Origin of the sequence: Daejeonella sp., assembly GCF_036405355.1 — a bacterium.
GTDB lineage: Bacteria > Bacteroidota > Bacteroidia > Sphingobacteriales > Sphingobacteriaceae > Daejeonella.
Genome location: NZ_DASWXT010000091.1, coordinates 1 through 46,029 on the forward strand (window position 1 = coordinate 1; position 46,029 = coordinate 46,029).

Annotated in this window: 27 protein-coding genes; 22 read left to right on the top strand and 5 right to left on the bottom strand. The window is 39.5% G+C overall.

The features are described from left to right. The 8 genes from VGE44_RS11215 to VGE44_RS11250 all read left to right on the top strand — a co-directional run. A partial coding sequence (locus VGE44_RS11215; protein ID WP_331079012.1) for an ABC transporter permease occupies positions 1–518 on the top strand: 518 nt, incomplete at its 5' end. A gap of 176 nt (positions 519–694) precedes the next feature. Then, complete coding sequence (locus VGE44_RS11220) at positions 695–3,082, top strand: ABC transporter permease (RefSeq protein ID WP_331079014.1); 2,388 nt, start codon at positions 695–697, stop codon at positions 3,080–3,082. A gap of 224 nt (positions 3,083–3,306) precedes the next feature. Further along, positions 3,307–5,682, top strand: coding sequence for an ABC transporter permease (locus VGE44_RS11225; protein WP_331079016.1), 2,376 nt, complete (start codon positions 3,307–3,309; stop codon positions 5,680–5,682). A 228-nt stretch (positions 5,683–5,910) separates the two neighbouring features. After that, positions 5,911–8,295: an ABC transporter permease gene (locus VGE44_RS11230; RefSeq protein ID WP_331079018.1), complete on the top strand. Its 2,385-nt coding sequence runs from the start codon at positions 5,911–5,913 to the stop codon at positions 8,293–8,295. A gap of 227 nt (positions 8,296–8,522) precedes the next feature. Further along, complete coding sequence (locus tag VGE44_RS11235; RefSeq protein ID WP_331079020.1) at positions 8,523–10,886, top strand: ABC transporter permease; 2,364 nt, start codon at positions 8,523–8,525, stop codon at positions 10,884–10,886. A 131-nt stretch (positions 10,887–11,017) separates the two neighbouring features. Then, positions 11,018–13,477 carry an ABC transporter permease gene (locus VGE44_RS11240; RefSeq protein WP_331079022.1) on the top strand — a complete coding sequence of 820 codons (2,460 nt, stop codon included), beginning with the start codon at positions 11,018–11,020 and terminating at the stop codon, positions 13,475–13,477. A 129-nt stretch (positions 13,478–13,606) separates the two neighbouring features. Further along, on the top strand, positions 13,607–16,042 hold the full coding sequence (locus tag VGE44_RS11245) for an ABC transporter permease (RefSeq protein WP_331079024.1): 2,436 nt from the start codon (positions 13,607–13,609) through the stop codon (positions 16,040–16,042). Between the two features lie 238 nt (positions 16,043–16,280). Continuing rightward, entirely contained in the window at positions 16,281–18,638 is a 2,358-nt protein-coding gene (locus VGE44_RS11250) for an ABC transporter permease (protein WP_331079026.1), read from the top strand. Positions 18,639–18,776: 138 nt separating this feature from the next. Here the strand turns inward: VGE44_RS11250 and VGE44_RS11255 are convergent, their stop codons facing one another. From VGE44_RS11255 to VGE44_RS11265, 3 genes are all read right to left on the bottom strand, one after another. After that, positions 18,777–19,250, bottom strand: a complete 474-nt coding sequence (locus VGE44_RS11255) for a RidA family protein (RefSeq protein WP_331079028.1) — start codon at positions 19,248–19,250, stop codon at positions 18,777–18,779. A 132-nt stretch (positions 19,251–19,382) separates the two neighbouring features. Further along, the gene (locus VGE44_RS11260; RefSeq protein ID WP_331079030.1) at positions 19,383–19,853 is read right to left on the bottom strand and encodes a RidA family protein; all 471 of its coding nucleotides are present in this window, start codon (positions 19,851–19,853) and stop codon (positions 19,383–19,385) included. A 51-nt stretch (positions 19,854–19,904) separates the two neighbouring features. Continuing rightward, positions 19,905–20,309, bottom strand: a complete 405-nt coding sequence (locus tag VGE44_RS11265) for a RidA family protein (RefSeq protein ID WP_331079032.1) — start codon at positions 20,307–20,309, stop codon at positions 19,905–19,907. Between the two features lie 320 nt (positions 20,310–20,629). Here VGE44_RS11265 and VGE44_RS11270 point away from each other — a divergent pair, with 320 nt between their 5' ends. The 4 genes from VGE44_RS11270 (at position 20,630) to VGE44_RS11285 (ending at position 26,157) form a co-directional block, all read left to right on the top strand. Next, entirely contained in the window at positions 20,630–21,340 is a 711-nt protein-coding gene (locus VGE44_RS11270) for a hypothetical protein (protein WP_331079035.1), read from the top strand. Between the two features lie 246 nt (positions 21,341–21,586). After that, the gene (locus tag VGE44_RS11275; protein WP_331079037.1) at positions 21,587–23,956 is read left to right on the top strand and encodes an ABC transporter permease; all 2,370 of its coding nucleotides are present in this window, start codon (positions 21,587–21,589) and stop codon (positions 23,954–23,956) included. 176 nt (positions 23,957–24,132) lie between these two features. Continuing rightward, positions 24,133–24,810 carry an ABC transporter ATP-binding protein gene (locus tag VGE44_RS11280; protein WP_331079039.1) on the top strand — a complete coding sequence of 226 codons (678 nt, stop codon included), beginning with the start codon at positions 24,133–24,135 and terminating at the stop codon, positions 24,808–24,810. A 9-nt stretch (positions 24,811–24,819) separates the two neighbouring features. Continuing rightward, positions 24,820–26,157 carry a TolC family protein gene (locus VGE44_RS11285; RefSeq protein WP_331079041.1) on the top strand — a complete coding sequence of 446 codons (1,338 nt, stop codon included), beginning with the start codon at positions 24,820–24,822 and terminating at the stop codon, positions 26,155–26,157. Between the two features lie 79 nt (positions 26,158–26,236). Here VGE44_RS11285 and VGE44_RS11290 read toward each other — a convergent pair whose 3' ends face one another. Both VGE44_RS11290 and VGE44_RS11295 read right to left on the bottom strand, forming a co-directional pair. Then, the gene (locus VGE44_RS11290) at positions 26,237–27,016 is read right to left on the bottom strand and encodes an HAD-IIA family hydrolase (protein WP_331079043.1); all 780 of its coding nucleotides are present in this window, start codon (positions 27,014–27,016) and stop codon (positions 26,237–26,239) included. Between the two features lie 591 nt (positions 27,017–27,607). Beyond that, the gene (locus VGE44_RS11295) at positions 27,608–28,303 is read right to left on the bottom strand and encodes a FadR/GntR family transcriptional regulator (RefSeq protein ID WP_331079045.1); all 696 of its coding nucleotides are present in this window, start codon (positions 28,301–28,303) and stop codon (positions 27,608–27,610) included. 250 nt (positions 28,304–28,553) lie between these two features. Between VGE44_RS11295 and VGE44_RS11300 the strand changes: the two genes are divergently transcribed. The 10 genes from VGE44_RS11300 (at position 28,554) to VGE44_RS11345 (ending at position 45,586) form a co-directional block, all read left to right on the top strand. Then, positions 28,554–29,720 carry a hypothetical protein gene (locus VGE44_RS11300; RefSeq protein WP_331079047.1) on the top strand — a complete coding sequence of 389 codons (1,167 nt, stop codon included), beginning with the start codon at positions 28,554–28,556 and terminating at the stop codon, positions 29,718–29,720. 35 nt (positions 29,721–29,755) lie between these two features. After that, on the top strand, positions 29,756–31,684 hold the full coding sequence (locus VGE44_RS11305; protein WP_331079049.1) for an FAD-dependent oxidoreductase: 1,929 nt from the start codon (positions 29,756–29,758) through the stop codon (positions 31,682–31,684). A gap of 148 nt (positions 31,685–31,832) precedes the next feature. Continuing rightward, positions 31,833–33,083, top strand: coding sequence for an MFS transporter (locus VGE44_RS11310; RefSeq protein WP_331079051.1), 1,251 nt, complete (start codon positions 31,833–31,835; stop codon positions 33,081–33,083). Next, entirely contained in the window at positions 33,080–33,628 is a 549-nt protein-coding gene (locus VGE44_RS11315; protein WP_331079053.1) for a TlpA disulfide reductase family protein, read from the top strand. The genes VGE44_RS11310 and VGE44_RS11315 overlap by 4 nt, the downstream gene beginning before the upstream one ends. Positions 33,629–33,895: 267 nt before the next feature. Continuing rightward, on the top strand, positions 33,896–34,480 hold the full coding sequence (locus VGE44_RS11320) for a gluconate 2-dehydrogenase subunit 3 family protein (protein ID WP_331079055.1): 585 nt from the start codon (positions 33,896–33,898) through the stop codon (positions 34,478–34,480). 36 nt (positions 34,481–34,516) lie between these two features. Beyond that, a complete protein-coding gene (locus VGE44_RS11325) occupies positions 34,517–36,217 on the top strand; it encodes a GMC family oxidoreductase (RefSeq protein ID WP_331079057.1) in 1,701 nt (566 codons plus the stop codon). Positions 36,218–36,337: 120 nt separating this feature from the next. Continuing rightward, positions 36,338–37,132 carry a sialate O-acetylesterase gene (locus tag VGE44_RS11330; protein ID WP_331079059.1) on the top strand — a complete coding sequence of 265 codons (795 nt, stop codon included), beginning with the start codon at positions 36,338–36,340 and terminating at the stop codon, positions 37,130–37,132. 211 nt (positions 37,133–37,343) lie between these two features. Further along, positions 37,344–40,406 (top strand): DUF7133 domain-containing protein, encoded by a 3,063-nt coding sequence (locus VGE44_RS11335; RefSeq protein WP_331079061.1) that lies wholly within the window; start codon positions 37,344–37,346, stop codon positions 40,404–40,406. Positions 40,407–40,497: 91 nt separating this feature from the next. Beyond that, positions 40,498–42,024 carry a hypothetical protein gene (locus tag VGE44_RS11340; protein WP_331079063.1) on the top strand — a complete coding sequence of 509 codons (1,527 nt, stop codon included), beginning with the start codon at positions 40,498–40,500 and terminating at the stop codon, positions 42,022–42,024. 496 nt (positions 42,025–42,520) lie between these two features. After that, complete coding sequence (locus VGE44_RS11345) at positions 42,521–45,586, top strand: VCBS repeat-containing protein (RefSeq protein ID WP_331079065.1); 3,066 nt, start codon at positions 42,521–42,523, stop codon at positions 45,584–45,586. The last annotated feature ends 443 nt before the right edge of the window (positions 45,587–46,029 follow it).

The window sequence follows — 46,029 nt, forward strand, 5'->3', positions numbered from 1 at the left end:
GAACTCAGTTAAACAATACGGAGTCAGCAATTAAAGAAATGGAAGCTATAAACATGAGGCTCAATCCGGCTTATCCATTCGTCTTTAGTTTTATAGACCTGGATCTGGCCAGTCTGTATAGAGGAGAACAGCAAATGGGAAGAATTTTTAACCTGTTTGCGATACTAGCAATTTTTATATCCTGTCTCGGTTTATATGGCCTTTCAGCATTCACTGCAGAACAGCGAACCCGCGAGATCGGAGTGAGAAAGGTTCTGGGGGCTTCTGTAGGTAGTATCGTTTACCTTCTTTCTGGTAAGTTCACCAGGTTGATTCTGGTAGCGATGGTAATTGCAATTCCACTTGCCTGGTACTCGATAGAGAGCTGGTTGCAGAGTTTTGCTTACAGGGTAGAAATAAACTGGCTGGTTTTTGTGGGAGCATCACTCGGAGCGCTATTTATTGCATGGCTAACGGTGAGCTATGAATCGGTTAAGGCAGCGGTGATGAATCCGGTGAAGAGCCTTAGATCGGAATAGTTGAGAGTTGAGAGTTGAGAGTTGAGAGTTGAGAGTTGAGAGTTGAGAGTTGAGAGTTGAGAGTTGAGAGTTGAGAGTTGAGAGTTGAGAGAAAATAAACATTAAGATACGAATAAAGTTAAACCTGGGTTCAAACCTAAAACCTAATGCCTAAAACCTAACACCCAATATCCGCCATGCTTAAAATCTACTTCAAAATCGCCCTGAGAAATTTCCGCAACAACAAGCTCCATTTTTTAATAAATGTAGGTGGACTAACCATTGGTATGTCGGTAGCAATCCTAATCGGTCTTTGGATTTACGATGAGGTTTACTTTGATCGATCTTTTAAGAATTATGACAGAATTGCGAGGGTAATGCAAAGTAAAATCACGGGGGTGGAGATTCAAACAACTAACGTAACTCCCTATCCTCTTGCTGATGTGCTTCGTAAAGATTACAAGAACCATTTCGATCAGGTCTTGTTGTCATCGCAAATATGGAACTATACATTAAGCATCGGTTCAAAAAAACTTTCTCAATTGGGTGTTTTCTTTGAGCCTAATGGCCCCGAAATGCTAAGTCTGAATATGATAAGCGGGGTACTAAATGGGCTGAACGACCCGAACTCAATCATGCTTTCTGAGTCTTTGTCAAAAGCATTGTTTGGGAATGTAAATCCCATCGGTAAACTGGTAAGCCTCCATAACGAGAATAATTTGCCGGTCAAAGTTACTGGCGTTTACGAAGACCTTCCCGAGAATTCAACATTTGGGAATGTAAAGTTTATTGCTACCTGGAAGCTATTTTTCGATTCCAACGGGCTCAAGAATATGGAAGATCCATGGAGGCCAAATGCCTTTACTACATACGTTTTATTGCCAGAGAGTGCTGATGTGGATAAAATATCTGCAGCGATCCGCGACGTAAGATTGAATCATGTTAATAGCAAATTAGCGAAGCAAAAACCTGCTCTCTTTTTACAGCCTATGAACAGATGGCACCTTTATGCGGAATTTAAAAACGGGGTGAATGTAGGTGGACGGATACAGAATGTTTGGCTATTCGCCATTACCGGTATTTTTGTTCTTCTTCTTGCCTGCATAAATTTCATGAACCTCAGTACTGCCAGTAGTGAGAGGCGCGCAAAGGAGGTAGGTATCAGAAAGGTAATTGGCTCGCAAAGGAGTCAATTAGTAGAACAATTCTTTACTGAATCATTCTTAGTCGTACTTCTTGCTTTTTTAGTGAGTATGTTACTAGTGACACTGTCTTTGCCATTTTTCAATGAAGTAGCGGGTAAAAAAGCAACGATACTCTGGACAAATCCTGTATTCTGGATGATCTGCATGGCCTTCTGTGCCTTCACCGGACTGATAGCCGGTATTTACCCGGCCTTATATTTATCGTCTTTCAAACCAATCAAGGTGCTGAAGGGTGCTTTCAGTGCAGGTAAATCAAGTCTCATATCCAGAAAGGTTCTCGTTGTAGTTCAGTTTACTGTTTCCGTAGTCCTGATTATTGGAACACTAATGGTCTTTAAACAAATTCAGTTCGTTAAAGATCGTCCCTTGGGGTATAACAGCGCAGGTTTGCTGATGGTCCGTTTACCATCGGCTGAAATCCATACTCATTTTGATATTGTTGAAAGAGAACTAAAAAGTACAGGATCAATTATTGATGTCACAGAGGCCGATGCCCCGGCCACAGAAGTCTACTCTACCACCACGGGCTATGATTGGAAAGGAAAAGACCCGGCAATGCCCGCAGAGTTCAATAGTTCCCAGATCTCATATAATTATGGGAAAACGATGGGATGGGAATTTATTGCAGGGAGGGAGTTCTCCAAAGAGTTTTCAAGTGATTCGTCAGGGGTTATCATCAATGAAACAGCAGCTAAGTTTATGGGTCTTGAGAATCCGGTCGGTGAGACAATCAACCGTGATGGCAAAGAACTCCAAGTAATCGGAGTTGTTAAGGATATAGTAGTTGAATCTCCGTATCTGGCAGTTAAGCCTGCTGTTTTTAGATTTTTAGACTATCCGGGCCAAATTCTCATGGTGAGATTAAATCCTGAATTTAACCCGGCTGAAGCGCTACAGCACATCGAAAAGATATATAAGAAATATAACACCAGTGAGCCGTTCAACTACAGTTTTGTAGATGAAGACTATGCCCGAAAATTCGGTAATGAGGAACGTGTCGGGAAACTCTCCGGTTTTTTTGCAGGCCTGGCCGTATTCATAAGCTGCCTCGGTTTGTTTGGGATGGCGTCTTTTATTGCTGAACAAAGGAAGAAGGAAATAGGTGTTAGGAAAGTTCTCGGAGCAACTGTTTTTGGTATCTGGCAGATGTTGTCAAAGGACTTTGTTACACTGGTTCTCATTTCTATCCTTATATCAACGCCGGTTTCGTGGTATATAATAAATAGCTGGCTGCAAAATTATAGCTACAGATCAGAGATACCTGCAACAAACTTTATAATAGCAGGCCTCACTGCGATTGTGATCACTTTGCTGACAATTAGTTTTCAGGCAATTAAAGCAGCGATGATGAATCCGGTGAAGAGTCTTAGGTCGGAGTAAGGCTATGAGCTGCGAGCTGTGAGCAATGAGCAAACAAGATAAGAAATAGTGTTATGATAAATAAAATTCAATAATTAAACCAGAATGAAGCCCATTTCTCACAGCCCACAGCCCACAGCAAAGAGCCTTGAACTATTGAGTAATAAATTTAAAATAGATGGTAAGTAACTAAAATATTAAACATACACAAAGCTGATTTCCCACAGCTCATAACCCACAGCAAAATGCTAAAAACCTACTTCAAAATCGCCTGGCGTAACCTGATCAAAGATCGTCAGTTTACAGCGCTAAATCTAATTGGCTTGTCGACGGGATTAGCCTGCAGCCTGCTGATCTATATGTGGATTGCAGATGAGATGAAAGTTGACAAATTCAACGAGAACGATAGCAGGATTTACAAAGTACTGAGCAACGTCAAAGGTTCAGAAGGTACTCACACAATGACCAGCACAGCAGGCTTACTTGGAAAAGTTCTGGAAGAGCAAATCCCGGAGATAGAGCATTCGGTATCAATCCTTCCTGCCTCATGGTTTTCTTCCATGGGCATAGTCAAAGTTGGGGACACTCAGATCAAAGCTGGAGGCCAGTATGTGAGCGGGAGCTATTTTGATGTTTTCACATGCAGGTACCTTGACGGAGATAAGACACAGTTATTTAATGGGAATAATTCGATCGCGATTTCAGAGAGCCTTGCCAGAAAACTTTTTGGTTCAGCGGAAGGAGTGCTTGGTAAAAATCTGGAATGGAACCAGGGGGAGTTCAGTGGTATGTTTACAATCTCCGGTGTTTATGAGGATGTGCCTTCCAATTCAACTGAGAGGTTTGATGTCTTATTGAACTACGCCCTGGTCCTCGAAAAACGGCCTTATTTATTGGAATGGGGTAATAGTGATCCAAGTACTTATGTACTCCTTAGAGAAAATGCCGACCTCAGTAATGTGAATAACAAGATTACAGCCCTTATGCAATCTCATCATAAAGAAGAAGGCAAAACTGCATTGCTGGCAAAATTCTCTGATGGCTATTTATATGGTAAGTATGAAAATGGAGCTCAATCCGGCGGGAGAATAACTTATGTGCGTTTATTCTCAATTATTGCGATAGTGATCCTGATAATTGCCTGCATTAACTTCATGAATTTATCTACCGCTAAAGCCTCCCGAAGGATGAAGGAAGTTGGCATCAAAAAGGTATCCGGCGCCAGCCGTATGGAACTGGTGATCCAATACCTCAGTGAATCTGTATTAATGGCATTCTGCTCATTAATTGTCGCAATAGTATTGATATTCCTGATGCTGCCAATATTTAATGACATAAGCGGGAAAGATCTGAGCCTTGAATTTGAAACCCGTCTGGTTCTTTCGGTTATTGGAATAACCTTATTTACCGGCTTCGTTTCAGGTAGCTATCCTGCTTTATATTTATCTGGTTTTAACCCTGTTTCGGTTCTGAAAGGAAGGCTCAAAACTACCGCCGGCGAGGTTTTTATTCGTAAAGGCCTTGTTGTATTCCAGTTTACACTTTCTGTGTTATTTATCGCTGCGGTTCTTGTTGTTTATAAACAGGTGGATTTTATTCAGTCAAAGAATCTGGGATATAACCGTGATAATACCATTCATTTTGAGATTCCGCTTGAAATGGATCTTTCGAAAATGGATGGAGCGGTTTCTTTTGTAAATGAACTTAACAACATTCCCGGAGTGATCAGCGCGGGTAGCTATTCACACAACCTGAATGGAGAGCATGGGTCAATAGGCGACTTCCAGTGGCCGGGTAAAGATCCTCAGAAGAACATAGATTTTGCCAATCTTGAAGTTGGTGCAAATTTCCTGGAAACGGCAGGAATACAGATAAAAGAAGGCCGGAATTTCTCGGCTGCAAATGCAATGCAGGAGATCGTGTTTAATGAATCAGCAATCAAAGCAATGGGACTGAAAGATCCTATAGGCAAGAAAGTTAAATTCTGGGATCAGGAACGTACAATTGTTGGTGTTGCGCGCGACTTTAATTTTGAATCACTCTATTCATCTGTAAAGCCCTGCTTTTTCCAGGTTTATCCTGTGATGCCCAATATTCTTGTCAGGATGCAAGCAGGCACAGAAGAGCAGACTATTGAACGGGTGAAGCAGGTCTATGCTGAATTCAGTAAAAATCTTCCTTTTGAGTATCGTTTTATGGATGATGATTATCAGGCTTTATATGCCTCAGAGATGAAGATCGGTGTGCTGTCGCGATATTTCGCCCTGATGGCCATCATTGTTTCCTGCCTTGGTTTATTTGGTTTAGCAGCCTTCACAGCCCAGAAGAGGCAAAAGGAGATAGGGATACGCAAAGTGGTGGGAGCTACTGTAAGAAATGTTGTAATCATGCTTTCGGCAGATTTCATAAAACTGATAGCCTTGAGTATTCTTATTGCTCTGCCTTTAGCCTGGTTTTTTACAAATAATTGGCTCAATGGATTTGCATACCGCACAGATATTTCTTTATGGCTTTTTGTTGCGATAGCCGTGCTTGTGCTGATTATGGCATTTGGAACAATAAGCTTTCAGGCAATTAAAGCAGCGGTGATGAATCCGGTGAAGAGTTTGAGGTCGGAATAGGCTATGGGCTTTGAGCAATGAGTTATGAGCTCTTTGCAAACGAATAAAAAAACAATCTTTTGAAAAATAAAATTCAATACTTAAAACAGAATAAAGCTCATTGCCCACAGCCCATAGCCCAAAGCAAAAAGCCTCGGGTTTCGGTTAATCGATTAAAATAAATAGTAGATAATTAAATTATTAAACATACACGGAGCTGATTTCTCACAGCTCGTAGCTCACAGTAAAATGCTAAAAAACTACATCAAAATCGCCTGGCGCAATCTTACAAATAATAAAGTGTATAGCGCATTGAATATAACTGGCTTGTCAATTGGGATGGCTGTTGCTTTACTCATTGGACTCTGGGTACAATATCAGTACTCATATGATCGGTTCCTTCCAAACTATGAATATGCCTATTCGGTGAGGATACGCTATGTGGATAATGGTGAAATGGGAGTAGGTCCGGCTACACCATTGCCTCTTGCAGACGCTTTGAAAAGGGATATTCCGGGTGTTAGATATGTTGCACAGTCTGATTGGATGGGCGCGCACGGACTTGTTGTGGGAGATCGTCGACTATACCCTGCCGGTGCAATGGCGAGTGCTGATTTCCTGAAAATATTTCAATACCCACTTCTTAGTGGCGATGTTTCAAGTGCTATGAAGGACCCTTATTCGATAATTCTCACTGAATCAACCGCCAAATCTCTGTTTGGAGATGAAGACCCGATGAATAAAATGGTCAGAATCGATAACAGGCAGGATTTAAAAGTGACTGGAATTCTCAGGGACCTGCCCAAACAATCTACTTTCCGGTTTAACTATTTGGTCCCTTTTAGTTTTTATATGCAGAATCCCTGGGTGAAAAGGAATATAGGTAATTGGAACGATAATTCCTTCCAGACCTTTGTGGCATTGGAACCTGATGCTGACCTTCCTAAAGTGGAATCTCAAATAGGACTGATTTTTAAAAAACACATTCCCGAAGATTTTGCTAAATATCAAAGTACGGCAATACTTTACCCTTTGAAGAAGTGGCATTTGTATAATGAATTTGAAAATGGAGTCGCTTCAGATGGATTTATCGGTTACGTCAGAATGTTCAGCATTATCGGTATCCTGGTCTTGCTGATCGCTTGTATTAATTTTATGAATCTGGCAACCGCCCGCTCCGAGAAGAGGGCAAGGGAAGTCGGTGTCAGGAAGACCCTGGGTTCCCACAGAAACGCATTAATACTGCAGTTTTTAACGGAATCGTTTATGATTACTTTGATCTCTGCTTTTGCAGCTCTCGGTTTAGTCCAGCTTGTATTACCATCATTTAATACCCTTACTCAAACATCGCTTACCATTCCGTATAACGAGGGTCTTTTTTGGCTGGTAATGACCGTGTATGTGATTTTAACAGGTTTGCTTGCTGGAAGCCGCCCTGCATTTTATCTCTCATCCTTTAATCCGGTAGCAGTTCTGAAAGGCACCCTCAAAATTGGAAGCTCGGCAGTATTTTCCAGAAAAGCACTTGTCGTAGCTCAGTTTACCTGTTCTATTGCCCTTATTATCAGTACAATTATAGTTTATCAGCAAATTCAACATGCTAAGAACCGACCTGTTGGCTTTGATGCTAACCGGCTTATGATGACTGATGGTAGCGATGATCTGAGCAATAATTACACAGCTCTTAAAGATGATTTGCGCAAGAGCGGGATGGTAAGCAGTGTGACGAAATCTTCAAGTCCCATAACAGGCATCTGGTCAAATACAGGTGTGGAAAGCTGGTCGGAAAAGCAGCCGGGAGAGACCCTGGATCTGGCTATCATCGGTGTAGGGGATACCGACTATTTTAAAACAATGGGAATGAACCTTTTGGATGGCAGGAATTTTACCGGTGCATATAGTGTAGATTCTGCCACTGCAATTATCAATGAGGCAGCAGCAAAACGTATGCGTTTTAAGGATCCTGTTAACCAGGTTCTTACCTGGAAAAACACTCCGAATCAGATCAGAATTATCGGAGTGGTAAACGATGCACTGATGGTCTCGCCATATGATCCAGCAGAGCCTACAATCTTTACTTATATGCCAGGAAATACAAATATTATTTCTTATCGTCTTTCGCAGAAGATTCCTGTTCAGGAGGCTGTTGCAAAGTTGCAGCCTATATTTAATAAATATAACCCATCTTTTCCTTATCTGTATCAGTTTGCTGATGAAAGCTATGCCGCTAAGTTCAGAGTTGAAATGTTGGTGGGAAAGCTGGCAGGTTTATTTGCCGGACTGGCAATATTTATTTCCTCACTGGGGCTTTTCGGACTCTCGGCATATATGGTAGAGAAAAGAACGAAAGAAATTGGAATAAGGAAAGTTCTCGGGGCATCTGTATCGCAGGTCTGGGCACTACTTTCAAAAGACTTTGTAGGTCTTATCCTCACCAGTTGCATTATCTCTGCACCCCTGGCCTTGTATTTTTTACAGAATTGGCTTGATAAGTTTAGCTATCGCATATCGATAGGTCCTGAGGTGTTTGTTATTTCGGCATTGATGGCACTGATCATTAGCATTTTTACCATAAGTTTTCAGGCGATTAAAGCGGCGTTGATGAACCCGGTGAAGAGTTTGAGGTCGGAATAGGCTATGGGCTTTGAGCAATGAGTTATGAGCTCTTTGCAAACGAATAAAAAACAATCTTTTGAAAAATAAAATTCAATACTTAAAACAGAATAAAGCTCATTGCCCACAGCCCATAGCCCATAGCCCAAAGCAAAAAGCCTCGAGTTTCGGTTAATCGATTAAAATAAATAGTAGATAACTAAATTATTAAACATACACGGAGCTGATTTCTCACAGCTAAAAGCAAAATGATAACAACCTACATCAAACTCTCCTGGCGAAATCTATACAGAAACAAAGTTACAACGATGATCAATCTTATCGGCTTGTCTGTTGGAATGACCTGTGCTGTGTTGATTTTTCTGTGGGTAACAAATGAAATGACCGTCGATGGTTATCATTCTGAAGCGGGAAATATTTATCGTATCACAAATTCCATTCAAGTAAACTCAGCAGAGACCTGGAGATGGGAGAGCTCTCCGATGCCCATGGCCGAAGCAGCAAAAAGGGAAATTCCTGAAGTTAGAAGTTCGGCAAGATTGCTTTCCATGGGGACAACAGCTGTTAAGGTTAACAACAAATTGTTCTCGGAAGAGAAGGTAGCTTTTGTTGACAATAGCTGGTTTGACCTGTTTGACTACAAATTTTTATCAGGGGATCATTTTAGGAGCGACCCTTCCGGCATTATTCTGACCGAATCGCTTGCAAGAAAATATTTTGGGAATATAGATGCTGTCGGCAATTCCATCAATATTAATGAAAGGAAATATGTTGTTCGCGGAATTATAGAAGATTATCAGGCTAATTCAAGTTTTCAGTATAATATCCTGCTACCAATGGACGCTCATTTGTCTGCTGCGGGAGCCGGGGCAAATGAAACGAGCTGGGGTAATTTTGGATACATAAGTTTTTTGCAATTGGCCGCTAATGCAGATCCTGGTTTTATTACTAAAAAACTTAACGAGATCCTTGTACGGAATAAGGGAGACAATTCTGTAGTCGCCAGCCTGCAGCCTCTACGGGATATGTATTTCGAAGAAGGACTTCAGTCATCGGAAATGGTCCATGGAAACAAGAGGATAACCTATATTTTCACCGCGCTTGCCTTCCTTCTGATATTGACAGCCTGCATTAACTATGTTAACCTGACCACGGCGAAGGCCAGTTTGCGCTCTAAGGAAGTTGGTGTAAGAAAAATTAGCGGAGCTAACAGGATCAGCTTATTTGGGCAGTTTATGATGGAATCACTGCTGATAAGTATACTCGCATTGATCGTCTCACTAGCCTTTATTAACCTTAGCCTTCCTGTTTTTAATTTCCTCGTCGGACAGGATTTTAGCCAGCCATTCCAATCTGCTAATACCTGGGGTGTATTGCTTGGTACGCTGTTGTTTACAACCATATTAAACGGAATTTATCCTGCAGTTTTACTTTCATCCTTTAAGCCAATACATGCGTTTAAGGGTATGGCTATGTCGCATTTAAAGGATATCTATCTGCGGAAGGGACTGGTGGTTTTCCAGTTTAGCCTCTCTGTAATTCTAATTATCGCTACAGTGATAATCTTTAAACAGCTTGATTTTTTACAGCACTCAAATCCCGGTTATAACAGTTCCCAGGTTATCGCTTTAGAAGTCCCCTTTGATGATAAGAATGAGAACCTTTATAAAAGCTTCAAAAACGAATTAAAAGCTCAAAGCAGTATTGGCGGCGTAAGTATTACCGGCTCTCCGGTGGTGGATTTAAATAGTTCAAGTTCCGGAAATGTCGACTGGGATGGTCGCGATACGGCCTTTAATCCCTCACTTGTCCCGTTCAATGCGGATGCAGATTTTAAAAACGTCTTGGATTTGCAGATGAAAAAAGGTGTGTGGTTTTCTGCAGGCACTGACTTACCCGAATATATCCTCAATGAAACGGCAGTAAGTGAATTTCGTATTCAGGAACCTTTGATCGGACAGCGCTTTTCGATGGATGGAATCCCGGGGCAAATAATTGGCGTAGTCAGGGATTTTCACTACAAAAGTCTGCACGAAAAAATTCGGCCTATGGTGATTCGAAATGCTGCTGAGAAAGGCAGCTTTCTTCACATTAAATTAAATACCCATAACACCGCACGGGCCTTAGCGGATGTTGAGACAAGCTGGAAGAAGTTTTTCCCTTCCCAGGCTTTTAATTATTCATTTCTGGATGATACATTTAATAAAACCTATAAGGATGATATAAAAACGTCCAGGGTCATATTTATATTTTCAATAATAGTCATTCTCATTTCGGTACTTGGCTTGTTCGGCCTCGCGACTTTTACAGCACAGCGAAGAACAAAGGAAATTGGGGTAAGAAAAGTTCTGGGGGCATCCGTAACCAACATTATTATAATGCTATCAAGGGAATTTATCAAGCTCATTTTGCTGTCTGTCATCATCGCATGTCCCATTGTATGGTATTTTGCAAATGAGTGGCTGCAGAACTTTGCTTACCGGATCGAAATTCATTGGTGGATATTCGTTTTATCTGCTATTACGGCGATTGGAATTGCGTTTATAACAGTAATCTACCATGCGATTAAGGCAGCAAGAAGTAATCCGGTGGAGAATTTGAGAACGGAATGAGAGAGCTGTGGGCAACGAGCAATGAGCTTTGAGCTTCCGGCAAACGAATTGGCTATGAGCAACGAGCAATAGGCTTTGAGCTTCCAGCAAACGAACGAAAATGAAATTTTGATAAACATTAATTATTGAATATGAACGGAGCTGATTTCTCACAGCTCGTAGCTCACAGCAAAATGATAACAACCTACATCAAACTCGCCTGGCGGAACCTTAAAAGACAAAAAGGTTTTTCCATTATCAACATCTCGGGACTTGCTATTGGCATCGCCACCTGCCTGATCATCATGTTATACATCTTTCACGAACTTAGTTACGACAGGTATAATGAAAAAGCCGACCAGATTGTGCGCGTAGTGTTCCGGGGATTTATGGGAGGTGGTGAAATGAAGGAAGCGAATGTTATGCCTCCTGTTGCCAAAACTCTTAAGAAAGATTTTCCCGAAGTGCTGGATGCAACACGGATCCAGACCAGCGGTTCAGCAATGGTCAGCTATGGTGATAAGACTTTCCAGGAAACCGAACTCTTGTTTGCGGATGCTAATTTCTTTGAGGTATTTACAGTTCCTTTGCTCAATGGTAACTCCCAAACGGCACTTCTTGAGCCGAATTCTATTGTTATCTCAAAAGAAGTTGCCGACAAATATTTTGGCAAAGATGACCCGATAGGAAAGGTACTCAACTTTAAAAGCTGGAAATCAACCTACAAAGTCACTGGCGTGTTTGATAAGATCCCCGCACGATCGCATTTTCAATCTGATATGATCGCTTCGCTGCTTACAAATCCGGAAGAGAAGTCAGATTCGTGGATGACTTCAGGTTATTTCACTTACCTCGTTTTACCGCAAGGTTATGACTATAAGAACCTGCAGGCAAAGCTTCCTCAGGTCATCGACAAATATGCCGCTCCTCAGCTAAATAAGGCCTTCGGTATGAGCATTCAAGAATTCAGGAAGAAGGGCAATGATATCGGGCTTTTTTTGCAGCCGCTCACTGATATTCACTTAAAATCTGACCTTAACGGTGACCTTGCTTCACACGGGGATATCAGTTATATCTACATTTTCGGCGCAATTGCTGTATTTATGCTGCTTATTGCCTGCATCAACTTTATGAACCTGTCGACTGCAGGGGCATCAAAAAGGGCAAAAGAAGTGGGTATACGCAAGGTAATGGGCTCCATGAGATCGGAACTGATCAGGCAATTTTTAGTGGAATCTGTTCTGGTTACGGTAATTGCATTCATCATCGCCATAGGGCTGGTTTACCTGGCCTTGCCTGTTTTCAATAATCTGGCTGAAGCAGAACTGTCTCTCGGTTTAGCGTCCAACGTTTGGTTGTTGCCAGTGCTATTGGTATTTGCTCTTTTAGTAGGGTCTTTGGCGGGAAGTTATCCTGCACTTTTCCTTTCATCATTTAAACCGGTGGAGGTACTCAAAGGTACTTTTAATCCATCTGTATCACGCGGCCCCTCTCTTCGAAGCAGCCTGGTGGTCTTCCAGTTTTTTATCTCAATCGTGTTGATTATTAGTACTGTAGTAGTCCACAAACAGCTTTCTTATATTCAAAACAAGAAGCTCGGATACGACAAGGAACAGGTAATGGTGATACACAACACCTGGCAGCTCGGTCAATCGAATGAAGTTTTCAAAAATAGTCTTCTTGAGGATTCAAGGATTGTCAGCGTAAGTAGCTCGTCATTCATGCCCGCCGGGAACAGCAATTTCAATAATTTCAGTGTATACCCCGAGGATAAAGTAGGTCAGCTTGTCAAAACACCAAGGCACACAATTGATCCTGATTATATCCCAACAATGGGAATAGAACTCAAATCCGGACGGAACTTCTCCCGGAACCTTGCCTCCGATTCTCTTGGCGTTATTATCAATGAAACAGCAGCCAGGGCATTTGGTTGGGAAAAGGATGCTTTGGGTCGCCGGATTACCGGTACTTCGGATAATATCGGTACCAAAATCACCTATCACATCATTGGAGTAGCGAAGGATTTCCATTTTACCTCTCTGCATGATCCGATTACTCCTGTGATGCTTGTTCTGGGAAATGATCGTGGAAATATGATCGTCAAGCTAAAAACCACTGATATCTCCGGTCTGATATCATCTGTTAAGAGTAAATGGACTGCCGAGGAGCCCTTTTCTTATTCTTTTATGGATGAACGCTTCAACAATACCTATCGCGCAGAGCAAAAGGTAGGCAATATCCTGAATATTTTTGCCGGCTTAACAATTTTCGTGGCCTGCCTCGGACTCTTCGGACTAGCTACATTTACAGCACAGCAGCGTACAAAAGAGATTGGTGTACGAAAGGTACTTGGTGCTTCTGTTGCCGGTATTGCAACTCTTCTTTCAAAAGACTTTGTAAAACTTGTATTAATAGCAATAGTGCTTGCAAGTCCGGTAGCCTGGTATTTAACCAGTAACTGGCTTCAGGACTTTGCATACCGGATTGATATTAGCTTGTGGATGTTTGTGCTTGCCGGATTTGCAGCAGTAATCATTGCGCTGGTAACGGTGAGTTTTCAGGCTGTTAAGGCGGCATTGATGAACCCGGTGGAGAGCCTTAGAAGTGAGTAGTTGACAGTTGACAGTTGACAGTTGACAGTTGACAGTTGACAGTTGACAGAAAAATAGACATTAAAGATATAGATATTGTATTAACCGGGGATTAGCTCACACCTGATACCTCAAACCTGATACCCAGCTATGCTCAAAAACTACATCAAAATCGCCTGGCGGAATTTACTCAGAAACAAAGTGTATTCCTCAATTAATATTATTGGGCTTACGGTAGGACTTACTGCCTGCTTGGTAGTTGCTACTGTTGTTATGGATGATATGTCATATGATAAAGATTGGAAAAATGCCGACGATATTTATCGCATTCTCAGTATCAATAATAATGATAAAAATGCTGAGGAAAAGTCACCATTGACATTCTCAGGTATGGGGCCTACCCTAACCAATACATTTCCTGAAGTTGAAAACTATTGCCGGGCATCTGTGGCGAAACGAAGGGTGAGAATCGGCAACAATGAAGATGGAATAGAACTGAATGCCATTATAACAGAGCCATCTGTATGGAAAGTATTTGATTTTAAAATTCAGCAAGGAAACCCACTCGAGTTTATCAAGGGATATACAAATCTGGTTATTACAGAAAGGTTTAAAAGGCAGTATTTTAAAGATAGTGATCCTGTCGGAAAGATTATAACCAACATGACAAGTGGTCAAAGCAATGAAAGCTATCTGATCACAGGTGTAATAAAGGAAATTCCGGATAATTCTCATTTACGTGCTGATGTATTAGTAATATCAGAGTATAATACAAGTACTGACAAACAGTTGCTTAAGATAGAAGCCGGCACTTTTTATCAGGAGTATTTGCTTTTAAAGCCAGGGACTTCTGCGGTTACATTTACTAAGAAGTTGAATGAGTGGTATGAAAATTACATTACCAGCGAGTTAAAAGCAACCTATTCTTTTCAGCTTCAGTCTGTAAAAGATGTCTATTTGGAGTCTGATTTTGATGGATCAACCTCGGTTAAAGGCAGTATTAGAAATATTTATATTTTTTCAGTTGTTGCAGTATTACTATTGCTTATCGCATGTATAAATTTTATCAATCTTACCACTGCAAGAGCGTTAAAACGAGTCAGGGAAGTTGGTATACGTAAAGTAATGGGAGCGGGTTTGAAAGTATTAATTGCACAATTTTTAATTGAGTCGGTTATTTTCTTTGCTATTTCCTTTGTGCTGGGAATGACCCTGTATCATCTGTTTATTCAGTCGGTCGAAATATATATAGGACACAAATTGACACTCACCCTTACAAGCAGTGTCCTGCTATTTGTTTGCTCATGTAGTTTTATCCTGCTTGTAAGTTTGTTTACCGGTCTTTATCCTGCCTGGGTGCTTTCAAGGGCCAGACCAACATCGGTTCTCAGCGGTAGTATTTCAGATAAAACTGATAATGCAATACTCCGTAAAAGTCTCATAATAGGACAATTTGTTGTCTCTATTATTATTCTGATATCTACATTGGTAATCCAGGCACAGCTTCGTTACTTTAACCAAAAGGATCTCGGTTATGACAAGGATAACCTGATGGTGATAGACTATAATTCCTGGGGTATGCAGGGGCAAGCCTTTAAACAGGAAATTCTTAAGCTTGCTGCGGTGCAAAATGTTAGTATCGCTAAATGGTCCCCGGGTATGAGTAGCGGAAGTATGTCAATGGAAATTGATGATCCTGAGCAAAAGGATAACAAATTAAAAGTCTGGTATATAGCCGGAGATATAGACCTTGTACAGACATTGAGGTTGCAATTATTAAACGGAAGAATGTTTAACAAAAACCTGTCAACTGATGCACTGAATTTTGACTCTCTGGTACGCAAGGATATATCTAAACTTATTGTAGCAGAGAAAACACAACCGGTAATAATGACGGCCCATACAGCGAAACTGCTTCAGATGGGTAAGCTTAATGTTTCTTACAAGGATATTAAAGGTATTCCTGTAGGTATCATTAAAGATTTTAATAATGAATCCCTGCGTACCGGACTCAAACCCTGTTTTATAACAGCACAAGGCAATATGATGTATGGCAATATGCTGATACGTATAAGTCCGGGAACTCAAAAGTGGGTTATAGATGGCATTAACAGGATATGGAAACAGTATTATCCTGAACGGGTTCTTCAATATAACTGGGTTGATGATCTGCTTAATAACCAGTATCGGGCGGAGTATAAATTACAGCAGTTATTTACCTTTTTTAGTCTTTTAATAGTTTTTCTGGCATGTATGGGTTTGTTTGGCCTGGTTTCTTTCTCAACCGAACAAAGGACAAAGGAAATAGGTATCCGAAAAGTATTAGGTGCTACTATTGCTGATATTGTTGCTTTGGTTTCTAAAGATTTTTTAACACTTGTTGTGATCGCATTTTTCATTGCCTCACCCATTACCCTCTATATCATGAATTTATGGTTGCAGGATTACTCATACCGTATAGAAATAGAATGGTGGATGTTCATTCTGGTAGGAATGTTTTCGGTGCTTATTGCCTTTGTAACAGTTAGTTTCCAGGCGATCAAGGCAGCATTGATGAACCCGGTGAAGAGCCTTCGGTCGGAATAGCATTGGGCTATGAGCAATGAGCTCTGGGCAATGAGCTCTGTTCAAACAAACTAAAAAATAGTGTTTAAATAAATAAATTTCAACAATTAGACCGGAACGAAGCCCATTTCTCACAACCCATAGCCCACAGCAAAAATAATATGAAAAATAAATGAAGTTCTCAATCCACTTGATTAACACAAAAACTAAATATTAAATCAAAATAGAGCTCATAGCTCATTTCTCATAGCCCAAAGCCATGATTAAAAACTACGTCAAAATCGCCTGGCGGAATATAATGTTCCACAAAATAAGCAGCCTGATCAATTTAGCTGGTCTTACAATTGGAATGACTGCAGCATTTTTAATATTTATGTGGGTTAAGAATGAGTATAATTATGATTCCTACCATCCGGATTCAGAAAATATTTACCGTCTTACCCGGCTTGAGATAAACGATATAACCAATGCGGATGAACGGACACCATATTTACTGGGCGAGGAAATAAAGACAAGAATACCGGAGGTAGGGATTCTTGCACGTCTTTATCCGCTGTTTGTATTTCCACCAACTGTTGAAGCAGGCCAATATCTTTTTAAGGAAAAAACTGCAGCTTATGTGGATGAAAACTGGTTTAGGATCTTTCAGTTCAATTTTATCCGGGGAAGTGCTGATGATTTTATCCGTTCTCCCAACAGTGTGGTGATTTCAGTATCGCACGCCAGGAAATACTTCGGAGATGAGAATCCCTTGGGTAAAACACTAAAGATAAATAGCACTGATTGTACGGTACAGGGAGTCATTGATCAGCATCCGTCTAATTCAAGCTTCCGTTACGATCTGTATATTTCTGATGCTGTACGTCCTGTTAATGTCCGTATGCGTAAGAACATGACTTATGCCGACAGTTATCAGACTTTTGTTAAAATATCAAATGCTTCATCCCCTTCATCCGCCCTGAACAAGATCAATGCCATTTCGCATGAACAGTGGAAGGTGGGTTTAATCCCGTTAAAAGATATTCATTTCGAGACGCTAAGAAATTCTTTCCTGAAGCACGGGGATAAGAAACTGACAAATATACTCTTCCTTTTAGGTGTTCTCCTACTTGCTATCGCCTGTATCAATTATGTGAATCTCACCACGTCTAAGGCATCTGTCCGCCTTAAAGAGGTAAGTATCAAAAAGATTGTAGGGGCAGGAAGAAAGCAGCTATTTCTGCAATTTGTGATCGAATCAAGCCTTATCAGTATGATAGCATTATTGGTCACACTGCTGTTTGTTTCGATTAGTCTGCCCGTATTTAATCAGTTTACAGATAATCATTTTACTTTGTCTCTTGGGGATGTTTCCCTTTGGCAATTACTGGCCGGAACATCACTTTGCACCCTGCTTCTGGTGAGTATCTATCCGGCAATTCTGCTTTCATCCTTCAAGCCTGCGGCAATACTGAGAGGTGCAGGTTCGCGGGATTCGGGAGATGGCCGCTTGAGAAAATTTCTTGTTGTAATGCAGTTTGCTGTTTCCATTGCTTTGGTTATCAGTACGTTTGTGATCTATAAACAGATGCAGTTTATTAGCAGCCAACATAGTAACTATACTTCCCAGTTATTTTCATTCATGTTCAGATCATCCCTTGACGGGGATGCCCGGATATCACAGATGGAAACAATAAAACAACAGCTTTTAGGAAACAGCGGTATTCAGAATGTCGCCATTACCAGCGGGAGCGAAATAATCAACTTATCGAATCTCTATGGTCCTTTTGATTGGGATGGACGCAAACCTGACATTAAAAATGAAATAGATTTTATTTTTACAGGCTCCAATTTCAACGAACTTGCAAACCTTCGGTTAAAACAAGGCAGGTGGTTTGAAGCGGGTAGGAAAGAAGATCAAAGAAACTTTATTCTAAATGAAACAGCTGTAAAAGAGCTTGGTATCCGTCAGCCGGTGATCGGGCAAAGATTCTCACTCGAACAAGATACCGGGGTGGTTATCGGTGTGGTAAAAGATTTCCATTATCTCGGCCTGCATGATAGAATTGGCTCGATGGTATTTGGGAATAATCCCTTTTTTGCTAATTCCTTTCTTGTTAAAAGCAGACCCGGAAAGCAAGCTGATGCTCTTGCGGCGACAGAAAAGGTATGGAAGCACTTTAATCCTGATCAGCCTTTTGATTATAAGTTCGCTACTGATGAATTTGAAATGATATACCGTGCCGATCTGAAAGCAGCATCTCTGATTCTGGTATTTTCCATTATAGCGATCTTTATTTCCTGCCTGGGGCTTTATGCCTTGGCTTCCTTCAGCGCAGAACGTAGGAAAAAAGAGATTGGTATCAGGAAAGTACTTGGAGCATCTGTGTCTGGCATTATCCATATCCTTACAACAGATTTTGCAAAGCTGGTACTCGTTGCTATGCTCATAGCTTTCCCAATTGGATGGTGGATTATGAATAAATGGCTTCAGAATTTTGCTTATCATATTGATATGCAATGGTGGATGTTTGTTTTATCCGGAATACTTGCATTGACAATAGCTTTGGCGACCATCAGTTTTCAGGCAATAAAGGCTGCAATGATGAACCCGGTGGAGAGCCTTAGGTCGGAGTAGCTTTGGGCTTTGAGCAATGTGCAATGAGCAATGAGTTTTGGGCAATGAGCTCTGTTAAAACAAACTAAAAAATAGTGTTTAGATAAATAAATTTCAACAATTAAACCAGAACGAAGCCCATTACTCACAGCCCATAGCTCATACATAAGCAATTGCATCAAATGCTACCATCGAGTTTCCGGGAATATTCCCAGGTGACACTGCCATGCAGCTACGGTTCCCACGTCGTCTGCCTCCGGGAAAGGCCGCAGCATAAGGTGCGTTCAGTGGAAAATAGTTTGCCGGATCATCAATCCAGGCTGTAACCCTGTGTAACTTGTCTAGTCCGGAGCCCGCTTCTTTAAGAGCTGCCTCCAGCTTGCCCATAGCTACTTTAGTATGGTTTTCAAGGGTACGCGGACCTTCGTGAGGAAGGCAAATGAAACCGGATGCAAACACCAGGTTTCCAAGCTTCGTAAATTTTACAGGCTCCTCAGGGTAGGCTGTTTTGGCCTCTGATTCTCCTGTTGAATGCAAAGCTTTTGCATTTATATCATTTGTAACTGCTATTCCGGTTATCCCTGCGATGCCGGCAATAAAAGCTTTTAACACATTTCTTCTATTGGTTTTCATCTCTTTATAGTTTTCTTTTAATGATGATGAGCTTCCATGAGCCTGTCTACCGCGGGTAGGCTTATGAGTAAAATTGTTGTACGGCTAGCTCATGCAGATTCATAATATCGTTGATCAATCAAAATTTGAGTTTTATATATAACAAATGGCATCTACCTCACAAAGTGAAGCACCCGGAATTCCTCCTTTTGCAACAGCAATGCATGTCCGCGCAGGCATTTTTCCTTTCGGCCAGGCAGCATCATAGACCTTATTCATGCCTTCCACATTCGCTATATCATCAACATAAGCATAACATCTCAATACCTTATCCATGGAAGATCCTGCGGCTTCTATAGCTTTTTTGAGTTCTCTCATAACCACTTCAGTATGGTGCTTAATGGTGTTTGGCCCTTCATGGCATCCCACCCCAGATATGAATACTAAATTACCATACCTTGTAGAGGCAGAGAACATCGGTATTTCCTGATGATTTACAACTCCGGCAGCCTCGTGAGTTCTTGCTACGGTTCTTGCACTTGCTTTTTCTGTCAAACCTAAACTCGCCATACCAGCCGCTGAAGCTAACATACCTTTTAATACTGTTCTTCTTTGTGTTTTCATTTATTTAGAAGTTATTATCAAATAAATCATGTTTTTACATTTCCCAGGTTTTTACACCGTTTTATACGCAATCACATCTATTTCTATCAAAGATCTGTCAGGCACACCACCTTTGGCAACTGCAACAGTGGTACGCACTGGTGGTTTATCTCCAAAACGGCCTCTATATATTTTGTTCATTGCCTCAAAATCTTTCATGTCGTCCAACCATACTTGTGCTTTTAATACCTGTGACATGGATGATCCTGCTTTCTTAAGGGATGCTTCAACACCCTTAAGAACAATTTCAGCGTGGTTTTCTATTGTAAAGGGTGCTTCGTGGGCACCAACTCCTGATATAAACACGAGATTTTCAAAGGTATCTGTGGCTTGTGCTAAGGCAGCATCATGTGCTGCATTTGCAAGCGAAGCTGTTCCTGTTACGCCCGCTGCCGTTGCCAGTAGTTTCTTTAGCATTGCTCTTCTTTTTGACTTCATATGATTTTAAAATTTTAATGTGGTGACCTGCATTCCAATCAATGATAAATTTATTTAAAAAAGATGAAATATCAGAAATCATTTCTGTAGGTGTAAATAACGTAGGTCTCACACAATTCGTATCAAACCCTGAGTCTAATAAGAGCGCCGTTTAACCCTGTATCAACCCTTGTCCAACACTGTCTATATCGGTATAAGGTCGGTATAAGGACCGTATAAGGTCGGTATAAGGGGATGTTTGAAATTGCGGGGAGATTTTGTAATTTGAAGTTAAAACCAATTTACAAAATAATAAGGATATGGCAAAATATAATTCTAATCTGCCTCCTGATCCTAATAGTACCTATGTTGATAGCAAGGCCTACCCAGAACACACAAGGGCACGCAGAGGCACAAAGAGCAAAGTTGAGGTAAATGATACATTCAAGGTGCATAATCTGCTGCTTTCAGGGGCAAACATCCCTGCTAGTCTGGTTAAAAGGGCAATAGATACTTACCGTTCTGATTTTCCTTCCGGGCAATTATGGCAATTTCTGGTCGGGATGTTTAAAACACAATTAAAAATGAATATCCCGCTGAATGCAGATAAGTTGCTGTATAAGGATATCAATACTGATTATCGGCTATCACGCATTCTGAAAGGCGGATATAAACATGAAATCAGCTCAAATCCGGATACACTTAAGGTTGAGTTCGGGAATTTAAATCCGCAGTTCCGGAGTAAATCCATCGATGGTTTTATAATAGAAGTAATTGCGATGTATTTCGACTTTAACAGCATGGAAAGTGTATCAGATTCCGCTTCAAGCCAGATTATGCCAATTAAACAAACACAGAAGCTGAGTTTTGAGCTGAAAGCCGGGAAGCCTGGAGATAGCTACCTGATTTGTCTAAAACTAAACGGCTGCATCAGGGATAAAATACTGACTGAGAATTCAGCAAGATCTATGCATATTATTGAAACAGGAAGGGTTTCTGAAAATGGGCTTGAGAAAGCCAGCTTATATTAGCTTGTTATTACTCATCTGGTCAGTATTATGACGTATAATATAACTGTTGCATTTGCGTACGGGAAGTGTCCGTTAACGAACGTTTGGAATTGCCATTGTATTCACAAATTGTTGATTTTCAAATTATTACAAAATTGGCTCTAAGTATGTAATACCCATGCCAAACCTGATAAGGATGATATTAACAATTAGCCCAGTCTTGACTAACACTTAAACCCTGATACCTCATACCTGATACCTCACACCATGCTCAAAAACTACTTCAAAACCGCCTGGAGAAACATGCTTAACAGCAAAGGTTATAGCTCTCTCAATATTCTCGGGCTTTCTTCCGGAATGGCAGTAGCATTAATTATTGGCTTATGGGTGTTTAATGAATTTTCATACGATAGGTTTTTACCGGATGCTGACAGATTATATCAGGTTAGAAGAAACTATAATAGTAATGGTGATACACTGAATTTTACATCCACCTCGCTGAAATTGGCTGATGCGCTTCGAAATCAGATCCCGGAAATAGAATATGTTGCAGAAAGTGATCATATGGGCTCACACGGCCTGATGGTTGGAGAAAAGAAGCTGTATGTTAATGGCGCCCAGATTAATGGAGATTTTCTGAAGATGTTTCAATATCCATTGATCCAGGGCAATGCTAACTCAGTTTTAAAGGATCCATATTCAATTGTCCTGACTGAAACTACTGCAAAGTCTTTATTCGGGAATGAAGACCCTATAAATAAAACAGTTCGTTTTGAGAACAAGCATGATCTGAAGGTTACCGGAATACTGAAGGATATTCCTGCCAATTCCTCACTTAAATTCAATTTTCTAATTCCGTTCAGCTTTTTTGAGCAGACCAATCAGTGGGTTAAAGAACAGCGAAACGGAAGCTTTGGTGGTAATTCTTTTGGGATTTACGTTAAACTTAAGCCCGGAATAAGATATGAACAGGTTGTGCCAAAGATCAGGCATATTACAAAGACGGAGAGTACCAGCGAGAATGCAATGAATTCGGAGGTGATCTTTCAACCATTGCTTCGCTGGCATTTATACTCTAAATATATAAATGGAAAAGATGTCGAAGGCTTTATTGATTATGTAAGGATGTTCAGTATTATTGGTTTTCTCGTTTTACTAATTGCCTGCATCAACTTTATAAATCTGACAACTGCCCGCTCAGAAAAGAGAGCCAGGGAAGTAGGAGTGAGGAAGGCAATAGGATCCGATAAAAGTAGTTTGATCTTTCAGTTCCTGATAGAATCCCTGTTATATACAGCAATAGCATTTTTATTTTCGGTACTGTTGGTGCAGCTAGCCCTTCCATCGTTCAATACCTTAACTGGAAATCAACTTGCTATACCCTACCTGAATGGTGGCTTCTGGATCATATCTCTTATTTGTGTTTTATTAACTGCCCTGCTGGCAGGAAGCAGACCAGCATTTTATCTGTCCTCCTTTAATACAGTGAAAGTCCTTAAAGGGGGCACAAGTGTGGGCAAATCTGCTTCACTGCCGCGCAAAATATTAGTCGTTGCTCAATTTAGTTGTTCAATAGCACTGGTTATAAGTACGGTAGTAATCTATCAGCAAATACAGCATGCTAAAGAGAGGCCTACAGGTTATAATCTTAACAGGCTGGTATCAACAGACATGAATGCGGATCTTGAAAATAATTTCATCGCAATAAAGAATGAGCTTTTACAAAAGCGTATAGTATCGTCTGTAACCGCTGCATCCAGTCCGGCAACAAATATCTGGTGGCATACAGGCCTGGATCAGTGGCCAGGTAAAAACCCCGGAGAAACGATTGAGATGGGCACTATTGTGATTTCCGATGATTATTTTAAGACACTTGGCATGGAAATGTCTTCAGGAAGAGTTTACAACTCAGCGGCTGATACAACTAATATTATCTTTAACGAAGCCGCTATAGCACAAATGCGGATCAAAGAGCCATTAGGTAAGATCATAAGCTGGAATGAAACCCCTTTCAGGATTATTGGTATTGTTAAAAATGCATTGATGATCTCACCTTTCGTGAATGCAGAACCTACCATGTTTGTTTATGGTAAACCTGCCGGGAATCTGATGTATCAATTGGCACCCGGCATTAAAACAGAAGATGCTATATCTCAGCTTACGTCCACATTTAATAAGTACAATCCTTCAATTCCATATCAGTATACTTTTGCTGATGATTCTTATGCAGCTAAATTCAGACAGGAATTGCTTATAGGCAAGTTGTCGGGTATCTTTTCAGGATTAGCCATTTTTATTTCATGTTTGGGCCTCTTCGGACTTGCTGCTTACATCGCTGAGCAGCGTACACGGGAAATCGGTATCCGTAAGGTTTTAGGCGCATCCATTTCCCAGGTTTGGCTGATGCTGTCCAAAGATTTTATCCTGCTGGTTTTAATAAGCTGTGTCATTGCGTCGCCGCTGGCTTATTACTTCCTGCAGGATTGGTTACAGAAATATGCATACCGTATTAATATCGGAATGGGAGTATTTCTTGTAGCTGCAGTGATGGCCCTTTTTGTCACGCTGATTACTGTAAGTTTTCAGGCGATTAAAGCTGCAATGATGAATCCGGTGAAGAGTCTTCGTTCGGAGTAGCAATGAGCTATGAGCAATGGGATACGAGAATTGTAAGATATATAGTAATTGAATATTTACATATATAACTCGCGAATATGAACTCAAGCCCACAACTCATGTCTCAAAGCAAATAAACTATATTATTAACTAAAAAGTAGCTCAAAGCTCACAGCCCAAAGCTCACAGCAAAAACAATGATCAAACTACAACACCTTTTCAAATGGTACAACACCGGTGGTAATCGTACTTTTATATTAAGAGACATTAACCTTGATATAAAGGAGGGAGAATTTATCTCTATAATGGGTCCATCCGGATCCGGTAAATCATCCTTGCTTCATATTCTGGGAATGCTGGACGAACCGGATGAAGGTACCTATACATTTCTGGACCATTCCGTATTTACACTGAAGGAAAAGCAGCGCTCTGCATTATACAAACAATACATCGGATTTGTATTTCAGGCCTACCATCTTATCGATGAGTTAACTGTTTACGAGAACATTGAGACCCCGCTGATATACCAGGATATCAAAAGCTCAGAGCGTAAGGCTATTGTTGCTGATATGCTCGACCGCTTTGGAATCGTAGGTAAAAAAGATCTTTTCCCTTCGCAACTTTCGGGCGGACAGCAGCAGCTCGTAGGTGTTGCAAGAGCCATTGCTGTAAATCCAAAATTAATCCTGGCGGATGAGCCAACCGGGAACCTCAACACAAAACAGGGTGAAGAGATTATGGACTTGTTCAAAAAGTTAAATGAAGAAGATGGAGTGACTATAATCCAGGTAACACATTCTGAAAAAAATGCAGCGTACGGATCACGTATTGTGCATTTGTTAGATGGTAGAATTGATGAGATTGTAAATGCTTAAGACCTGATGATGAAAACAATATTCTCAATTATTTCCCTTGTCGTACTTTCCTGCTCACTTTATGCCCAGGATACCCTTATTACAAAACTGAATCTTGAACAGAGTATAGCCATTGCACTTAAAAATAATATTGATGTGCAAAGAAGTTCAATTCAAACTGAAAACGCCAAAGTAGGATTACAGCAATCTCGTGCTAATCTGCTCCCGAATTTGAATAGTGGGGTAACTCATGGGATTAATCTTGGAAGAAGTATCGATCCTTTTACAAACGCTTTTAGTAATGAGCAGGTAACGTATGCTCAGCCTTATCTGAATAGCAGCCTGACTTTGTTTAACGGAATGTCTTTGCAAAACCTGATCAAACAGAATTCTTTTCTGTATCAGGCTTCGAAGCAGGAAGAGCAGCAGGCCAAAGACAATCTTTCCTTAAATGTTACTCTTGCATATCTGCAGGTACTTACTGCTAAAGATCTTTATACGATCTCATTATCTCAGCAGGAAGTAACAGCAAAGCAGCTTGAGCGACTTGAAATTATGCATCAAAATGGTTCCATAGCACCGGCTGAATATTATGATGTTAAGGGTCAGTATTCAGGAGATAAACTTTCTGCAGTGAATGCGGCAAATTCTCTTGAGAATGCAAAAGTTGCCTTGGCTGCATTACTGAATATTTCTTATCATAAAGAGTTGGAACTGGAACCTTTAACTGCAGATCAGTTTGCATTGGTTTATGAGGGTGGGGCAGAACAAGTTTATCAGTCGGCACTAACTAATTATGCCGGAATTAAAGCTGCAGACCTCCGCCTGAAAAGTGCTGAATACGGGGTTCGTGCGAGCAGAGCAGGCTTCTTCCCAAGAATATCATTTGATGCAGGTGTTGGAAGTAATTTCTCAAATGCAGCCCGTGATGCACAGGGATTACCTATTGGCTATTTCAGACAGTATAATAATAATATCAATCAGGGTTATAGTGTTGGAATCAATATTCCACTATTTAATGCATTCAGAACAAGGAATAATGTTGCAATCGCAAAACTAGCCCAGCGGGAGAATTATCTTCTTTCAGAAAGTGTACGCGTTCAACTGCAGCAGCTTACGAGTCAGGCTTACCTGAATATGGAAGCATCCAGAGAACGTTACCAGAATTTGCTGGAACAAAAGGAAGCTTTCGCTGAATCATTCAGAACTATGGAGATCCGTTTTAATGCGGGAGCTATTAATTCTGTAGATTATCTGGTTTCGAAAAATAATTATGACCGTGCGAATCAGAATCTGGCAACCAACCGCTATGACTTTATTTTGAGAAAGAAAATTCTCGATTTTTATAAGGGCAAATCACTTTTATGATTCCCTATTTATGATCCCCTGATTTTGGCATAAAAACGCAATCTCAAACCTAAGGCCTAATACCTAAAACCTAATACCCTCACCCTTCCCACCATCTCAAAGGCAGTTCAATCTTATCAATTGAGCTGCTTATTAAATCAGGTTTGAAAGCGTAGTTGCTTAGATCTTCCTTTTGGGCGATACCTGAGAGTACCAGGATGGTTTTGTATCCCATTTGAACGCCGCCCTGTATATCGGTTTCCATAGTATCACCTATTACAGTTGTGCCACCGGTTTCGAGGCCTAAATATTTTCGTGCTGAACGCATCATCACCGGACTTGGTTTTCCGGTAACGAAAGCTTTCCGGCCGGTTGCTTCTTCAATCATCGCGGTAGTAGCTGCGATACCCAGATTGTTCCATCCCGGTTTTTTAGGTGAGGGATCCCGGTTAGTTGTAATAAATTTTGCCCCGGCCAGGATCATATCTACGGCACGCTGCACCATTTCCAGTGTAAAATTCCGGCCTTCACCCAATACTACAAATTCGGGATCGGTGTTTACCAGCGTGATTCCATTTTCGTGCAGACTGGTTAATAATCCTCCTTCACCCAATACATAGGCGGTTCCATGGGAACCCTGATCACCAAGGAATTTACCGGTCGCCATTGCACTTGTATACACATGATCGACAGTTACGTCAATTCCGAGATTCTTCAGCTTACGCACAACCTCAAGCCTGGTGCGCTGGCTGTTATTGGTCATAAATGTAAACGGGATATCTTTCTTTATTAAATTATTTATAAATCTGTCGGCCCCCTCTATTAATAATTCACCGCTGTAAATTACGCCGTCCATATCTATTAAAAGCCCTTGTTTCATAAGAATTGATTTTGACTCAAATTTGCATAAAGTATTTCTATAATGGGGAGAAAAATGTGAAGAATGGGGATGAAATTATTGGGGTGGTAAATCTGAAGCGTATCGGGAGAAAGTGTTTGAGTACTTACTAATTAGTTAGCCCTTTATAGTGTTTATACTAGTAACATTGTTCAGCCTATTATTTCACAATTATAGGTGTAGCTAAATAAATTAAGAGCTTGTGAACTTATCTCATATATTTTTAGTTATAAAATTATATGTAATACATATTAATGTTATATTTGAAATGTTAGATAAGTAATTGGCAGAATGGTACCTGCCGGAAGATTAGTTGATTGCCATTCTCATTACCTGGCTGCTCTTGCAGCTTGGTAATGAGATAATGGCCTTAGGACTGTATAGATTGGATTGAATGCGTGTTTAGTATAGCTAATTCTAATTGAAGGGGCTTATCGGTAATAGTTTAAAGAATAATCGGTTAGCAATGCTCGGTCCCATCTTTGAATTTCGGCAATTTATTTGATCATTTCTGTTTATTAGATTTTGCAATGATTCTAAATCAATCAGCAATGGCTAAGGATGATAAAGAAATCAAACCTTTTCAAAGTAATTGAGCAAATGTCTTTTCATTTTGCTTCTGAATTCTTCGGGAGTGCCGTTTTTTAATACATTCAGCAATACCCTGTGTGATACATATTCGGTGTCGGGAAGTTGACTTTTGACATGTAATTCATTGTTCATATAATCAAAAACAGGCATTAGCAATTTTTGGAATCTTTGAATGGTTTTGTTCTCCGAAATTTCATAGAGCATAGAGTGAAACTCAATATCATATTTTACCAATTCAGGCTTTTTGTCTGTTTTTTCTTCTTTCTCAACTATTTGTTCGAGTTTCTTCAAATTGGCATTTGTTTTTCTTAGGAATAGTATATCTGCTAAACCAATCTCAATAACCAAGCGCATTTCAAATATTTCCTTCATAGTGGCTCCATCTAATAGTTGTGGATCCATTACTCGATGCATATTGTTTAAGATGTCTGGGCGAGTTATTATCATTCCTCTATTTTTTCTAGATTCAATAATACCTAGTAATCTAAATCGGGAAAGGGCTTCTCGTATCGCAGTTCTGCTCACTCCCATTGCTTCCGCTAGCTCCATTTCTTTAGGGATTGGATCGCCTATTTGAAAATTTTCGCTACGAAAATATGCTTCAAGACTCATTTCGACTTTGTCTACCTGTGTAAGGTATTTAATTGGTGTAAGAGTAGTTAGATTTAATTGTTTCATAAAAGAGTACTGATTTGGTACAAATGTATGACATTATTATGAATCTTAACAGAGGTTTTAGTGCTGAATTGTTAAATCCTGGGTTGCTCAGACATTATCTATGCATTTTTTAACTTTTTAGACATTATAATTCGAACTATAATAAACAATACTGGAAAGTAGATAAATATGAAATACATTTGCATATGTCATACATAATAATTTAATTTGTTAAACATTACTGGAATTTATGGGCATAAATAATGACCAATTGAATTCATTCGAATTTAATAAAGAAAGCTTTAAGATTACATCAATAATATTTAGGGTGTCAGTATTGTTAGTATTCTTTCTTTTATGTGGGAGCTGTGTGCTTCATAAGAAGAAAGTATCTTTTAGATCTGAGAAAGCATTTACGGTCTATTTAAAAGATTCTATTCCAATGTCGGTTGACCTGATGTTTGATGATTCAAACAAACCTTTAAAGTACTACGCACACATATTTGCGCCAGTTTGTGAAGAAAAAATATGTTATCCTTTAGTTGTAGATGTTTCATGGGATTTGCTTGGAAACTTTGATGAATATAGTCTTCCTATCGACAGTCCGTTGACAAAATTCGATCATGAAGTTTTTAACAAAGAGGATGTAGACAAAATGCATAAAATCTTATCTGATAAATCCTCTGTCCTGAAATTTTATTCATCTCAAGATTTAGTAGATTCAAGTGAAACTAAAAAGTCCTCAGTAGTGGACGCCATAACTGGAGCCACCAACAAAACTCTACAGAGTTCAATTGTATCTGGGGCGGTCCACAGCTCATATTTATTATGGCATATTGTTAACGGTGCTGCTGCAGATAGTATACTACAACATACTGAATCACTATTGAATGATTCGATGTTGACTCAAATGTTGGAATCTAATAATTATCACTATCAGTATTATGCACTGGGAAAGATACCAAAAGATAGAATTTCAGATTTTCTACCTGCTGTAATTCGATTAGTAGGGACTGGGAAAGAGTACGTACCTTATTTTGCAATTGAAAAAATTCCGGAAGAGGCTTGGATGTCTTCTGAAACTCAGCAATCAATATTGAATCTGCTAAATCAAGTAGATTTCAAAATTCAGAATCAAGTTATTAATAAGCTAAAGGACAAGCGTTTGACTGAGGCGGCATTGGATAAATTAATTTCAAATTTTGGAATTTTGAAGCCTAGCCAAATCATTAAATCATTAGATACTATTATTACAAATCAGGACATTCTGGATTACAATTTGTTGCTGAAACTAGCTTGTCTCTTAGGTAACCCCAACGCTGAATTAACAGAGAAGGTTTATGACCTGCTTAAAAGTCAGTCGAAAAATTTCCCCGACCTAGAAAAAATAACAGAAAAGTATAAAAAAGGAACCTCAAGTACTCAAGAAGAAAAATAAAATATTTAATAGATGAATTTAATAAACATTAAGCAATGAAAAGAAGCACAAGTAACAAGAGAAGAGATTTTATAAAGACTCTTGGGATAGGATCAGGCGTATTCCTGATGGATCCTGTAAATGCTGTTAGCAAGAACAAACAGGAAAACCATAATAATATGGTTGATCTGAAAGTTTTCAGGAAGATAATTTACAAAACTGACGTGCTAATTGCAGGGGGGGGGATGTCAGGAATATGTGCAGCGATAGCTGCAGCGCGGAATGGATGCGAAGTGATTTTGGTTCAGAATAGATCGAGGTTAGGAGGGAATGCGAGCAGCGAAATTCGCATGCACATTTCTGGAGCAAGCGCGTTAAATCAAGTTTGGAGAGAGACGGGAATTCTTGAAGAACTAGTATTGACTGAATCCGTAGAAAATCCACAACGATCATATGAAATATGGGATGCAGTATTGTTTGATAAGTTAGTTTCAGAGAAGAACATTACCTTATTGTTAGATACTACGGTCTTGGATGTAGAGGTGACTGACAATAAAGTTACTATGGTTCGAACAATTTGTTCGCCAACCGAGGAGATTTATGAGATAAGTGCAAAATTTTATGCCGATTGTACAGGTGATGGGACCTTAGGGGCACTATCTGGGGCAGAATTTATGCAGGGAAGAGAAGCAAAATCCACCTGGGGAGAATCGTTGGCAGTAGATAAGGCAGATTTGAGAAGCATGGGCAATAGCCTATTATTTATGTCTCAAAAGCATGCTAAAAAAATGCCTTATAATCCTCCCCAATGGGCGAGAAAATATACTAATAAAGATTTTGTACATCGTAAAATTTATTCCTTAGAGTATGGTTATTGGTGGTTAGAGTTGGGTGGTATGGAAGATACAGTCAAAGACGGCCAAAAGAACCGAAAGGATCTCTTGAGTGCACTTTTTGGGGTTTGGGATTATATAAAGAATTCTGGGAACTACCCAGAAGCTGATAATTGGGCATTGTCATGGGTAGGAATGATTCCAGGAAAGCGTGAAAGCCGGAGGCTTACTGGAGACTATATCATGCATCAAAAGGATATCCAATCGCCGAGCTTATTTCCGGATAGAGTCGCATATGGCGGCTGGCCACTAGATGATCACCCCCCTGGTGGAATGGATACTATGGGAATTGTTCCATTTGTGTCTATTGCCCTTAAAGGTCCGTACTCAATACCTTTTAGATCACTTTACAGCAAGAACATTGGAAACTTGTTAATGGCTGGAAGGAATATAAGTGTTTCACATGTGGCCTTGTCATCAACAAGGGTTATGGCAACTTGTGCTGCCTTAGGACAAGCAATAGGTACTGGTATGGCTTATTGTAATACAAATGGCATACTTCCAAAAGAGGTGGGAAATCAACATATTCATTTTACCAAATTGCAGCAAATGTTGCTTAGGCAGGACCAACCTATGTTGGGGGTAATAAATGAAGATGAAAATGATTTAGCAAGGAAGGCTGAGATAAAAGCTTCTTCTGAGACATCTGATGGCACTGCAATCAATGTGATCGACGGTTATAATCGGGATGTTAAGGATGGAAATTCACATCAGTGGCGTGCTGATATGAAACTTGGCGAGCCTTGGCTCGAATTGAAATGGAATATGAGAGTCAAAATAAATCAAATACAACTAGTTTTTGACACGGGCTTACATCGATTTTTACGCATTTCGCCGGAAGATAATGTCTATAGTGATCAAATCAGGGGCCCACAACCTGAGACCATTTCCGACTATACAATTGATGCGAAAATTGGTACCGTTTCAAAAAGAATTGTAGCTGTAAAAAATAACTACCTGCGGCGTGTGGTAAATACTTTTGAACCTTTAGAAGTTGATTCAATACGTATTACCGTTCAAAAAACTAATGGTGATCCTCAAGCGAAACTTTTTGAAGTCCGCTGCTATTTTGAACCAACTGAAAAAAGCTAATTGAGTTACAGCTATTGGATAGCCCACCTCAAAACTGATTGGAAAGAAATCTGGATTTTATACATTCAGATTTGGGGCTGGAAACAATATTTAATAAAAAGTATATAAGACAAACATGCACAGACGAAACAGAATAAATACTAAGTTAATGAATGATAATGCAGATCATACTTCCGATAATAAACAAACTAGGGTATTGAGTGCGGCGGTTTTAGTGGCTGCGTTAGGCTATTTCGTAGATATCTATGATCTCTTACTTTTTAGCATAATCAGGGTTCCAAGTTTACAGTCGATGGGTTTAGAAGGAAATGATCTCACAGAAAGTGGGATATTTTTGTTGAATGTTCAGATGGTCGGTCTTCTTCTCGGAGGGATTGCCTGGGGGATTTTGGGGGATAAAAAAGGTCGACTGTCGGTTTTATTTGGATCTATCTTTATTTATTCCTTGGCTAATATTGCAAACGCTTTTGTCAGTACCGTAGAGGGATATGCATTATGGAGGTTTATTGCAGGTTTCGGTCTGGCAGGTGAGTTAGGCGCTGGAATTACCCTTGTAGCTGAAATTGTCCCAAAAGCTAAACGTGGCTATGCAACTACCATTGTTGCCTCTGTAGGAGTAAGTGGGGCAATTGCTGCATATTTTGTAGCACAGTTATTTGACTGGAGAACGTCATTTTTAATCGGCGGAGTCTTGGGAATGTCGTTATTGTTACTGAGAGTTGGAGTAGCTGAGTCAGGGATGTTTGGAAAAGTAAAAAAGGCATCTTCCCAACGTGGTAATTTTTTCTTTCTGTTTTCCAAAAAGCAACGATTGTATAAATATATTCGATGTATTGTTATAGGAGTGCCGCTTTGGTATGTCGTTGGGATATTGATAACGCTTTCACCAGAGTTTGGCCTGGCACTGGGTGTTTCAGCCGTGGTAAATGCTGGTGTCGCTGTAGCATGTTGCTATGCTGGACTTGTTTTAGGGGATATAGCAAGTGGGTTACTCAGCCAATATCTTAAAAGCAGAATAAAGACTGTCTACGTGTTTCTGTTTTTGACGACTGTAACAATTACTGTTTTTCTTACAGGATCGGAAATGAATTTACTAAGCTTTTATTTGGTATGTATGTTACTAGGATTCTCAGTGGGATATTGGGTCATTTTTATGACTATCGCTACTGAACAATTTGGTACAAATGTTAGAGCGACTGTAACTACGACCGCGCCTAATTTTGTAAGAGGTTCCGTTGTACCTCTTTCCCTACTTTTTCAATACTTTAATAAATTATTCGGTGAATCATTTATCCAGGCTGGGTTTTTAGTAGCTTTTTTAAGCCTTGGCTGTGCGTTCTGGGCACTCAATGGCATGCAGGAAACTTTCTCAAAAGATTTAGATTATATTGAAGAATGATGTTACTAAAAGAATCTTTTCCACTAAGAACTGGAAGAGGAATATATTATTCAATCATTTTGGGCTTGTTATTGTGTAACATACCAAGACCATTACTTGCCCAAAATTCTATTAAAATGGGAGACTTGGTACCTGAGCTAACTTTGCATAATGTTGTTAATTACAAAAACACAACTTTAAAATTGTCTGATTTTCAAGGGAAGATTGTGTTATTGGATTTTTGGGCAACCTGGTGCGGCAGTTGTATAAAAGCAATGCCGAAGCTCGATAGCCTTCAAAAGGAATTTGCTGATCATCTTCAGATAATATCTGTTACATATCAAAAAAAGGCGGAAATTGATAAATTTAAAAAATTGAATTCGACTGTACAGAATTTTAAACTGCCTATGGTGACTGGGGATGAAAAGCTGATAAAACTTTTCCCCCACAGGGCTCTTCCTCATCTAGTATGGATAAGCCAGGAGGGCAAGTTCATCTCCACAAGTAGTGGTTATACTATCGCAGATTCAACTTTTCAGAATCTTTTGAAAGTTGCCGACAAATAGTCAATTGATAAGAAAGCAAAAGTAAAGTTCACTGGAGTTTGCCTTGGGTTAAAACCTTTGTAAACAGCATCGCCCAACGAAACTGTCATGTCTTAACAGCATGATCTCATATGGCAACTCAAAATTTACCGTGCTAACGGGCATCCTTAAGATATTAGTAAAAATAGTTTTTTAAGTTAAGAGACTTGTAATATACATACGTAATGATTAAGTTTATTAATAAATCATACATATTAATATATTTAACTAAAGTTTAATATAGCTGAAATGAATAGACGAGAAGTGGTAACTAGGTTTGCGTTTTTATTTGGTGGAGCATTTGTTTTTTCCGGTACAAGCATATTGGCCAATGAACCAAGTGGCATGTCTGATGGAGAAACGAAAAAATTTAATAAAATGCAGCAGGATATTATCGATGCAATAGCAGATACGATCATACCCACAACATCGACACCAGGGGCATCTGCTGCAGGAGTAGGACCGTTCATCATTATGATGATTGAGGATTGTTACCCTGCAGGTGTGCATAAGACTTTTGCTGAGGGAATTGAACGAGTGAATGGTTTGTCATTGGTTAATTTTGGTAAAGCATTTAATGAAACAGGCCATTCCGATCGTGAGAGTATACTTATTAAGCTTGGTGATGAAGTTCGAACCTCCCAAATTAAAAATACAACTGCCACAAAACCGGATTTGCTGTCTCAGTTTTTACGATTAGTTAGAGAACTTACCTTTTTAGGCTATTTCACTTCAGAGATTGGTTCAACTCAAGCTTTAAATTATGTAGCGACGCCAGGTACCTATGACGGTTGCGTTCCATTTAAAAAGGGCCAAAAGGCATGGGTCATATAATTCTAATAAAGGTATTGACGATTAATTCGAAGACTAATGATGCTAAATATTGATGCGAAGAAACAAAACACTTACGATGCAATCGTAGTTGGTTCGGGAATTAGTGGTGGTTGGGCGGCAAAAGAACTCACTGAAAAAGGTTTAAAAGTGCTTTTGCTAGAGCGGGGCAGAAACATAGAACATGTCAAGGATTACGACACGGCAATGTTACATCCATGGGAGTTCAAACATCGTGGGAGATTGACGCAAGAGCAAATTCGTAATCACCCTGTTCAGACACGCAGCGGATTTTATAATGGATACAGCGAGAAGTTTTGGGTTAACGATTTAGACTGTCCTTATACTGAGGAAAAGCGCTTTGATTGGTATCGTGGCTTTCAAGTGGGGGGGAGATCGCTGACCTGGGGCCGTGGATGTCTACGGCTGAGCGAGATGGATTTTGAAGCCAATTCCAAAGATGGAATGGGTATAGATTGGCCTATTAGGTATAAAGATATTGCGCCCTGGTATGATTATGTTGAACGATTTGTAGGAGTCAGCGGTCAGAATGAAGGTCTTTTGCAGTTACCTGATGGACAGTTTCTGCCACCTATGGAAATGAACTGTGTTGAAAAAGAAGTAAAAAAAAGGATAGAAAGACATTACAAGGGTTTGCGAATGATGACAGTTTATAGAGAAGCGAATCTCACTATCCCACATTTGAATAGAGGGAAGTGTTTGAATCGGAATCTGTGTAGTCGAGGCTGTCCATATGGTGCTTATTTTAGTACACAGTCTTCAACTCTTCCAGCGGCACTGGCTACTGGTAACCTCACGCTTCGTCCGTTTTCAATCGTTAATTCATTGATTTATGATAAGGAAAAGCGCAGAGCTAAAGGTGTTGTAGTGATTGATGCAGAAACAAATGAAACTATGGAGTTTTATTCCAAAATTATTTTCTTAAATGGATCCACTTTAGGTACAACGTTTCTTCTCCTTAATTCTGTTTCGGAGACATTTCCAGATGGTTTTGGTAATTCCAGTGGTCAACTTGGTCACAATCTTATGGATCACCATTTTAGGGTAGGTGCTTCTGGCACTATGGAAGGTTTTGAGGATAAGTATTATTACGGCCGGCGACCAGGTGGTATCTACATCCCACGTTTCAGAAATTTCGATGGGGATAAAAGAGACTATCTACGCGGTTTCCATTACGGTGGCAGTGCCAGTCGCACTGGTTGGCAACGTGCCATAGCAGAGATGAATATTGGAGCAGATTTCAAGGAAGAAATGACAACTCCTGGACCGTGGACGATGGGACTTAGTGGATTTGGGGAATGCTTGCCGTACTATGAAAATCAGGTAAAGTTAGATAAGTCTAAAAAGGATAAATGGGGGCAACCGGTACTTTCAATCAACTGCGAATACAAAACAAATGAGGGAAAAATGAGGGTTGATATGATGAATGATGCCGTGGAGATTTTAGAAGCTGCGGGATTAAAAGATGTTAAGGGGTTCGACAATGGCTGTACGCCAGGGATGGCAATCCATGAGATGGGGACTGCCAGGATGGGTCTTGATCCAAAGTCTTCGGTATTGAACAGGTGGAATCAGATGCATGATGTAAAAAACGTTTTCGTAACTGACGGTTCATGTATGACTTCTTCTGCTTGCCAGAATCCGTCCCTAACATATATGGCTTTTACTGCGAGAGCCTGTGCTCATGCGGTAAGTGAATTAAAAAAGATGAATTTGTAAATTGTTCTTTAACATGAATATATGTGTTGCTAGATTCTTGGGTCATAATATTATTGTTCGATAAAATGACTCGTTTAGGCTTCCTTATAGTAATTATACCTTTTTCTAAATAAAGAAACAATGAATATTCGGCCTAAATTAATAATCTTCCTGCTATGTATTTCTTTAGTTATTGTTTTTACATCATTTGTAAAACGCAAAATCATCGAGGACGACATCGATCCAAATTTTCATGTCTATTTGTTGATCGGACAATCCAATATGGCTGGAAGAGGCTTAATTGATAAGACTAAGAGTAGGGTCGACAATCGAATCGAAATGCTTGATGAAAATAATAATTGGATCCCAGCCAAAGATCCTATACATTTCGATCGTCCGTCAATTGTAGGAGTTGGTCCAGGATTAAGTTTTGCAAAATCAATATTAAAGAACAACCATAAGATTCGAATTGGGCTGGTTCCTGCTGCTCTTGGGGGATCTCCTATAAGTGCGTGGACAGACGGATTAGCTTACACAGGAGTATTTCCATATGAGGATGCTATTAAGCGTACGAGACTCGCTATGAGAAGGGGTGTTATCAAAGGAATTATCTGGCATCAAGGTGAATCAGATTGTAATGATAAGGCAGCTATGACTTACCTAACGAAGTTGGTTGAACTTGTAAAAAAGTTAAGGATTGATATCGGCGACCCAAATTTGCCTTTCGTTGCCGGTGAAATTGGTTATTTTTTTAAGGATAATAACCTTATAAATAAGGAGCTCAGTACCCTTTCTATTTCTGTAACCAATGCTGCAGTTGTAAGCGCAAGAGGACTTCAACATAAAGGTGATTCTACTCATTTCGATACTAAGTCTGCTGTAATCCTAGGGAAGCGCTATGCTATTGCTATGAATGGTTTACAGACCCAACGTTAGCAGAGTTTGATATTGAAATAGTTTGTTTCATCAATATTTAGTTGCTTTTAAAACCCTGTGTTTTCGAATCCGTTAAAAGGGCTCGGAAACCTGGCTGAGTATTCATTATCATTTGTGAGACTTTTTTTACTTTTTTCTTGCAGATTAAATTTATTGTCGTAAATATGTAATACTTATTTATTTATATAATGCCTGGCATTCTTGTTACGTTATGAAAATATATATACGATATCTGATAATCCTATTTTTATTCAATGGAATACTGGCATGTAATACAAACGTTGAACATGATAAGCGAACTATAAAAGACCTGGCAGCTAATAAAGATGTGGAAAGCTATATGGATGCTTTTAAGGGACTTGGGGCGCTCACGGATTCTACACAACCTACGTTGCCATCGAAGGCATTAGAGCATTTCCAGTACTCAAAAGACCTTGCCCTCGACCTTGTATTATCTGAACCAGCTATCATGCAACCTGTGGAGCTAAGTTTTGACCACCAGGGGAGGCTTTGGGTGGTACAGTATAATCAATATCCTTATCCTAAAGGGCTCAAAGTTGAAAGCATTGATAATTTCTTACGTGTTAAATTTGATAAAACTCCAGCTCCTCCTCCTAAAGGAATTAAAGGAGCCGACAAAATTACTGTTTTTGAAGACACTGATGGTGATGGAAGATTTGAGAAATCTACCGATGTTATAACTGGCCTAAACATGGTAACCAGTGTAACTTTAGGGAGAGGAAACATATGGGTGTTAAATCCACCTTACTTATTAGCTTATGCTGATCCTGATGGCGACGGGTTTCCTGACGGGGATCCTGTTGTACATTTAAGGGGCTTTGGGTTAGAAGACACTCATGCGGTTGCTAATAGTTTGCAATGGGGACCTGATGGTTGGCTTTATGGGGGGCAGGGCAGTACTTCCACTGCTAACATTAGTTCTGCCGTTTCAAAAAATATTAGTTTTCAAGGCCAGGCAATCTGGAGATACAATACTGAGACAAAGGTATTCGAGGTATTTTCAGAAGGTGGTGGTAATACATTCAATGTTGAATTTGATGGGAAGGGTCATCTTTTTTCCGGCAATAATGGCTCTGATCGCGGACCTAATTTTAAGCAGGGAGCTTATTATCCCAAAAGTTTAGGAAAGCATGGACCTTATACAAATAAGTATGCCTTTGGAAATTTATCTAATATGGAGTTGCAGGGTGATACAAGGCGCTTTACACATTCTTTAATTAGATATGAAGGAGGCTCATTTCCAAGTCGTTACAATGGAAAATTTATAGCGCTCAATCCTCTTCTTAACTATGTGCAGATTACAAGGCTGGAATCAAAAGGCTCTACGTTCAGAAATGTTGATGAAGACCGGATTCTTGAAACCGACGATCATTGGTTTCGGCCTGTAGACTTAAAATCCGGCCCTGATGGCTCCGTTTATATTGCCGATTGGTATGATAGCCGTCTCTCCCACGTCGATCCGCGTGACACATGGCATAAAAGTTCAGGTCGTATATATCGACTTCGTAACAAAAATCGGCCAGTTAGTTTTAAGAAGTTTGATTTAAGTAAATATTCATCTGAGCAATTGGTAGAATTATTGAAAAGCAATAATAAATGGTTTCGCCAGCAAGCATTGATACAATTTGGAAACAGCAAGGATAGGTCTATTATACCAAAATTGGTTGGTTTACTTGAATCAAAGGATAATCCTAGCTCACTGGAAGCTCTTTGGGCAATTAATATCATCAACAGGTTGGATGACCGCACCACAACTTTGGCCTTGCAACATAAGAATTCCTATGTTAGACTATGGGGTGTAAGGTTGTTAGGAGATACAAAAAGGGTGTCATCAACCATTTCAAGTCAACTTGGAAAACTAGCATCTTTCGAGACCGATCCTGAAGTGAGGAGCCAATTAGCATCCACAGCTAAAAGACTGCCTGGACTAGATGCAATTCAAATCCTTAGAGGACTACTAAAGAATCATGATGATTCTAAAGATCCCGACATACCATTGCTGATTTGGTGGGCAATAGAATCTAAATCAGAAACTGATCGAGATCTAATTGTAGACATGTTTGAAGATAAGAGTATATGGCAGAAGAATGTTGTTAAAACTGTTATTTTGAAAAGACTAATGCAACGATATATTATGGCTGGAGGTGACGAGAACTATAACTCTGCTGCTCGATTGATTAAACTCTCACCTTCAAAGGATCTTTCTAAAGTACTTATCAGCGGATTAAACGAAGGACTTAGGGGACGGGATATTCTCGAACTATCGCCCGAATTGATGCGAGCTATTCAACCCTTTCAGTCGAGCTTTTTTGGTGGCCCATTAGCTCTCGGTATTCAGAAAAAGGATGTAAAAGCAGTTAATCAGGCACTAAATATCATTGTTGACGATAATTCGAGTATTGACCATCGCCGCACGTACATTAAATTAATGGGTCAGACAGATTTACCGCAATCCGTGCCAGCTTTATTGAAAGTGGTTGAAAGTAGCAAATCATCTGCAGCCTTAAAAGAAACAGCTCTGCAATCATTAGAGCGATATAACATGAATGAGATAGGTGTTCGTGTAGCTTCAATTTACCCACAGATGAGAGGTGATTTAGGGGTAAGAGAGGCAGCTATGGATTTATTTGCAAGTCGTCGCAATTGGGCTAGAGAATTGCTTAGCTCAATTGAGAATACGAAAAAAATAAGTAAAAACGATGTGACTGAGCAAGTTGCAAGGAGATTGAAGCTTCTTAACGACCCGATGATTACAAAATCTGTTGAGAGAATCTGGCCCAATTTGAAGTTGGTAGCATCTTCTGAGAAAAATACTATGATAGCAAAATATATTAAAATAATAAGATCAGGTGAGGGAGATAGCAAAAGAGGGCGTGTTCTTTTTTTAAGGTCTTGTGGCGGTTGCCATCGACTGTTTAAGGAAGGTGGGGATATTGGCCCTGATCTTACTGGATATGAGAGACGCAATATCAATTCTATGCTACTGAATATAATTGACCCCAATGCAGATATTCGGGAAGGGTATGTGATTCACCGTGTTACAACAACAGATGGACGATCATTGGAGGGTAAAATATTGGCTCGAAACGGAGATTCTTTTACTCTACAATCCCTTAATGGGAAGGAGATTACACTTTCTAGCAAACAGATTAAAGAAATGAAAGCACAACAAATATCGACTATGCCAGAACGTATTTTGGATTCACTCACTGAACAAGAAGTGAAGGATATTTTTTCATATATCATGAAGTAAAATTAAACTGAATAAGTACCAATCCCAGGGTGCTCAGTATTAGTCCTTGGGCAATAATAATTCAATAATTTCAACAGAAACCATATCGCATATGATTATTTTCAATTTTAGCGTAAAACACGTTATTTCTTGCAGAGGAGGCTTTTTTTACTTCTTTTTTATTATTGTTTTGACCTTAATTTCAAGTAATTCTGATGCCAAAATTAAAGCCGGAGTTGCTAAAATTGAAATCACAGACCGTACTGCTGGTTTAGTTAATGATCCTTTATATGTAAAGGCACTAGTATTAGATGATGGCCTGACCAGAATGGTCATCATTACGCTTGACGTAGTTGCTCTAGAGGAAATTGGGCCAGTTAAGGCAGGCTATATTTCAAAAGTTCGTTTGCAGATACAGAAGGAACTGAATATTCCGGTTTCAAATATTCTTATCAATTCTAGTCATTGCCATGGGGTTGTGAGAGACGATGTTGATGAACTAACTGTCCTTGCAGTTAAAGAGGCGTCTAAAAACTTGGTCTCTGTTAAGGTTGGATCAGGTGTAGGGTTTGAGAATCGAATTATGGAAAACCGAAGGTTTAAAATGAAAGATGGTACTCAAACAGACGCCCGTCGCGCATATTCACTACCCCCTGATAAAGATATTGCCGAAATTGGACCGATTGACCCGGAAATAGGGATTCTTCGTATAGACAAGCAAAATGGTGAAAATCTTGCTGTCCTTTACAACTTCGCCGTTCACCCAATTGAGGGAGTACCTAATGGGGGAAATACTGCGGATATAATTGGTTTTGCTTCTAAGGTAATTGAAGATAATTTGAAGGGTACTGCGCTCTTTTTGCAGGGTTGCGCAGGGGACATTAATCCGATCAATTACAAAAGCGTAGATATTCCGGCTGATGCAGAACCTTTAGGAAACATGCTTGGTTTAAGCGTTCTGAAAGCGCTGGCAAAAATAAAGGTGATAGAGGGTGGCAAATTGAACATTATAAGTCGTTCAATGGAACTTCCTAGAGCAGACTTCGCTAAACGAATTGTAGCCCTAGAGAGCGAACAAACAAAGTTACTTCGTTCCTTGAAGGGGACTAACGTTAATTTAAAATCGTTTATATCATTGAACGCGAAATACAATTACTCTAATGATTATCCTTCATTTTACGGGCAGAGATACTTACATGATAAATTATTGGGGAGAAATGACATGATGAGGTTAGATTCCATTAATAAAAGAGATATTTTCAACTATCAATCTAATATTTATATAATGGAACGATTGACACGAGTTCAGACTAATTTATCGCTGGTGCGAATGCATCAAGAAAAATCTGGTGACGCTAAATCTATTAATGTAGAAATGCTAGGTGTGAAAATTGGAGATATGAGCCTCATTACTTTTCCAGGTGAATTGACTGTGCAAATTGGTCTCAATATTAAAAGTAAAGCTCCTAATGAGTTTACTTTTGTGGCAGGATATACCAATGGCTATATTTATTACGCGCCTACTGCCAAGCAGCTGTTGAATACCGGAGAAGCCCAAGAGGATTGCGATACCAACCTGGCACCTGAATGGCAGAAAATATTTGAAAGCGAAGCAGCCAAAATCTTGGATAGCTTGTAGAATACAAGCGCCCATTCCCAGGGATTGTTCACCAGATTGAAGCAAATCTGTTTGGAAAAAACTCTCATGGAGATGACTAACAAATAAATAAAAACAAAGTTTTATTTATTCTTAAAAAAGCTTGCAATTGTAAGTTAATGTATTTACATTCAGTATTAATAAATCATACATATTAATTATATTCTTTGAAAAATATAATAGGCTTTCACTAAATTTCAACAGCGATCTTAAAATAAAAGATAATTTGAAAGCTTTTGGTCGCTTATTGTATTCCAATTCGCGTACTAACGCTGTTGATGGCAGCAGCATTTTTTCGCTTGCTCAGGTACTTATCCTTAAATAATAGTTATTATTCGCAAGTGCCCCAACCATGATCTAAAGTAGTTCACTGCCATGGGTCGAGAATAGACTGAAGTGATATTTAATACAGAGGCACCTCGTTAAACCCCGACTATTAAAGAGTAATATAATTGTACAAGAATTTAATAAAAACATAATGAAGAAACTAAAAAACAGGAAGATTGCGTGGATTTTTATTTGCATAATTTTAATGGGATTCAATAATCCATCGATACCTAAACATGGCGGAAGCAGAATTGCTGTTTTGGGTAGTGCTAAAAGCCCAAGATCTGAAAAATTGGAGTTGAGAAGCCCGGCATATAGGGGGGATCAAAATGATTCAGCAAGCAATCGTCAACCTCAAGTTGATCCTAAAACGCTTTTTTTTCATCATACTTTTGTTGATTTTTCTAAGGGGAAATTTTCCGATTCGGGTGGCAATTTATATGTATCTCGAAATGGTAATATCCAGTTTATAAATGTTTTTGACCTCAATTCGGACGGATATCCGGAAGTCGTAGTAAATAATGATCATAATCACTATGATACACCTGATGTACTTGTTTATAAAAATCTTAAACCATATGGTCTGCGTTCTATAACACCTCCTATCCCACTTGATGCACCGGCCTTTCAAAATTTTAATTGGATTTTGGAAAGCTCGTCTTCTGTAATCAGATTGCCAACAGGAGGGGGAGGAAGATCTATTCTTGAAGACCTCAATGGAGATGGGTACAAAGACCTCATCATTACAAACTTCATACACGGGTGGACTTTGTCAAATTTCCCCTCATATATCTATTGGGGGGCAGTGGACGGTCTAAACCCGGCACGCCGGTCCCTATTGCCTGCCGATAGAGGCAGGGCCATCGCGGTTGCAGATTTGTCGGGAGATGGTTTAATGGATATAATAGTTGCAAATCCGGGAAGGGAGGATGTTTCTGTAGAGGCGGCAAACTTACCTCATGATAGACTAACAACATTAGCTGGCGAGCGCGAACAATCCTCCTATATTTTTAATCAAACGGAAGCAGGATTTAGCAACGATAGTGTTCAAGTGATACCAACGTTATTTGCAGTTGATGTAAAGGTAGCTGACATTGCTGCAAATGGAGAGAAATCATTGATTTTCCTCGAGACGGGTATGCCAGGAGCCATACGAATTATTCGATTAAAAAACGGGAAATTAGGTACTCCAGAATTACTTCCTGTATTAGCACCAAAGCCTTTGCTTCAGGGGAAGTTTTATAATCGTTCAATTCTCGTGAAGGACCTTAATCAAGATGGTTATCCCGATATCTTCGTTCCATCCCAGGGTGCCCATTCGGAAATTTTCTGGAACGATAACGGAGAATTCTCGTTAAATAATCGTACGGTTCTGGACACTGAAAATGCTACTGCTGCAGATGCGGGGGATTTGAATAAGGATGGGTTTACCGACCTCGTCATCGCAAACTATTTTTCTGAAGATGTTAATGGGAATGTTAAGTTCCAAACTGAATCATTTATTTGGTGGGGTAGCAAAGAGGGATTCGATAAAAAAAACAAAACAGGTTTGCCTACCATAGGAGCTACATCTGTCCGTCTCGAGGATATAAATAATTCAGGAGATTTGGATATTTTATTTGCTCAACATCGTAATCAGACAACCTTCGATGTTCCAAGTTATATATACATGAATTCATCAAATGGATTTTATCCTGAAAATCGTTCTGAACTTCAAGGATTTGGGGCAATTGACATTCTAGCTGCTGATAATGGAACTAATAATAAGGACGTTATTTTGATTAATACAATAAGCGGAACAGTTACAAATCGACCTCCCTTGTATATTTTTAAAGGTAGTGCAAGTAGAATTTATAATCCAGCAAGTGTTATTCGAATGCCACCGTCTGCACCTGAAACCAACATAGCCTTCGCAGACATGGAAGACAAAGGTAAAACGGATTTGATTTACCTGCAGGAACGAGCGAATAAACTAGTTATCCGCTATAATGTTTATGACGAAGTAAACGCTCATAACCTAGTCGAAATTGAGCTTCCTTTTAATGCAAATACAGTCAATGTCGCAGATTATAACAAAGATGGAATTTTGGATGTTCTAGCAACTCCACTAAATGGAGATCAAGCTGCTCTGCTATTTGGTCGCGGCAATCGAAAATATGTCGTCAAGTTATTCAATTTCAACTACCCAGCATATTCTTGTTTCATAGCTGATGTGAATAACGATGGAATCCTTGATGCGGTTACATCTGGAGATAAAATTATTGCAATTTTGTATGGAAGTATTGATCGAGGCAATTTTTATTTCCAAGAACCGGTAATAATTGATACACATGTTTTTACTCCCAGGGTTACAATCGCTGACTTCGATAATGATGGATGGGTAGATATTTGGTGTCAGAACTACCATAATTCTGACACCAAATCAAACGATATTGATTCCTGGATACTAATAAACAATAATGGATTATTTTCCTTGGATAATAAACGTTCATTTAAAACTTTTGGGGCGCAAGGCGGGTCCATCGCTCAATTGAATGACGATAAGCTGGAGTTAATCATCGCAAATTATCATGCGGAACTATCTCGTCGTGTGGGAACTTTTATTTTATCTGCTAATAAAGACGGATTCCTTGATGAATCTACTAAATTTCGTTTCCCTTCGTCATCATCCAGTGCAAATTATGTTTTAGATTTTGATGGGAATGGGTATCAAGATATACTAGTTTTCAACCATTCGGGGACAAATATGTATAACGGAGGATTAGTTCCTACAGGGGGAATGCATGGTATTGGCTCGGAGCTATTTTGGGGTGAAAAAGATGGTTTTAACTTGAACAATAAAACCTGGATTCCGAGCTTCGGGCCTCATGCTAGAATAATGGCCGACCCCGGTAGTATATCTAGACGACATCCATTTGAAGTCTACACTTCGACACTCCTAACCAACAATACAAAAAGCGAAACTTTCAAACTGACAATCACCGGACAGTTCAATCGAAAACAATATTGTTCTGCTGAAATTATCATGTGGGACAGGAACTCAACCGATGAGATTTTCAAAGTAAGTTTGAATCAAATATTGCAAAGCGAGACTGAAATCACTTATATGGTCACAATTCCTAAAGGAAGAGAATTTCAATATAGACTTATGCTGAATAGTTCTTTTTCGGGCGCTGGCCCAATTGTCTCTTCTGTCAAGATGGATGAAATGCATTAACGAAAGTTACTGCATATAAATACATTCTGGTTAAACTGACGGCACAATTCGCTGCCATCAACTTAGGGTGGGTAAATAGTTGTTCGAATTCAATCGTTATGAATAAAAAAGTGGCTATTAGTGGCTATCAAATAAATAAAAACGAAGTTTTATTTTTTTTTTTAAAAAAGCTTGCAATTGTAATTTAATGTATCTACTTTCGATATTAATAAATCATACATATTAATTTTACTCTCTAAGAAATATCCATTAACTAATTCGTTTACAAGTGTTTTAATAATTAATCATTATGAAAAAAAAATCTACAAATCAATCCTCGGCAACCATTTTTTTGTGTTGTATCGAAAGGCTACTTCTTAGGAAGAGGAAGGTCTTTTCATTTATTTTACTCCAATTAGTTACTATCAGCGCATTTTCCCAAACGATAGTTACAGGTACTATTA

Excerpts from the sequence above, each read along its gene's own strand:
- VGE44_RS11245 (WP_331079024.1), top strand. The coding sequence starts at position 13,607 with ATGCTCAAAAACTACATCAAAATCGCCTGGCGGAATTTACTCAGAAAC.
- VGE44_RS11315 (WP_331079053.1), top strand. The coding sequence starts at position 33,080 with ATGATGTTACTAAAAGAATCTTTTCCACTAAGAACTGGAAGAGGAATA.
- VGE44_RS11345 (WP_331079065.1), top strand. The coding sequence starts at position 42,521 with ATGAAGAAACTAAAAAACAGGAAGATTGCGTGGATTTTTATTTGCATA.
- VGE44_RS11255 (WP_331079028.1), bottom strand. The coding sequence starts at position 19,250 with ATGAAAACCAATAGAAGAAATGTGTTAAAAGCTTTTATTGCCGGCATC.
- VGE44_RS11320 (WP_331079055.1), top strand. The coding sequence starts at position 33,896 with ATGAATAGACGAGAAGTGGTAACTAGGTTTGCGTTTTTATTTGGTGGA.
- VGE44_RS11330 (WP_331079059.1), top strand. The coding sequence starts at position 36,338 with ATGAATATTCGGCCTAAATTAATAATCTTCCTGCTATGTATTTCTTTA.
- VGE44_RS11325 (WP_331079057.1), top strand. The coding sequence starts at position 34,517 with ATGATGCTAAATATTGATGCGAAGAAACAAAACACTTACGATGCAATC.
- VGE44_RS11295 (WP_331079045.1), bottom strand. The coding sequence starts at position 28,303 with ATGAAACAATTAAATCTAACTACTCTTACACCAATTAAATACCTTACA.
- VGE44_RS11305 (WP_331079049.1), top strand. The coding sequence starts at position 29,756 with ATGAAAAGAAGCACAAGTAACAAGAGAAGAGATTTTATAAAGACTCTT.
- VGE44_RS11250 (WP_331079026.1), top strand. The coding sequence starts at position 16,281 with ATGATTAAAAACTACGTCAAAATCGCCTGGCGGAATATAATGTTCCAC.
- VGE44_RS11335 (WP_331079061.1), top strand. The coding sequence starts at position 37,344 with ATGAAAATATATATACGATATCTGATAATCCTATTTTTATTCAATGGA.
- VGE44_RS11260 (WP_331079030.1), bottom strand. The coding sequence starts at position 19,853 with ATGAAAACACAAAGAAGAACAGTATTAAAAGGTATGTTAGCTTCAGCG.
- VGE44_RS11225 (WP_331079016.1), top strand. The coding sequence starts at position 3,307 with ATGCTAAAAACCTACTTCAAAATCGCCTGGCGTAACCTGATCAAAGAT.
- VGE44_RS11285 (WP_331079041.1), top strand. The coding sequence starts at position 24,820 with ATGAAAACAATATTCTCAATTATTTCCCTTGTCGTACTTTCCTGCTCA.
- VGE44_RS11290 (WP_331079043.1), bottom strand. The coding sequence starts at position 27,016 with ATGAAACAAGGGCTTTTAATAGATATGGACGGCGTAATTTACAGCGGT.
- VGE44_RS11340 (WP_331079063.1), top strand. The coding sequence starts at position 40,498 with ATGATTATTTTCAATTTTAGCGTAAAACACGTTATTTCTTGCAGAGGA.
- VGE44_RS11275 (WP_331079037.1), top strand. The coding sequence starts at position 21,587 with ATGCTCAAAAACTACTTCAAAACCGCCTGGAGAAACATGCTTAACAGC.
- VGE44_RS11280 (WP_331079039.1), top strand. The coding sequence starts at position 24,133 with ATGATCAAACTACAACACCTTTTCAAATGGTACAACACCGGTGGTAAT.
- VGE44_RS11230 (WP_331079018.1), top strand. The coding sequence starts at position 5,911 with ATGCTAAAAAACTACATCAAAATCGCCTGGCGCAATCTTACAAATAAT.
- VGE44_RS11310 (WP_331079051.1), top strand. The coding sequence starts at position 31,833 with ATGAATGATAATGCAGATCATACTTCCGATAATAAACAAACTAGGGTA.
- VGE44_RS11240 (WP_331079022.1), top strand. The coding sequence starts at position 11,018 with ATGAACGGAGCTGATTTCTCACAGCTCGTAGCTCACAGCAAAATGATA.
- VGE44_RS11270 (WP_331079035.1), top strand. The coding sequence starts at position 20,630 with ATGGCAAAATATAATTCTAATCTGCCTCCTGATCCTAATAGTACCTAT.
- VGE44_RS11235 (WP_331079020.1), top strand. The coding sequence starts at position 8,523 with ATGATAACAACCTACATCAAACTCTCCTGGCGAAATCTATACAGAAAC.
- VGE44_RS11265 (WP_331079032.1), bottom strand. The coding sequence starts at position 20,309 with ATGCTAAAGAAACTACTGGCAACGGCAGCGGGCGTAACAGGAACAGCT.
- VGE44_RS11220 (WP_331079014.1), top strand. The coding sequence starts at position 695 with ATGCTTAAAATCTACTTCAAAATCGCCCTGAGAAATTTCCGCAACAAC.